Genomic DNA, 41,137 nt, shown 5'->3' with positions numbered 1-41,137 from the left:
TTGGAATCCTGATCGGATATGCCCGATGCAGCACCGCGGGCCAAGATCTGCGAGCCCAACGCACGGCCCTCAAACGCCTCGGAGCCCGCGACGACCGGATCTACACCGACAAGGGCTACACCGTCGCCGACGCCCACACCTACGCCGTCCGCAGCTAGAGTCACGGCGTCGAAGGGGCCGCGACTGCTCGAACCCGGTGATCCCCCAGGTCACCGAGTTCGGGCCGAGGCCCCGCAAGGGATCTTCGGACCGAGAGTTGGGCAGTAGCGGCCCCCCGGACTCGCTGGACGGGACTGTAGCGCATCCACCAGACACCACCGACCATGATCACGAAGGGTGGACTTCGGTGTTGTTGGGCCACCTCCGCCGCGCTGCCTCTACGGGCCACCGAGCGGGCTCCGATCCCATCCCCGACCCGGTCATTCGAAGGCAAGCCGGCGCGCAGCGGTGGCGCGGCAGCACCAGATTCAGAGGCCGGCCGATCCGAGTCCGCGAACGAGGACGTGCGTGCCGCTCGCGGACGCCGCAGAACCGCGGCCAGGACGAACAGTGATGCGATCGCCGCAAACCGAGACCTGGACCGGGTGAGCCGGCCGCAAGAAACCCCGCCGCCAACAATGCGTCGAGCACCGCCAAGAGCAGACAGGTACCGAATCCCGCACGACCGAGCAGCATCTTCTGTACACCCCCATCACTCCCCCATCCTGTGGCCGTGTCCAGCACCTCGATGCCGGACACGGGCCACCTTCGGTGTCCACCGAAACGAGCGTCGCTGCCGCGCCGCCCTGCACAACAACTCCGAGAAGGCGCCCTTCTGGCCATCCGATTTTGACCTGCGGTCCGCTTCGCACAACCCCCGGCGCTGCGCGGCCTGGTGGCCCGGAAAATTCTTTCCCCCGCTTCGCTCCTCGAAAGATTTTTCCGTCCGGGGGTTGCACTCCCGCGGCCCTGTGCAGGTCGTCATCTCCTTGCCAGAAGGGCACCAAGAACAGGCGGGCCGAGCAGGTCCGCCCCGACACTGAGGAGGCGGCTCATGACCGAGCCCATCAAGATTGACAACACCGGCGAGATGATCGCTGCCATCCCGGCCATGCTGGGCTTCGTGCCGTCGCAGTCGGTCGTGCTGGTCTTCCTCGCGGGAAACCGGCTATCCCACATCGCTCGGATGGACTTCGGCGAGATGGACCATCCGCTCGTCACCGCTGCGATCAACCGCTCCAATGACACCGAGGGCGTGTACGTCATCGTGGTCGCCGAAAGCCGCACCTTCCACGAGGTGCTCGACGAGTCCGAGCGGGTGATCGCCATGCTGCTCGGTGCCGGAGCCGATGTGTGGGGCAGCTTCTACACCCCGAGCATCCGCGGCAGCGAGACCTGGACCGACATGCGTGGGCTGTTCGAGACCGGCACGGTCCCCGACCCCGCCACCACCGAGGTGGGCGCCGCGACCGTACTCAACGGCCGCACCATCGCCCGCGACCGCTCCGAGCTCACCGCCCGCTACCGCCGCAAGGACTCAGTGACCGTCACCGATCGTCAACGCGCCCGCGCCGCGAAAGAGACGATGGGAGAGGAGTTCGCGAGCAGCATCATCCGCGAGCTGGCCGAGCTGGTAAGCACCCGCACCACCCCCGACTCCGCTCTCGCCGCACGAGTCGGACTGCTGCTCACCACCGACATCCACGCCCGTGACGCCATCTTGGGACTGGCGGTGATCGACCCGAACGTCGCCTCCGAAACGATGGAAGCGATCGCCAGCAAGCTGCGCACCCGCGAGCGTGTGGCAGCGTTGACCGTCGCCGGGTTCTTCGCCTACGTGAACTTCCAGGGACCGGCCGCCGGAAGCGCGTTCACCGCCGCCCGAGAGGAAGCGACCCAGCACCCGCTGTGCGACACCCGGATGCTCGGACTGCTCGAGCAAGCCCTCACCGCAGGGCTGCACCCGACAATGATTCGCAAGCTCGCAGGCACCGGAGTCCGTATCGCCCGCGAGAAGTTCCGCGTCGAGCTCCCCGCGCCCAGCGGCGACTGGATCTGACAGCACAACACGGGCGAGGCCCCCGGAATCCCTAGTTCCGGGGGCCTCGCCCGTTGCGCTGGAGCGTCGGTCAGGCATCGAGCCTGACCGACGCTAGCGCACGTCCTACAGCGCACAGCATAACCACGCGCACGCCGTCAGAGACCGTCGCGCTCCGCATCGTCGGGGAACACGAAATCGACCGCCGACGGTTGCGACCGGGACACACTCTCACCGCTCACGATCGCTTTGAGCTCGCTCTCACTCGGACGGATGTCGTGCTTGATCGCGTCGTACAACTGCTTTTCTACGTGTGACCGTTCCACCATATTGACCCTCCTGCCGGCCTGGAGTCTGCTCCTGCGCGTCGGGATGCGGAGGTCGGGTCACTGGTTCCGACCCGTATCTGTGTTCTACAGGCTGCTCGCGCGTTCTGCGCACGAGCCAAGCTTCCTGTCACGCGCGGATCGTCGATGTTCTCCGCGCGACTGATTCTCTTCTTTAGTCGGCTACCTCGACGAAACTTGGAGGTCCAAGGCGACCAGGCTGCTGCGCTCAGTTCGATTGCCGCCTCCTGGACAAGATCGGCCAACCGACGATCGATCCCTGCATCCTCCTCGTCCCCGCCGCCTGCCTCCCAGTTTTCGTTGCTCTCCCACCAAGCGGTGTAGGCGAAAATCGTGTATTGCTCGACAACCCGCTGCGGAATTTGGGAGACCAAGGCGGCAGCTTCCAGTTCACGGATGCTCTCGCGGAACCCTGGACCGATTGTGGTCGTACTCGCCCACCGCACGGTCTCGGTCTGCGCCAAGTGCTTCAGCACCTCGCTTCTCAGCTGGCGACGTTGCTGTGCGCCGATGAGGTACTGGCCGATAAACGAGCCAATGCCCAGTGCACTGATGACAGAAGCGATAGCGGGTATGTCCACCACGAAATCGTAGTAGTGCTGCGGAAAAGACGAGGTCGCACCCATGCAGCACTGCTGATCGCCTCAGAACAAGGTGCCTTGACAATCACCCGGATTGGTCTTGGCATGGAACAACGCAGCTTCGTCGTAGCCGTTGCGCAGTGCTTCACGGATAGCGACAGATCGCTCGTAGCGTGAGCGCCCTTGACCGTCGAGCAACGCATGACCAGAAAGTCTTCCCTGGGCGATCGCGTAACGCACGTTCTCACTGTGCGTGGACTCCACCAAATGCCCCAACCCGACACGCACGCACAACGGCTCGTTGCACTTGTGCTCGCACACCACATCCGGTGTCAGAGGCCCGTGCACCAGCTCCACCGAGAAACGATGCGCAAGCATCGTGCGTTGCCGGTTCTCACGCTGGAAGTTGAACCGCCCGTACCCGTCGGGCGCACTGATCGCACCGACCCAGTACCAACACGTCGGGGACTTGACGACCTTCGACCAGAACGCCGCGATGTTCGCCTTCGACGGTCGCAGCGAATTGTCCACCACCCGGACCCGCCGCGGCCGTTCCTCCGACTCCTCAGCAACGAACTCGACGTCGAGATCCGGGAACCCGATGTCGAGCGCGGGTTCCACATCGTCAGTCATGACCGCAGCATCACGACGCCGCAGGCACCGTCTGCTGATCGTCGGACGACGGTGCATCCGACTCGGCGACATCGGCGGCACCGAGATCTGCCTTGGCTTGCATGATGAGCTTCTTCGCTTCGCGGGTGCTCACGCCGAGCAACGGTGCCAGCTCCGACGCCGAGGCGCTGCGACTGAACGTCACGATCGCTTCCGCGTACTCGCGCAGCAGCGACGATTCCTGCTCGCGCTCCTGCGGAGTCAACGTCTCCGTGCCGGCTTCCATCTCCCGCTGGATCTCGGCGATCTTCGCCGCGTACTCCTCTTGGATCTTCTTGATGCGACGATCCCGGGTCTGCTCGAGCCGTTCGATCTTCTTCAGCGGAGCCTGTGCCCGCGAGGCGACCGTTACTTCGAGCTTGGACAGCTTGTCCGTCGCTTCATGGATGGGGCCGGCCAACGCTTCGAGTTCCGCCTGACGAGCGAGCAGTCGCTCCCGTTGACGGCGGGCGTTTTCCCGAACGTTCGGCGTCGTGTGCGGACGAAGTGAGCGGCGAGATGCCGGTTGGGAAGTCGAAGCCATAGGCCGGAAGTGTAGCGGCTCGCGCCGGTCGCGGGGAGGCCGACGACCAGAACCGAAGGCACTCCGCTGTCGTCCTGATCCGGTCACCACACCGACAAACCGTGACGCTCACGCTCCCAACACACGCAGCTCCGCTGCTCGGACAGGACCATCGAGGTCCTGTCCGGCCTTCGACCGAACTCCGTTCGCTCGAACAATCTTCACACACCTCATGCACTGAAGTGCCGACGTGGCATGATCAACTTCCGTGATGACCGTCCACAAGCTCAACGCCGGGGACGGTTACGTCTATCTCACCAAGCACGTCGCGGCCGGCGACGCCACCGAGTCCCGCAAGGCAGATGCGGTCGACTACTACCTCGCCAAGGGCACCCCGCCGGGCATCTGGTGCGGCAAACTGGCCGAAAAGGTCGGCGTGCAGGTCGGCACCGAAGTCACCGAATGGGCGATGCGGTCGGTGTTCGGCGCGGCCCGCACCCCGGAGGCGTTCGATACCCGGCCGGGGAAGAACGCCACGCTCGCCGAGCGCCTCGACTGGTCCAGGCGCACTGCCCTCGGGCGGGCGTTTTCGTGGTTTCAGGGCAGCCAGGAGTACGTCAACGACGTCGAGGAACTGTGCACCGCGCACAAGGGTCGGCACGGCGAATACCCGGACACCGACACGAAGAGGGTGATCCAGTTCGCCACCGCCCGCAAGCACCTGGCCCGTCAGAAAGGCCACGCAGCGGAGCTGCTCGGCGACGACGACATCTGGACCTTCGTCGCCGAGCAGTACGGCAAGGCCCGCTCCCCCGTCGCCGGCTACGACCTGGTGTTCACCCCCGCCAAGTCCATCTCCCTGTTGTGGGGACTCGGCGACGAGAAGGTCAAGGCCGCCGTCGAAGCCGCGCATGCGCAGGCGGTGTCCGAGACGTTGGAGTGGCTCGAGACCGAGGTGATCTACACCCGCCGCGGCGCGGGCGGTGCCCGCAGGATCAAGGCCGACGGACTGCTGGTGGCCCGGTTCGATCACTACGACAACCGCGCCGCGGATCCGAACCTGCACACCCACTGCGCGGTGCTGAATCGGGTGCTGGCCGAGGGCACGTGGACCACCATCGACGGCACGATTCTGTACAAGGCGAACGTGGCCGCCTCGGAGAAGTACAACACCCGGGTGGCCGATCTGGTGGCCCGCACGCTCGGGGTCACCTTCGCCCCCCGGCCCGACACCCCGGTCGGCAAGCTGCCGGTCCACGAGGTCGAGGGTATCCCGCTGACGCTGATCGAGGAGTTCTCCCGCCGCTCGGCGATCGAGGCACGCCAGGAGGAGTTGGCGCGCGAGTACAAGACCCGCTACGGCAAGAATCCGCCGAAGAAGGTGCAGTACGCCCACGCGCAACAGGCCACCCTCGACACCCGCAACGCCAAGAACCCACCCCGGTCGCTGGCCGAGTTGCGGGCCGAATGGCGCCGGCGCGCCGAGGCGATCCTCGCCGGAGACGATCCCGGCGAGCTGGTCTCGGCGGTACGCGGGGACCGCGATCGCCGCCCGGTGCTGACCCCCGAGCAGGTGCCCGCGGTGGTGGAAAGAGTGGTCGAGACGCTCTCGCGGAAGGCAGGCACGTGGACGGTGTTCTCCCTGTCCGCGGAGGTCGATCGGCAGCTGCGCGAGTTCGGTTTTGCCCGTGACGACGAGCTGGCGGCGCTGTACGACAACGCCCTCGAACTGGCGCTGCGGGACTACTGCCTGCCGACCTTCACCGAGGAGTACACCGGTCCGGAGCGGATCACCGACCGCATCGAACGCGGGCTTCGGCGCAGTCATGTGGTGGACCGCGCCGCGATGCGCTACACGGCCCAGGCGGTGCTCGACGCCGAGGACTTCATGCGCCGGCAGGCCGAGACCGGCGATGAGCGCACCGTCTCCGACTTCGTGATCCGCCGCCAGATCCGCCGCGCCGAGACGCAGGCCGGCCACAGCCTCGGGGGCGACCAGCTCGCCCTGATCGAGCACTTCCTCACCGCGAAGAAGAAGGTGGCGGTGGCGGTGGGTGCGGCCGGCGCCGGCAAGACCACCGCCGCCACGGTCATCGCCCGCGCCTGGGAGAGCGCGCACGGAACAGTCGTCGCGCTCGGTCCGTCGGCCCGGGCCGCCGACGTGCTCGGGGAAGAGATCTCGGTGCCGGGCCGCACCATCGCCGAGGTGCTCACCCGCCACCGGGCCGGGATCCCGACCGGCATCGCAAAGGGCAGCCTGCTGCTGGTGGACGAGGCCGGCATGGCCTCGGCCCGCGATCTGGCGGACCTCACCCGCATCGCTTTCGAGGCCGGGGCGGTGGTGCGGCTGCTGGGGGATCCGCAGCAGCTCGCCTCCGTCGAAGCCGGCGGTGTGTTGCGCGATCTCGCCGACCTGACCGGCGCCCCGTTCCTCGAGAAGGTGCACCGGTTCGCCACCGAGGGTGAGGCCGAGGCGAGCCTGCGTTTGCGGTCCGGAGACGTGTCGGCGCTGGACTGGTACGAGCGCCAGGGCCGCATCCGCGAGGGTATGGCGCACGAGCTGGCCGATGCGGTGTTCGACGCCTACGTCGCCGACGTCGAAGCCGGCCACGTGACGTTGATGCTCGCCCCCACCAACGATCTGGTGCGCCGGCTCAACGAGAAGGCTGCCGCCTACTACCGCAGCAATGGCACCGTCACCGGCCCCGGCGTCGTGCTCGCCGACGGTCTCGAGGCCGCGGTCGGGGACGTGGTGGTCACCCGCAAGAACAACTCCAAGTACGTCGTCCAGCACGCCGACGGCACCAAATCGGGCCGGGTGAAGAACGGCGATCTGTGGACCGTGGCCGCGATCGGCACCGACGGATCGCTGCGGCTGCGCAACACCCTCAGCTCCGGGGAGGTCACCGTCGCCGCCGACTACCTCACCGAGAACGTGCAGCTCGGCTACGCCACCACGGTGCACCGGAGCCAGGGCATGACCGTCGGCACCTGCCACGTGCTTGCGGCGGCCAGCATGGATCGGCAGTCGTTGTATGTGGCGATGACCCGCGGCAGGCACGCCAACATCGTCTACGCCGCGCACGACGAGCTGCCCGACTGGGACGTCGAACACGCCCACGACGAGCACCCCGGTGCGCTCGGGTTGCTGGCGAAGATCCTCGGCCGGGACGGCTCGCAGCGCACCGCGCATCAGATGATCGAACACGCCCAGCGTGAGGCGGCGTCGTGGTCGCGGATCACCGAGGTCTACGGGCTGGCGGTCGGCGCGCTGTACGAGGACTACACCGAGACGCTGCTCGGGCAGATGCTCACCGAACGGCAACTCGCGTGGGTGCACGAGTTGGGCGGCTGGGACGCCATCGTCAAGCATGTCGCGCAGGCGGAAACCTTCGGCTGGGACACCGAGGGTCTGCTGCGCGAGGCGGTCGCGGTGATGCGGGAGCACGGCACGGCCGGACGCCTCGACGACGGCACGAACGCTCCCGGCCGGGTCCTGGCCGCCGCACTGAAAGACCGCATCTCCCCCGCCGACGGACCCGCTCTGCCACGCACCCGAGGCGACGATCTGGCGCGTTACAAAGTCCCGGCCCTGACGGACGCGGCGGCGCAGAGGGATCCGATCCTCGCCGCCTACGCCCGCGCCCAGCAACAGCAGATGCACGCGTTCATCGACTCCTATCTCACCGCCGCGGTCGAGCAGAACGCCCCGTGGCTCGCCACCGTCGGTACCCCCGGGGACGACCCGCGGCGGGTGCAACTGTGGCACACGACGGTGCGCGAGATCGCCGTCTCACGAGTGGTGTCAGGGGCACCCGACGACGAACACGATCCCCTCGCCTACCTGCGCGGTGCCCGCCGCGAAAAGGTCGCCGCCCGCATCGCACGGCTGACCGCAGCGCCCACGACGCGACGGGAAGCGGCGACGCCGGCCTCGCCGTATGCCCGCTACAGCGATGCCGAACTCGCCGCAGCCCGGCGATCCAGCGTCCGGCGTCTCGGGGAGGATCGCCGGCTACTCGCCCTGGCCGAGCAGGAACTCGCCCGCGTCAGCGGCACCGACTCCGCGGTGACAGCAGTCGATGAACGCGTCGCCGAGGTCGAACGTCAGGACCGGCAGATCCAGGCAGTGCGAGCGTCCCGGGCTGCTCTCGGCCGGCTGCGCACCGATCCGGCTGCAACCCCAGAGCAGATCGCGGTAGCAACCTCGGCGGTGTCGGTGGCCGAACACGCCGCACCGCCGGAACGCGACTGGCCGATCATCGAACGCTCCGCACAGTTCAACCGGGCCGCAGCTGCCCGCTACGACCGCGCCCGCGTGATCGACGACCAGGTCATCGGCCGGGTTTCCGACCGCATCACCCGACTGGGTGACGGACTGCGCACCGAAGAAGCCATCCTCGGCCGGATCGACGCCGAAATTGCCCGACGCGACCGGCGGGGAACACCGACCGATGCACGCCGGCCCCGCCCCGAGCCGACACCACCTTCGTCGGCGAATCCGGACCCCGAGCTGGACCCGACGCAGCGTGAGTCCGGCCCCGAGGTGGATATGTGACACCAATACCCGCTGACCCCGAGTCGAGGAAAGTAAGGACATCCGCCGATGGCTGACACCGAACGCATCCGCCGTTTCCGTCGAAACCGTTCCCCATCGACGGGGAACGCTGCCGCACAGATCGACCCGCCCACCGATCGAGGCGGTACCCCACCGAAGCCCGCAGCGGCGTCGCAACCCCGACCCGCCCCGGTGCAGGCACGGCAGGATGTGGTCGATGTCGCCGCGTTCATTGTCAAGGTCGACACCGAACGCAGTCAGGGCCGGCCCGCTCCTCGGCCGCAGCCGATGCATAACATCCTTGGGGCTTTCCGTGGATCACCGGAGACCCAGACCACCGTGCAGATCCTCGCTGCCGCCGCCACGGCACGGCACTTCGGCGGCGAGAACTCCGCCGCCGCCCGCACGTGGGAGAAGCTCGCGCAGGACAACGCGGCCCGACTCGACGCGATGCGCGCCCAGCAGTACCGGCAGGACCAAACCCGCTACGTGCAGGCGCAGCTGCCCCCGGACGAGATCGACCGGCACATCAACGAACGGATCGCCGCCGACCGTATCACCGACAGGCGTGCCTTCGCCGCAGCCGGTGCCCTGGCACTGAGCTATGTTGCGGTCAAGAGCCTGCCGTCGTTCGACAAGCTCGCCGACCTGTCCCGCGAACACCTCACCGTCGACGAGCCGACCGCGGTCCCCCGCGACGTTGCTTCCCGCCTCGCGGGACAGACCCATGGAGCGCAGACGAGGGAAGCCACACCGGATACCGGGAGCGACCTCGACAAGTCCTCCTCCGCCGGGGACACCTCCGACGAGACCGAACGGGACGTTCAGGCAGACACCGCAGCCGAGGCAGATCCGGATGCGGATGTCTCCGACCAGCTCGGGCAGGTAGCTCAGCCCGCGCCGTTGACCGGGCCTGAGCTGGGCAAGCCCGGGGCTGTACTCGAGAGAGCCGGCCGTGGCATCGCCACCGCGATCGGCCCGGTCAACGGTGATGAGGAGGTGGCGCCGCCGCTCTCGCCTGTCGATCTGAGCCAGCTCAGCCATGAACTGCTGTCAGCCATTGGCGCTGCGATGAGTGGACACCCCCGATCGGTGACCGAAATGCTCAACTTCGAATGCCGACCCGACCGCACCGACGAGATGGTGTTCGCCCCGGATATGGGACTCGAACGCAGTCATGAAGCAACATTCAACTTCTGATGGTTCCTCCGATGGGCGGCATCAAAGATGCCGTGCCGGATACACCTAGCTGCCTCCGCCATCGACGCCTCCGTCGTGAACGCCCGGCGGACGCCGACTGCGCCGCCGTCCGCCGGGCCTTCTCGGCCTTCTTCTTGGTCGGATCCTGCTGTGGATCGGTGATGCTTCCTTCCAGGAGAAAAGGGCTGGGGAGCAGCGGCGTTGTCGAGCGCCTGCAGCCCCGCATCGGTCCGCTCCTAGCCGTTCTTCGGAGCATCCGGGCGAATCAACCGATACGTGAGATCCGATGCAATCGCCGCGGCGGGCTCGGGGAACGGTGGGGATCGGGTGGCAGCACGGTGTTCACTCTGCCGTGGGCGGCGGCGAAACCACCGCCCGCTTCCTATCGAGGCGTGCGTGGTGTCGACGATAAACGCCTCGAGACTCGAAGATGCCCTCGCCCCACACAGTAGTGGATCACTATGTGCGCGATCGAGTGTGGACGTAGGCGTCGACGGTCGCATTCAACACCGGTTTGCGGTGCTGATTGGTCAGTTCGGCCCACGTGGTGACGAGCGTACGGTTGTGATCGCCATCGACAACCTCCTTGACCGTGAGCGTTCCGCTGAGCGTGTCACCGGGACGTACCGGCCGAAGAAAACGGACCTCCCGCAGGGTACGTCCGGCGATCACACTCCAGTCGGCGAACACGCTGGACACAGCCAGCCGTTGGTAGACGGCGAGAGTGTGCAGCCCGCTGGCAATCAGTCCGCCGTAGGTACCGTCCTCGGCGACCGCCTTGTCGATATGGAATCCCTGAGGGTCCCACGCGGTGGCGAACTCGATGAGTTCCTGTTCGGTTATCGGGTGGGTGCCCAACCGGTACCACCGACCGGCCTCGATGTTCTGTCCGTACACGAGGTTCTTGCGTGCGGCGACAGGGTCTGAGCTCATATGGCGCGTACCTCGTCTCGCAACACGTGCTTGAGGATCTTCCCCGACGGACTCCGCGCGATGAGGAACCGATCGGAGTTCGGCGAGATCACCGCGACGCGATCGCCCTTCGTGATGCCGATCGCCAGCAATGCGTTCGCATAGCTGTCGATTTCGGAACCGAATTCCCGGTAGGTGCGTTCCCGGTCGCCGAAGATCAACGCGATGCGGTCGGGGTGCCGCCGTGCGTTGAGTGCGAGCTGCCCTGCAAGTGTTGCCATGGTCTTCTCCTTCGAAGCAAGTGGGGAACCGCGGGGATTACAGGGAGCGGCTGATGAGGACCTTCATGATCTCGTTGGTGCCGCCGTAGATCTTCTGCACGCGCGCCGCCGCATACATCTGGGCGATCGGGTATTCCATCATGTAGCCGTAGCCACCGAAGATCTGCAGGCAGCGGTCGACGATCTCGACCTGTTTGTCGGTGCCCCACAGTTTCGCCATCGACGCTGTCGTCGCGTCGAGCGTGCCGGCGAGATACCGAGTGATGCAGTGGTCCATCAGCGCCTTGCCGGCCAGCACGTCGGTCTTGCATTCGGCCAGGACGAACTGGGTGTTCTGGAAGTCCAGGATCGGCTGGCCGAATGCCTTGCGCTGCTTGGCATACTTGATCGTTTCGATCACAGCGGCCTCGGCCATCGCGACGCCGGCGATCCCGAGGATGAGACGTTCGCGGGGAAGCTGCTCCATCAGCTGGTAGAAGCCTCGCCCTTCGACCCCGCCGAGAAGGTTCTCGGCCGGGACCCGCATGTCCGTGAACGACAACTCGCGGGTGTCCTGTCCGTGCTGGCCGATCTTGTCCAGTACCCGTCCGCGTTCGAAACCGTCGAGGCCTCGGGTTTCGGCGACGAACAGGGAGATGCCCTTCGCGCCGGCGGCCGGGTCGGTCTTGGCGACGATCACCAGCAGGTCGCAGTGGGTGGCGTTGGAGATGAACGTCTTCGAGCCGTTGATGACGTAGTGGTCCCCGTCGCGGATCGCGGTGGTGCGCACGGCCTGCAGGTCCGAGCCGGTGCCGGGTTCGGTCATGGCGACACCGATGACCATCTCGCCGCTGGCCATCCTCGGGATCCACCGCTTCTTCTGGTCCTCGGTCGCGTAGGCGGCGATGTAGTGCGCGACGATCGTCGAGTGCACGTTGAAACCGAAGGCGGTGTCGTGCGCGAGGGCGAGTTCCTGCTGGACGACGGCTTCGTGACCGAAGTTGCCGCCACCACCGCCGTACTCTGCGGGCAGACCGAGACAGAGCAGACCGGCGTCGCCCGCCTTGGTCCAGAACTCCCGGTCCACGTGGTGCTGCTTCGCCCACCGCTCCTGATTCGGAGTGGCTTCTTTGCGGAAGAATTCGGCGGCGTGCTTGCGGAGCAACGCTTGGTCGTCGCTCTCCCAGGGGGCCCGGTATTCGGGGAACAGTTCGCTCATGATCGTCTCTACTTTCCGGTGAATTCGGGCGCGCGCTTGTCCAGGAACGCGGTCTGGCCTTCGTGACAGTCGGAGGAGCGCAGCGCGACGTCGAAGTTGCGCTTTTCGTGCTCGAGTCCCTGCGACAGCGACGTCTCGTAGACGCGCACGGCAGCGTCCTTGGCCAGCGCCACCGCCAGCGGGGAGTTCCGGGCGATGCGCTGCGCCATCGTCAGTGCGTGGTCGAGGGCCTGCCCGTCGGCGACGACTTCGGCGACGATCCCGTCGGCGCAGGCCTTCTGCGCGGAGACGAAGTCGCCGGTCAGCAGCATCGTCATCGCCTTGGACTTGCCGACGGCGTGGACAAGTCGCTGGGTGCCGCCGCCGCCGGGGATGACCCCCAGCTTGACCTCGGGAACACCGAATTTCGCGGACTCGCCGGCGATGACGATGTCGCAGGCGAGCGCGAGTTCGCATCCGCCGCCGAGGGCAAGCCCTTCGACGGCGGCGATCACGGGCTTGCGGTAGGTGCCGAGAGCGGCCCAGATGTCGCCGCCCGAGGCGGGACGAGCGCCGAGCAGCGACTGCTCTCGCAGTGCGTCGAACGCGGTGATGTCGGCTCCGGCGCAGAAGACTCCGTCGGCGCCGGTGAGCACGACCGCGCGCACCGCATCGTCGTTCTTCAATGCGGCGAGCTGTCTCTGGATCGCGGCGAGCAGCTCAGCGGTGAGGCTGTTCTTCGCCGACGGCCGGTTCAGTTCGAGGACCGCGACCGCGCCGTCGCGGGTGCTGCGCAGAACATCCGATGTCATGCCTTCTCCGTTTCGGATGCGTCGTAGAGACCGTCGTGCTCGCTGCGCATCGTCTTCTTGTCGAGCTTGCCGACACTGGTGCGGGGTAGTGCGGCGAGGTGGATCACGGTGTCGGGTAGCTGCCACTTGGCGAACTTGCCGTCGAGCACGCTGTGGACGTCGGCGAGATCGAGTTCGGCGCCGTCGACGGTGACCACCAGCGCGACGGGGCGTTCCTGCCACCTCGGATGCGGCACCCCGATGACGGCGGCCTCCTTGATCTTCGGATGGCCCACGAGTGCGTTCTCCATGTCGATCGAGGAGATCCATTCGCCGCCGCTCTTGATGACGTCCTTGAGCCGGTCCGTCAGCTTGAGGTAGCCGTTGGCGTCGATGCGGCCGACGTCGCCGCTGCGCCAGTAGCCGTCGAGGAAGCGGTCGCCGTCGTCGTCGAGCTGGTGGTAGCGCTCGATGATCCACGGCCCCCGCAGCAGCACCTCACCCTGGCTCGTGCCGTCGTGCGGCAGATCGTTGCCTGCGGAGTCGACGATGCGGATGTCGATGCCGTTGATCGGAAGACCCTGGGATCGTTTGAGATCCCACTTGTCCTCGTCGGAGATCGTTCCGCGCAGCGACGGCTTGAGCGCCCCGTTGATCGTCACCAGCGGGGTGGTCTCGGTGGCGCCGTAGGCGTGGATGACGTCGGCGCCGGTGAGGTCGAAGAAGTCGCGCATCAACGACAGGGCGGGTTCTGTCGCGCCGGACAGCAGGCGGGCGCGGTGGAAGTCGGGTGCCGGGTCGAGGGTCTTGATGTAGTCGAGCATGGGCTGGAAGATCGCCGGCGCGCCGTTGGCGACGGTGACCGCTTCGGCGATCATCGCATCGACCAGCACCGAGGTGTCCTCGGCGACGTAGCGGCCGGGCAGCACGATCTTCGCGGCGCTGTAGGCCGCGGACTGGGGCAGCCCCCAACTCTGTCCGTGGAACATGGGCGTGATGAGCATGACGGTGTCGTCGCTGCGCATCCCGAGGTTCGCGGCCTGCGACAGAGTGTGCAGATAAATGCCGCGGTGCGAGTAGTAGATGCCCTTCGGGCGTCCCGTGGTCCCGGTGGTGTAGCACGCACTGTAGGTGGAGTGTTCGTCGATGATCGGCCAGTCGATCCGCGGCTCGGCCGCCTCGACGAGATCTTCCCAGTGCATGGCACCGGGCAGGCTGGTGTCGATTTCCGACATGGGCTTGTCGGTCATCACCACCCAGGTCTTCACGTTCGTGATCGGGGCGAGTGCTTCGGCAACCGGGAGCAACGACTCGTCGACCAGCACCACCGACGCGCCGCTGTGGTCGGTGACGTATCCCAGGTCCTCCGGTGCGAGACGGAGGTTCATCTGCAGCATCACCGCCGCAAGACCGGGAACGGCCCAATACAGCTCGAAGTGGCGCTTGCTGTTCCAGTCGAGGATGCCGACGACGTCGGCCGGTCCCACTCCGAGTGAGCGCAATGCGTTGGCGCTGCGCATGGTCCGCGAGTATGCGTCGGCATAGGTGTATCGGTCCCAGCCGCCGTCCGCGGTGCGGTAGACGATCTCCTGCTCCGGATATGTGCGGGCGGAGTGCCGGATCAGGGTGGTGGTGTTGAGCTGATAGGTGTCGCCGTGGGTGGACGGCAGTCCCTGAACGATCTCGGGTCCCATGTCTGCCTCTTTCAGATGCGTTCGATGATGGTGGTGTTGGCGGTGCCGTGCGCTTCGCAGATGGTCTGCAGCCCCAGCCGGGTCCGGGAGCGTTCGAGCTCGTGCAGCAGGTCGGTGAGCATGCGGGCGCCGGTGGATCCGAGCGGGTGCCCGATCGCGACCGATCCGCCGTTGACGTTGAGCTTGTCGTCGGGCACTCCGAATTCCTGCGCGAACATCAGCGGCACACCGGCGAACGCTTCGTTCACCTCGAATCTGTCGATGTCGTCGACGGTCAGGCCGGAGCGCTTGAGTGCCTTGTGCGTCGCGTCGAGCACAGCGGTGAACTGGATGATCGGGTCGGCCGCGGCGACGGTCAGCGAGCGGAAACGGGCGCGGGGAGTCAGGCCGTGCGCTTCGGCGAACGCGCGGTCGGCGATCAGCAGCGCCGCGGCACCGTCGCTGATCTGGGAGGAGTTCGCCGCCGTGGTGCGACCGGCGGCGGCGAACACCGTCTTCAGCGACGCGATCTTCCCCGGATCGAGGCTGGCGCGGATGCCTTCGTCGGAATCGATCGTCGGAGCCGACGGATCGTGCGGGTCGGAGGTGATGGGGACGAGTTGATCGGCGAAGCGTCCCTCGCGGGTCGCGGCGAGAGCGCGTTCGTGGCTGCGGATGCTGAACTCGTCGAGGGCCGCCCGGGTGAGCCCGAATCGCTCGTTCATCAGTTCCGACGACGGGCCCTGCGCCATCAGGCCGCCGTCGTAGCGGGCGAGTTCGAGCGGGCCGTACTGCGGTCCGAGGGGAGCTCCCGGCCGGAACGCGGACGGCATGGCCACCTGCGACATCGATTCGACACCGCACGCGATCGCCAGATCGTAGGTGCCGGCCATGATGGCCTGCGCTGCGAAGTTCACGGCCTGCTGTCCCGATCCGCACTGACGATCGACCGTCACCGCGGGCACCGATTCCGGCAGACCCGCCGACAGGACGGCGTGGCGGGCGATGTTCGACGACTGCCGGTCGTGCTGCAGCACGCAACCGGCGATGACGTCGTCGACGAGGACCGGATCGATGCCGGTGCGCTCGACGAGATGGCGCAGCGTGTGTCCGAGCAGGTCGGCGGGGTGCCATGCACTGAGGGCGCCGCCTCGTTTGCCGACCGGGGTGCGCACCGCGCCGACGATCACTGCTTCACGCATGCTCATGGTGTCCTCCTGCAGGTGGGGCGGTCACGCGGCGATACGCGTGAGGGGGATGTCGGCCTTCGCGGCCATGTGTTCGCAGTCGTCGACGGTCTGCGTGCCGAAGAACTCCTCGAGGCCCTCGTGGGTGAGTTCCCGTCCGAGGAGGTCGGCGACCCGGGCGGCGAAGTGGGATTCGAGTGCGCCGAGCGCCACGTAGCCGTCGGCCACGCGGTAGATCCGATAGGAGGGCAGGGCCCCCCCGAGGGGCGCATCCGCGCCCATCAGGCCGTGCCGGACGGCTGCGCCTGCATCCTGCGCCGCGTGGTCGAGCACCACCCGACGACGCCCACCGCGTCCGGTGGCGGCGCGTTCGAGAAGCAGAAGCACGGCAGCGGTCACGGCGCGTTCGGCGCCGAGCATGTCGGCGACCGGGACGGTGGGCATCGACGGAGGTGTGAGGGTTCCGTAGGCGGCCTGGTAGTTCAGGTCGTGTCCGGCGACCTCTTCCGACTCACCGTCGTAGCCGACGATCTCGATGTGGCCGAGGCGAGGCAAGGTTGCGCCCAGCTCGTCGAGGCCGAGGCGCTTGACGGCGGAGGGGCGCATCGCAGTGATGAGCAAATCGGCGGATTCGAGCAGGACGTCCAGGCGTGTGCGCGAGTCGGCGTCCTTGAGGTCGAGAACGGTGACGTCCTGACCGGCGGTCAGCTCGGCGTACCAGCTCGGAGCGGCGCTCGCGAGGGGATCGCCTGCCGGCGACTCGATCTTGGTTACTCGCGCACCCAGCTTCCGGAGCCGGTCCGCGGCGAGAGGGCCGGGCAGGTTCGGGGCGAGCGTGACGACATGGATGCCGTCGAGGAGGTGGGTCATCAGGTCCCTTCCATCGTGCTATACAAATGTATAGCAGACGGTATGTGCGTATAGGAAGGACTCGGGGATATGCTTCCGAACGCGATGACAAAGCAGACACGAACCGGCCCGAGAGTGGGCCCCGACGACCTCACCGCCAAGGCGAAGATCCGGAACGCGGCTCTGGAACTGTTCGGCGCCGAGGGCGAGGACGGCACGTCGATGCGGGCAATCGCCACTGCCGCCGGCGTGACGGTGGGCCTGCTCGTCCACCATTTCGGCACCAAGGACGGCATCCGCGACGCCGTCGAAGACCTCGTCGTCGACCACTTCGTGGAAGCCATCGCGCACGCCGAACAGCAGGGTTCACCCGGAGACGTCGCCGCGGCCCGCAACCACGCTGTCGCGGAAATGCTCGACAGTCACCCCGAGGTGGTGAACTACATGCGCCGCGCCCTGCTCGAACCGAGCGGGACCAGAGGCGATCTCCTCGTCAAGCTCACCGAGTTGACGCGCCGCGAGGTCACCACCATGCGCAGGGCAGGTGTCGCATCGACCAGCCGAGAGGAATCGAGTCAGATCATCGAAACGATGATTCAGCAAGTCGGCCGACTGTTCCTGCAGCCGATGGTCGACGCGATGTGGGAACATCTGACGCCACCGGACTCGTCGGAGAGCGACAAGCCCGACCTCGTCGTGGCAGTGCGGAAGGCCTCGTCGCCGAACTGAACGCTCCCAGTGGGCGCCCCACGCCCAACGGCAATGAATCCCGAAGCCGTCGCCGTCTCGCCGAGGTTGCAGGCCACCCGCTTCGGTGATCGCGCCGTAGCAGTCCAGATCGCGGGTGACACGGAGGCCGGCCCGAGATCGTGGTGGTACATCGCGTCGTACAACGACACGGAACAAGACAATGTGCTCGAACAAGAACGTGTTCGACAACGTCACGCACTCATAGCGTCCGGATGCGTGGTCTACGAACTCATCGCGTGATTTTCGGCAACGGATCAGGCAGTCAAGGCCGATATCACCGCCTCGGTGGACTCAGCGTGTTTCAAGTCCGCTGCCTCATAGCCACTGACTGAACACAGCGACCTGGACGGTGGCCAGGTACCCGCACCGCGCGCTTGATGCCCCTATGGATGTCAAACAGCGGAACTGGCTGGTGGCGAAGCTCTTCTGGCTGTGGTGAAGTCGCGGTAGATCTCTCGGGCTAAGTAGCGCTTGAGGCAGCGGATTGCCTCGCGGCGGGTCTTGCCTTCGGCGACGCGGCGCTGAACGGAGTCCTGTGTGCGTTTGTCCCAGCGGAGCCGAGCAATGGTGATCATGTAGAGCGCAGAGTTGGCTTGTCGATCGCCGCCTCGGTTGAGTCGGCGTCGATGGGTCTTGCCCGACGCTGCTTCTACGGGGTTGACACTGCAGAGCGCTGCGAAGGAGGCTTCACTGGCCAGCCGCTCGGGGTTGTCGTCGGCGGCCAGTAGTAACGCGGCGGCAGTGTCCGGTCCGACGCCATAGCGTGTCAACAATCCAGGAACGTGGGCATCGATGGCCGCGGTGATCTGGCCGGTGAGCTCGTCTATCTCCATGGTCAATTCGATGATGCGGCGTGCAAGCAGACGTAGGGTGAATGCGGCTGCGGTCGCCGGATCGCTGGGGTTTGCGATCTCCAGGTCGGCGCAGCGGCGAAACAGTGCCGGGTTGCTCAAGCCGGTCATCGCCTCGCGCAAGGCCGGATCGGCGCGGACCAGGATGGCCTTGAGTTGGTTGATCGCCTGACTGCGGGACTTGATGGCCGAACCTTTGGCCTGTTTGAACATCCGCAGCATCTCAACGTGCCCGTCACCAGATTTCGGGACGGCGGTAGCGCGGCCTGACAGCACCTCCCGAGCTGCTGTTTCGGCATCGAAAGTGTCGGTCTTGCCGCGCCGGCGCCGGTCGCTGCGATCGCCACGGTTGACCTCGATCACGCGGACCGATTCGCTACGCAGGTAGCGTGTCAGCGCAGCTCCGTAGGAGCCTGTGCACTCCACTCCGGCCCGGTGCACCGGCCCGAATTCGCGTGCCCAAGCCAGCAGTTGTCGGTAACCGGTGGCGGTGGTCGCAAACGTTTTGGGGCGAGGAGGACACCCAAGGCAGTGAGCGCAGCCGCCACGTGTATGTCCTTGTGCGTGTCGACTCCGAGCACGATCTCGTCAGGGTCGACGGTGTCATCGGGGGCGTCGGGTAGGGCATGCTGGACAAGGTCGTTCGTCTCCTGACGGCTCGGGAACGGATGGCCGTCGTCGGGTCGGCACAGGCGGTCAGGACTGTGATGGTGCCTTGATAGCGGCAAGGCCCCTCTGGAGACACGCCTGGTCGATCCGACGGCAGCAAGCACCGCCCCGGACACGCGGTCGACAGATCAAACTCAAGGCAGCGAGGCCAGTCGTAACGCGGGTCAGGCCACGGTCCGGGGCGGCACGTCTTCATCCTCACAGTCGTACCGCCTTGCCAATCCACGCCACTGCTTCAAGTGGCAGATCCGGCGTTCGACGACGTTGCGGCCGCGATAATCGACCGAATCGAATGCCGGCGGTCTACCACCGCGTGAACCGCGTCGATGGCGATGTCCGGCCTGATCGGAGGGTTCGGCGATGACCGCACCGATGCCCCGGCGCCGTAGTAGCTCACGGTTCGCTCGCGACGAGTACGCCTTGTCGCCGCGGACCCGGCCTGGGCTGTGCAGGTACAGGTCTCCCGGCCACACCCACCTCGGTGTGCGGTGTCGAATCGCATGAGGGCGGTCGAGGTGACCTTCCGACCGTCGCCGTTGTCAGTTCGGCGAGACGAAGCTGGCCGTGAGCGCACCGTCTACCGGCAGTACTGCACCAGAGATGTATTTCGCTCGCTCGCTGGCGAGAAAGAGTGAGGCATGGGCTACGTCCCAGGCCTCACCCATGTGCCCCATCGGGGTCTGGGCGTCGCGCTTGGACCACATCGCCTCGATGTCCCCGTCGGCGTAGGCGTCGGCGATCCCGGCCGAGCGGGCGACCATGGGCGTCTTAATGAGGCCGGGTTGTACAACGTTGACACGCACACCCCGTGAGGCGAATTCCACGGCGGTCGTGCGGGAAAGATGTTCCAGGCCCGCCTTGCCTGCGTAGTAGGCCGCGTACGGTACGCCGCTCCAGCCGGCCGCGGCAGCGGACGAGATGTTGACGATCGACCCGCCGCCAGCTGCCACCATGTGTGGGATCGCGTGCCGCATCGAGAAGAAGGCGCCGGTCAGGTTGAGAGCAAGGCCCTTCTCCCAGTCGTCGACGGCGAGGTCGATGACACCGCCCGCGGCGGCGATCCCCACGTTGTTGTGCAGTACGTCGAGCCGACCGTGGGTCTGCACCACTGTGTCGATAACCGCCTTGACCTGCTGCTCGTCGGTTACATCGACGTGGCACGAGTCAGCACGATGTCCTTCGGCTCGGATCATCTCGGCGGTTCGTTCGGCTGACTCGGCCGACACGTCGGCGCACACCACGTGTGCTCCTTCGCGGGCGAAGGTGATGGCGGTGGCACGACCGAGCCCCACCCCGTCGCCGTCGGTGCCCGCACCCACGACAAGGGCGATCTTGTTTTCCAGCTCTCGCATGGCTTCTCTCCTCTTCCGGTCCCTAGATTTTCTGCGTGGAGTCAGCCCAGAACGTCTCGCGGAGGTCCTTCTTGAGAACCTTGCCGTTGACGCTGCGGGGCAACTCGTCCACAAACATGAAGTCCTTGGGCGTGCGGACAGGGCCCAGCACTTGCTTACACAGTTCGCGCAACTCCCCAGCGGTCACGTTCTGGCCCGGCTTGAGTTCCACGACCGCAGTCACGCGCTCGCCCCAGTCCGGGTCAGGAGCGCCGACTACGGCGCAGTCCTCAACGGCGGGGTGTCCCCAGACGACCTGCTCGACCTCGCCGGGGTACACGTTGAAACCGCCGCTGATGATCAAGTCCTTCTTGCGGTCGGTCAGGTGGAGGTAGCCCTGCTCGTCAACGTGCCCCAGGTCTCCGGTGTGCAGCCAACCGTCGACGATCGTCTCGGCGGTCTTGGCCGGATCCTTGTAATAGCCCTTCATCAACAGGTCCCCGGCCACGCAGATTTCGCCGGTTTCCCCCGGCCCGAGCGGTGCACCGCTCTCGGGATCCTTGATCTGCACCTCGACCAGCGGGTACGGGCGCCCACAGGAGGCGAGCCGGTCATCGGCGGCCGGCTGGTCTCCGTCCATGTGCTCGACCGGGCGCAGGAACGAAATGGCAGCGGGTGCCTCCATCTGCCCGTAGCACTCGATGAACACCGGACCCAGCCGGCGGAGTCCCTCCTTGAGCTTCTCCAGCGACATCGGTGCGGCTGCGTACATGAGGTAGCGCAGGGAGGAGGTGTCGTAGTCCTCGCGGGCAAGCACCTCGAGCAACCGGTACACCACGGTGGGCGGTAGGAACAGCTCGGTGATCCGGTGCTCGTGGATCGCCGGGAGGATGAGCTCGGGCGCGGCCCGCTCCACCACCACCACGGTGCCGCCGCGGGCGGTGGTCTGCAGGCTGAACATGCCGGCGGTGTGCGTCATGGGCGCGGCCGCGAGGTTGACGGCCTCGCCGTCGCGGTCGTACTGCAGGGCCAGCATGTGGTGGGCGACCATGACACCGATGTTGCGGTTGGTGTTCATCACGCCCTTGGGCTTGCCGGTCGTGCCGCCGGTGGGTGAGAGCATCACAACGGCCTCGGGGTCATGATTCACCACCGGCACGGTGTCAGATACGGCCGCCGTCCACTCGTCCAGATCGGGGTCCGACGTACCGGGTCCGATCGCAATCATGCGTGGAGCGGCGGCCCCGTTGATCTTCTTGATCTCCTCTACCATCTGTGCGAGGTCCGGGTGGTACATGACCAGGTCCACGTCGAAGCGCACGAGCAGTTCCGCGTTCTCTGCCACGGGATTGTGGGGATTCAGGGGCACCCATGTGCAGTCCGCCCGCCACGCTCCCAACACGCAGATCCACGCTTTGGGCGAGTTGGGGGACAGGACCGCCACCGTAGCCTTGCCGTCACCGGCTTCAGCGAGCAACCTGTTTGCGATTCGGCACGAGAGCCGGCCCGCCTGCTCGTAGGTCCACACCTCGCCGACGCCACGGTAGGCGACTTTGGACGGGTCCATCGACCATCCGCGGTCGAAGAAGTCGATTGCCGCCATCGTCACTCAACTCCCTTGAGGATCGTGATGGCCGTGACCGCTTCCTCGCCACGGTGAAAGCCCCCGCCGTTCTCGGCCAGGGCGATGCGAGCGCCCACTACCTGGCGGGGACCGCAATCTCCGCGCAGCTGCTGGGTGAGTTCGAAGATCTGCGCCAGGCCGCTCGCACCGATCGGGTGGCCCTTGGACTCCAGGCCACCGGACGGGTTGACCGGAATCCGGCCGCCGAGCGAGGTCTCCCCGCTGGCAGCCGCCGCCCCGCCGCCACCCGGTGGAACCAGACCGAGCATCTCGGTCTGGAGGATCTCCGCGAAGGCGGTCGCGTCGTGCACCTCCGCCACGTCGACCTGGTCGGCTGTGATGCCGGCGCGGTCGTAGGCGCGGGCGGCGATGCCCTGGCTCAGGTGGCCGTCGAAGGAGGTGATGTCACGATCAGAACCGGTGCCCACGACCGAGGCCAGCACCTGCACGGGGTGGGCTGCGGAGAGCCGGGCCAGGCCGGCGTCGCTGCACACGAGGACGGCCGCACCTCCATCGGTGACAGGGGCGCACATGGGCACGGTGAGCGGAAAGGACAGCGGGCGGGCGTCGAGCACCTCGTCTACCGTCATGGCATTTCGGTAGTGGGCGCGCTCGTTCTCCACCGCGTGTGCGTGGTTCTTGGCGGCCACCGCGGCGATCTGCTCCTGGGTGGTCCCATACTGCCGCATGTGGCTGCGGGCCATCGCGGCGTATATATCCATGAAGATCGATCGCTTGCCCAGATCGGGCTCGTCGATCTCACCGCCGAGGGCGCCCAAAGTCGCTTGCAGATCCTCGGGCCGGGCCACGTCGTAGCCCGCGTCGAAAACGGACATAGTGAGCTCGGGATTGCCGACGTTCATCTTCTCGGCGCCGGCGGCCAGCACTACGTCGGCCTCTCCAGCTCTGATGTGGGCGCACGCGAGGCTGAACGCGGAGGCGCCGGTGGCGCAGGCATTCTCCACGTTGAACACGGGGATCCGCTGGATGCCCAACTCGCGCAGGGCGATCTCGCCGGAGATCATGGCCTGCCCCTCGAGAGGGCCGTGGGTGGCGGTGCCGTAGAACGCGGCTTCGACGGCGTCCGGGCCGAGCCCGGCATCTGCGAGAGCGTGGGTAATGGCGCTGCCGGCCAGGTCATGCACGCTCTTGCCGACGTGTTTGCCGAAGGTGGTCATTCCGATGCCGACGATCCAGATGTTGTTACTCATGCGGCCCTCCCGGGCGTGTCAGTACGCGGTAGCGTGGCGATTTGTGGCTTGTCCGCCTGGTCACGGGAGCGGCTTGTGCGCGGTTTCCGGCAGCCGGACGAACACGAGGGTGCTGACGACAGCGACGATCGTGACGTACCAGCCGAAGAGTCCGATGTTGCCGCTGTCGACCATCCAGGTGGCCACATACGGGCCGGTGCCGCCGAAGAGCGCCACGGCCAGCGCGTACGGGAACCCGATGCCGGAGCCGCGCAACCGGGCAGGAAAGAGTTCGGATGCGATGGCCGAGGAGATGCTGGACCACAGGGCGATGAACACGAGTCCGGTGAGCTGGACGATCAACAGGCTGGTGAAGCTTCCCGTGAGGTTGTTGAGAAGCGGGACGGTGCCGAAGACAAAGAACAGGCCGAACACGATCAGCAGCGGTTTGCGGCCGATCTTGTCGGACAGCAGCCCGAACACGGGCTGGAGTGCCAGGAACACGACCAGGGAAATGGAGCCGGTGACCAATCCGACCTTGACGTCGAGGCCCACTGTGATGCTGGCGTACGTGGGCAGGAACGAGCTCCAGATGTAGAAGACCAGTGCGGGGGCGGCGGTCAGACCGAAGATCTGGAGGGCCTGCTTGGGGTGCTCGCGGAAGAAATCGAACATTCCGACTTTCCTGCGGACTTCTCCGGCGGGGGCTTCCTCCAGGGTCTCGACGGCGCGACGGCGAATCCAGTAGCCGCCCACCGTGGCAAGGGCGCCCGCGATGAACGGAAGACGCCAGCCCCAGGACTCCATGTTCTCGGTCGAGAGGGTGTTGGCCAGGACAGCAGAGACCACGATCGCGGTGAGGTTGGCGAGGGTCGCGCCGACGTAGAAGAAGCTGGAGAAGAACCCGCGGCGCCCCTCCGGCGCGGATTCGATGAGAAATGCCGACCCGGCAGCGTATTCACCGCCGGCCGAGGCGCCCTGCAGCAACCGGGCGAGAACCAGGATTGCCGGGGCGAGAATTCCGACCTGGGCGTATGTGGGCGCGACGCCAATCATCAGGCTGCCCACACCCATGCCGATGATGGTGGCGCTGAGCGTGGCCTTGCGGCCGAACTTGTCCGCCAGCATGCCGATCACCAGGCCGCCCATGGGTCGCGCGAAGAATCCCACCGCGAAGATCGCCATCGCACCCAACAGCGGGACCAGACTGTTGTCGGTCTCGGGGAAGAACTGCGGCGAAAAGTACACCACGAGCATCGCGTAGACGTACCAGTCGAACCACTCCAAAGTGTGGCCAACCAACGCGGCGAGCAGCTGCCTGAGGTGGAACTTCTTCGCGGTCGTCTCCTGCGCGGGGGGTGTCGGGGGCGAGTTGGTGGGCTCCACCGACTCGTCGGAATGTGCAGTTGCCACCATTGCTCCGATCTCGGTGGGCTCGACGACCGCGGCGGGAGTCGGCCCGGGAATGTGCGATGCCACAAGTCTGAGATGTGGCTCACGCTTAATCCACGTGCACGGAGCCAACGGAGCATCGGGTATTTCGTAGCTAGCTACGAACGTCTCGCCGTTCAGTAGAGGACAAGTGCGAGTTCGACAATGGTGTCCGTAGACTCCAACGAACGCCCTGTCAGCTCCTCGAACCGGGCGAGCCGATATCGCAGTGTGTTCACGTGCAGATACAGCGTCTCGGCCGCTCTGGGAATGTTGCGCCCGTTGGCCAGGTAGGCGCGGAGTGCCTCGGGGATCAGATCCCTCAGCGCTCCGGAGGACTCGAGGGGGGCGAGATATCGTTCTCGAAGTGCGTCCAGGGTCGCGGGCATGCGCGAGACCGCCATGCGCCACCCGAGTGATTCGACGGTTACCACGCCGTTCTCGACATGCCCTTCTGCCGCCCCTAGGACGTCGCCTGCAATGCTGAACGACTCCGGGACTGCTTCCAGTGTCCGCACGGGACCCAGCGCCACGACGCCGTCAGCGACATCACGCAGCGGATCCTGTAGCGGATCCTTCAGTATGCCGATGAGCCGTCCCTCCGACGGCAGGACCATCGCTTCGCCCTCGCCGTGCCCGCGAACTATCTGGATGCGCAGGGACTCGAGTTCTTCCGCAGAATGCGCGGAGGTGCGAAACGCCCGATAGTCGCCGTCACGGGACAGTCGATACATGATCGCCCCTTGGTCCACCTGCGCGGCCGAGAGACTTCCCGACAGCAAATCCAGCAGCCACGCGTCCCGCCGCCGACGCTCCGCGAGCGCGATCTCAAGCCCATGGTGGCGGTAGGCGGACGCCGCGCGCGCCGAGAACGCATCGCTGAGTTTCCACAGCAGAGCGGTCATTTCCACGATCTCCCGCTCTGGGAGCCCAAACTCCTCGGCGAGCGCAACGGTACGGTCCAAGATCGATGAGATTGACACACGGAAACCCGCGAGGATGTCTTCGATAGGCAGGCCAGCGCGGAGCCTCTGGAGTGTTGCTGTCTCGGCTTCCCAAATGTCCGAGGGTGAAGGCACCTCACGCTGACGCAAAGTCACTACAGACAGTCGGAGGTTACGGCGGACGCTACCCTCGAGATCTGCATCCGTAGCGGCCCGATAAGAGTCAATCTCCTGCCGCACCCGCTCGATGGTGGGGCGGACCACAGCTTCATCGATCTCGAGCGCACGGATGAGCGAATCTATGCGCTCCGAATCTTGCCCTTCCACCCAATCGAGATTACCGAGCGGTCTACTCGGGGTCGCGCCAGGAACTTCAAGCATGATCGCGGATGGCATCGCAGTAGATGGTTGGGCGCCGCCTGATCCCACTCAGGTTCTTCACGACCTAGCAGCTGAGCATGGTGTCGATCCTGAACTGCTATTCGACGAGTAGGCAGCGCAAGGAAACTACCGCCACGCCTCGTCGCAGGCACACTGCACCACTGGATGGAGGATGGCTGCGTCCTCCGCTCGCATGGGACCCGAATATCTATACTTTGCACGCGGAAAGACTGAGATGCAGCGCTTGTCTTCAGAACTCTGGGCAAGTGAAAAGCCAGGCGCAGCTGTGAGGTGAGGTCATAGCCCATGCCGCTCCTCATGAGCAAGCAATATCAGCTGAATATGCCGATATTGCTTGCTCAGGCTTCAGTTTGAAGGACTTGAGCATTTGAGAAGTACCCCACTCTATGGCCGCTCGAGTTTGGCAACGTGTTCACTGCTCTTGGCTCAGAATCCTACTGAGGACGGGGGCAGGCACAGGATCTGATGGCATGGCCGGCCAGCCCAGGAAGCTGCGGTCGGATTTGGCGTTGGCCATCGGTCCGGTGTCGCCGTCGAGAATGACGCGTAGGTGCGGTTCGAGGTGCTGGATCCACCAGGAAGACATCGCAGCCATCGAATCCGACACCCGCGCTTCCTCCCACGCCTGGTACAGCGCGGTCAGGCGGGCGACGACCTCCGGGTAGGCCCACCATCTCGGGTCCCACGACCGGCCCCCGTCGTTGTCGCTGATCCGACGGCGGATCACCGGCAGGAAGTAGCCGTTGACCCACTCGATGACGTTGGCGAACTTCGGTTCCTTCGTCGGAGGTGCGTCCGCCTCGTCGTCGTACTCGTCGGTGTCCTCGTCCGGCTCGTACTCGTCTTCGTACTCATCACCGTCGGGTGCTTCGTTGCTGGTGTCCCACTCGTCGGACGCTGCGGTGTTGACCTCGACCATGGTCAGTCCTTTGCCAGAAACTCGGAGTGGAAGAGCCGGTCGGCACGAGAAGTCTCGGGCGTGGGCTCGAGGGGAACAGGTGCGGTGTCGCTCTGGTCGTCGGCCGGCATGACCATGTCGGCGACGACGACGGGCCGATCGGATTCACCGACAGGCAGAGCCTTCTGGTGGGCGGGGCCGAGCTGTTTGCTGTCCTTCTTCGACTGGCGGATCGCGTCAGCGAAGGACGAGTCGCCCCAGAAGGCCTTGCGGACCAGGATCGGGGTGGCGCCACCGATGGTCACCAGGGCACGGGTTTTCGGCAGGGCCCGCAGGTCCCGCTTCTCGAAGATGGTTTCCTTCTGCCAGTTGTTCGACACGCTCGCCTGGCCGCCGGCGAAGAAGCCGGCGGGGCGACTGCGGGATTCGGTGTCGACGTAGTGGGTGCCGACGGCATCGACCAGGCCGGACAGAAAGGCGTCGTCGTCGACGTTGCCGCCGTACCAGGTCACGCTGGCCGCATCGACCATGGCCTGGAAGGCTCCGCGGCCCCAGACCTTCTCGCCCTGGAAGGGGGATTGGAAGAACGTGATGAGGATGATCCCGCGGCCGCCGAAGTGCGAGTACCAGCGCGGCAGGTCTTCGAGCTTGCAGATGTTGGCCGCTTCGTCGAGCACCGCGGTCAGCGGGAGCGGCATCCGCCCCGAGTCCTGCCGCTCGGAGTACTCCTCCGCGCAGGAAAGGATCTGACCCACCAGGGCACTCGAGAGCGCCGAGGACGAGCCGGGGCCGTCCTTGGACAGCGCGTACATCGTGTCGGTGCCCGTGACGAATTCCGCGGCGATGAACTCCGGCAGATCGTGCACGTGCCGGCCGGGGGTGACGGTGACCCGGCCGTGGGTGTCGGTGCCGATGACCACCTGCCGGTTCGGTAGGACCGCCTCGGCGTAGCGAGGCTCGTCCAGCGGGGCGAGGAAGCGGCGGGCCATGTCGTAGAAGCCGTCGCGCTGCTTGGCGTTGACGGCCTGCTTGCCGCGCATCGTGCGCGCCAGCTCCGGGTAGCCGTGCTGGTCGAGCACGGCCGGGGGGATCTGCGATTGGGTGTGGGTCAGCCACTCGACCACGTGCCGGATGTCCCCGCCGGCCAGGGCGGCGGCGAGCAGGTAGGAGGCGAACAGGTCGCGGGCGTTGCCGTCGAAGTAGGCATCGACCCGGGCACCAGGGTCGGTGGCGGCGGAGATGAAGTACCCGCACACCGCCGCCGCGGACGGCAGGTCGGTGACGGTGCGCAGCGGATCGAACCAGAACGTCGCGCGTTCTTGTCGGTTGCCGGTGGTCACGCCCTGCAGGTCGAAGATCCACACCCGCCCCGCGGTGCGGCGGAGACCGACGGTGTGCGAGTAGACGTCGCCCCGGTTGGACGCCACCAGCGCCGCCCCCGGGGCGTGGCAGATCGCCGGGATAGCGAACGATGCGGACTTGCCCATCCGGGCGCCGGCGAAGGCGATCGCCACGAATTCCCAGGTCATGCGCAGGGTGCGACCCCCGACCACGGTATGACCGAGGGGGATGCCGAGATAGCCGGGATGGTCTGTCGGTATCGCGGGGGCGAGCCGGTCGGCGCTGGCGGCGAGGTACGTCGGGTCGGCCTCGTCGACCTCCCTTGGATCGACCATCGTGCGGGCGAGGCGGTCGATGCGTTTCTCGAACCGCGTGCCCGCGAGCGTCTCGAGCACCCCGAACCGGCGCAGCGCCCACCAGCCGGCCCCGGCGAGAGCTGCGACCAGGACCAGTTCGAGGATCAGGACGATGGTTGCCCCAGCGGGCCAGCTCGTCGATCCCAGCGCCAGGGCGAACAGCAGGCCGATCGGATTCCAGGTGGGGTGCTCTCCCCCACCGGTGTTATAGGCGATCGTCGGCAGATACGCCGCAACCACCACGAACGGGAACGCCGTGAGGAACACCTCGTCGGCGCTGGAGGAGGGGCGGGGCCGGTCGCGTCGTGTCTGTGCCATGTCTCGTGCGCCCCTTCTACTGCTGGTATCGGTAGTCGGTCAGCCGCCACCCGTCGTCGGTGCGGGTGACGGTGGTGCGCCAGGTCTGGGGCGTTAGGCGGGTGCTGCGCCCGCTGGCGTGCAGCACCGTCTGGGTGCAGGTCACGTCGACGACGAGGGTGCGCATCCCTTTCGGGGCGGCCGGAGTCGAGTCGGCCCGCACACAGGTGGCGCTCACCGCGTCCTTCGCCGCGGCCCACTGCTGCCAGTCCGCATCCGGGCGCACCGAAGCGCGGGTGCCGGATTCGGCGACGGCGAGCAGGTCCCCGCCGAGATACGCCGTGGCCCGGATCAGGGCGTCGGCTTTGCTCTCGTCGATCGCGGGCTGCCAGGACAGGACCATCCCCATGGCCGTGCTCGCGGTCTGTTCGGCGTCGATCTGCCGGGGCGAGAGCGGCTCGAGCACGTGGTGGTCGTCGCTGCCCTCGTGTGTGTGCTGCTGACCGTCGGTGGTGTCGCTGCCGCAGCCCGCCAGCACGACGGCGGCCGCGGTGCCCACCGCCGCGACGGTCACTCGTGTGATCCTCACCGGCTTACCTCCTTTCACTGGTTGCTCATCGCCCGGTACTGCGGTTCGGCGGCGAGGATCGTGTCGGCGTAGGGGCGGGTCTGGACCACGTAGTCGGTGTGCCCGGTCGGGAACCCCCCGGAGGCCAGGACCGCGCCTTCACCGGCGTTGTAGCCGGCCAGATACAGCTCGGTGCGCCCGTTCGGCGCGGACACCTTGCCGTCTGCGATCGCGCCGTCGATGGTGTCGGCGATGGTGCACATGTAGTGGCCCTGGGCCATGACCGCATCGCCGATGCTGTTCACATCGACCTTCCCGTCGCCGTCGTAGTCCTGGCCGTAGGCCGCCCAGGTGCCGGGCATGAACTGGGCCGGTCCCCTCGCTCCCGTGACCGACACCGGGGCGGTGTCCCCGTGGCGGAAGCCGTTTTCGGCGGCGAGCTGCGCGGCGAGCAGCGAGGGTGTGATCTGCGGGCAGATCGACCCGGCCCGCTCGAGCCACGGCACGAACTCGTCCGGCACGGTGCCGTCGGCGAGGCTGTCACCGACGCCTTCGCCGGAGACGAGGCAGTCGGCGGCCGCGGCGGTGGCGTTGCCGCTGCCACCGGGCAGCGATCCCCACGACACCAACCTCTCGTCGGTGCCCTGCCCCCGGACGGAGATGTGCACGTGGTCGAAGTGGTTCTCGGTTTCGCTGCCGCGGTCCTCCATCAGGCTCGGGGCACCGCCGACGGGGTAGTAGGTCTGCCGCCAGATCACGTACTCGACATTGAAGAACTCCGCGTTGGCCAGGATGTAGTCGGTGATCTCGTCGCCGAGAGCTACCCCGTCGCCGGAGCGGTAGTTCGGGATCATCGCATCCACGGCTCGGCCTTCGGTGTGGTCGGTGGCGTAGCCGCCGTCGGCGCGCCACCCGCCGAGGCCCGCGATCCGGTCGCCGAACTTCAGGTGGGCTGCCCGAGCGAGTTTCTTCGCATCGACCTGCAGGCCCTGCTCGGAGCCGGCCGACGGCGGCAACGGCTGCGCCAGATTCCCTTCCGGTGGGGTGGACGGCACCGCAGTGGGCGGCCCGGCCGAGGACTGTCCCGGTGCGGGAGCGGAGTCGTAGTACGGCAGCGGATCCACCGCTGCGGTGCCCCAGCCGCCGGGCCAGAGTTCCCAGTGCAGGTGCGGACCGGTCGATTCCCCCCGGTTGCCCAGGGTGGCGATCTGCTGACCGGCGCGGACCTGCTCCCCGACGGCGACGGTGTAGGTGTCGATGTGCCCGTACACGGTGGACACGAGCTGACCGCCGATCACATGATCGAGCACCACCCACTGCCCGAACCCGCTGGCGGGACCGGCACCTCGCACCACCCCGTCGGCCGAGGCGTAGATCGGGGTGCCGATGGCTCCGGCCAGGTCGATGCCCTGATGCTCGGTGCCCCAGCGCGGGCCGAATCCGGAGGTGAAGGTGACGGCGGAGGGATCGACCGGCTTGATGAACGAGCCCGTCGGTGCGAGCTTGTCGCCGGATCCGAGGCCGGAGCCGGGTCCGAGGCAGCTCGTGCCGACGCGGCGGTCTTGTTCGTCCTGGATCCCCATCACGAGGACGAGGAGCAGGAAGAACGGAATGAGTGTGAGCGCCAGGATGAGCGCGATCAGGCCGGTGCCCCCCTTGTCGTTCACCGCCGGCTCAGACCCTCGATCACGACCCCGTGCCCCCGCGCCAATGCCCGGTTCAGCTCCTGCGCCAGCGCCAGTTCCGCTTCCAACGCGGCGACATCGCGTTCGGTGCGGCGGGGGCGACGGCCGGAGCGGGTGACCCAGCCCCGCACCGTCGTTTCGGCCACATCGAGCTGCGTCGCGGCAGCTCGCGTGGCGGCGGTGAAGCTGTCCCCGGCCTGCATGCGCCCCAGGACCGCCTCGATCACGGCCTCACGGGTGCGGTCGTCGACCAGGGTGTATCGGCGAGTGCCGGGACGCTGACGCCGGCTCATGCGGCGAACTCCGTGCCCCGGTCTTCGTCGGCGGCCCGCAGCCGGGCGTCGGTGTCGTGAATCCCGGAGTCGCGTTCGGCCTGGGGCACCCACACCTTGAACGGGGTGCCGGGTGTCGCGCCTTCGCCGAGTTTGAGCAGGAAGTGCCCGACACCGGCCGCGGTGCGCGTGCTCTCGACTGCGCCGGTGCTGTCGTCGCCGGCGACCTTGCGGCGGGCTTGGCGCAGTGCCTTCTTCTCGTCCACCGAGGAGGTGGTGTCGTTGGCCCAGCCGGTGACCATCGCGCGTTCTGCCTGCGAGAACTTCATGAAGTGGGCGAGGCGGTCGAGTTCGGCGTCGGGGACCGGGCCGATGATCCGGGCGCGGGAGCGTTCGATCATGCCCAGGGCGCCGACCTTTTCGAAGTCGGCGAGCGAGTGGGTGACCAGTGTCATCGCCACGCCCATCGACCGCTGCAAGCGCTGCACCGCGTCCAGGCGCGCCACCGCCGAGCTGCCGGTCTGGATCACCTGCCAGACCTCGTCCAAGATGATGTGCGCCGCGATCGACTTCGCGCCGGGCACCTTGTTGTCGGCCAGGATGTGCGCCGCCTCCACCGCCGCGAACGCTTCGTTCCAGCCGGCGAGAAGCACAGCGGCCCGCATCAACTCGTCCCCCGGCGGCACGGAGGACATGTCCAGGTCCACCATCGGCTTGGTGATATCGATCCGCACGGTGCTGTGCCGATTGAAGGTCTCCCCGAACCGGCCCTTGACCAGCGCGCGCAGCGAGCGCAGCAGCGGCTTGATCTGACCGCGGTATTCCTCGTCGGTGTCGGCCACCGCGTCGTCCCTCAGCTCCTCGGGGCCGGCCGCGATCAGCGTCAGCAGATCCTCGATCCGGGCCGCATGATCGTTGTCGAACCGCGAGCCGGGGGCGTAGAGCAGCCGGATCGCCGAGGCCAGCAGGGTTTCCTCGAAGTCCTCGAGCGGGCCGCGGCGGACGATCTCGAGCAGCGCACAGATCATGTTCAGCTGGCGAGCGTGCAGCGCGAACTCGGCCTTCTCCCGTTCGAGGGAACCGGCGGGGAGCTGTGCGATCGCGTCGCCGATCGGGCCGCGATCGAGCGGGTTGATCGCGCCGGTGCCGTAGCCGACCTCGCTGACCTGCCCGCCGACCTGCTCGGCGAGCACCCGCAGATCCGGCTTGACGTCACCGGGCACGAGCACCAACGTGCCTCGCGCAATATCGCCGAGAGCGATGCGCCGTAGCAGCGTCGACTTGCCGAAACCGTTGAGCGCGCAGATGAAACACGACGGGGCGGTGATCGCCTTCATCTTCCAGGCGTAGAGCGGATCGAAACCCACGGCCGCGCCGGTGGTCAGATGCCGACCCAGCGGGGTACCCAGCAGCGGAGCCTTCGCCCCGACGATCCACGGATAGATCCCGGCAACCTGAACCGAGGTGCCCCGGTATTCCACCGGCGCCATCACCGTGGACATCCGGCCCCCACCGGCACCGTCGAATCCGCGGGCATCGAGGTCGGCCAGGTCCCGGTCGAATCCGTCCGAGCTGATCCGGGTCAGCCGCTCGACTGTGGCCCGGCGACTGTGCTGGCGGGTGACCAGGCTTTTCTTCCATGCCTTCTTGAGTCCGGTCGCGGTGGCGGCCTGCTCCTCGAGGCGGGAGAGCTCCTCGTCCGACAGCAGCGTCTTGGCGATCTTCTCCGCTGTGAGCAGCCGCGATGATCTCGTGGCGTTGCGTGCACTCATGCCTGTAGCCCTTTGCGTGTGTCAGTTGCCGAGGAAGCTGGGAATGGTGGTGTGGTCGGGGGCGATGACCCCGACCCCGAGGGAGGTGGCGAACGCGGCGGCCTGCCAGCACCACGACCGGCGAATCGTCAGCCGGCTCTGGCGCGAGAGATCTTCGACGAGGGCGTCGATCTTCGGCACATCGGAGCTTCCGGCCGGTTCGGTCACGGTCACCAGCACCCCGAAGCGCACCATCCCGGCACCGCGGGCCTGTTCCATGCGGGCCTGGGCCGTAGCTGCCAGCTCGATCTGCGACTTCGCCGAACCGATCGATCCGTTCTTGAGCGACCCACCGTGCGCTTCGGCCATCGCGTTGCGGTAGTCGCTGTCGGCGATGTCGGTGGCTTCCCCGGCCGAATGCGGGCGGTAGATCACCGAGACCCGCTTGAGCGGCACCGCCTCGTTCGGGGCCAACAGGCGCTGGAGCACCCGTTCGGTCACCGCGCCCTTGGGGGCTTCACGCATCTCCCAAGTCACCGACACCGCGCCGTCGTGGACGTATTTGCCGCCGTCGGCGCTTTCCAGGGCGGTACGGGGACCGCAGTCCTCCCAGGTCAACCCCGTGCCCTCGCCGGAATACAGGCCGGCTTCGACATCGACGAGCGAGGCCGGGTCGTAGGAGCGGCGCACGAACGCCATGATTTCGTCGGCATCCATCGGCGAGCACGGCACACCGGACCGTGCCGCGGCCGCGGTCAGGGCGGGCAGACGCCGGCCGAGTTCGACGGCCTGCTCGGAGGGATCCTGTTTGCGTTCGGTGGTCTTGGCCTCGAACGTGATCGCGATCCTCGCCGCGAGGCGGATACCGCCGGAGGTCAAGCCGGTGGCGAGCTGGTAGGCCGCATCGCGGGCCAGCTGCGGAGCATCGGCGCGGGTATTCTGGTGCACCGTCTCGTACAGCTCGATGCCGGTCTCGGGCAGCGTCTCGACGGTGGTGACCACCGCGAGGATGTCCGAGGTCTCACCGGCCCCGGACAGGAACTGCGCCCAGTTGCCGACATAGTGGTCGATCACGTCCTGATCGACGGCTTCGGCGCCTTGGGGGTAGGCGTCGAAGACGACGGTGTAGGCGCTCTTGCTGGGCATGTGGATCATGCCGAACGTGCGCCCGTCGGAGTCGATGCCTTCGTAGAGCTCGGTCTCGCCGAGCACGCCGGGAAGACGGTAGGCCCGCCCGGGAACGCGGGAGAACGTGCCCGACGCGTAGGCGTGCTCACCGCGGCGGCGGCCACGCCAGAACTGCAGTCGCATCAGTGCCCTTTCGTAGCCGGAGCGGCCGTCACGGGAGATGACCAGGGGAATGAAGCAGACGATCACCGGGATGGCCAGCAGCAATGCGACCGTCATGCCGAAGAACAGGCCCGCGATGATGACGACAGCTGCGGCGGCGATCCCGGCGATCGAGGTGCCGAAGGTGGCTCCGAGCAGGCCGGTGCTGCGGGGCCGGCGCCAGTTGCCGTAGGTGTTGAATGTCGGCTCGTTGCTCACTGTTCGAAGCCCCCTCGGTTGAACTGGTGGCCGGCCCCTGTCGCCACAGGCGCATCGGAGCCGGAGTGACCGGAACCGCCCGCGCCGGAGCTGCCGGACGCAGCGGCGCCGGGGGTGCCCGAGTCGTTGCCCTGCGGGCCACCGCTGCCGACGGCGGCGCTGCCATCACTGGCGGACGGAGTTCCGTTCTGATTGCCGCCTGCCTGTCCACCCCCGGCACCCCCTGCGGCCCCGAAACCCGACGGGGTAGCCCCACTCGGAGAATTCGAGATGCTCGATGAGGTGGTGCTGGTGGTCGCCGCGCCGGATGCTGCGCCGCTGGCACCGCCGGTGGCGATCATTCCGCCGACCTTCGCGCCGACTGCGGCCGCGCCGGCGGCTGCGGCCAGGCCGCTGCCGCCGCCTCCGAGTGCGCCGACGTTCGGGACGATCAGTCGCATCAGTGCGGGCAGCACCAGCGCCGCAGCGCACAAGGTGATGACCCCGGACAGGGCCATGAACCCGTCGCCGTTCTCGGGGTCGGTGATGGTCGGGGTGGCTTCGAGGAACAGGATCGCCGAGACCCCGATCACGAACGCTCCGACCGGTTTGACCAGCAGGAACGCGATCGTCCAGGCCAGCATCTTCTCGTATGCCTGGCTGCCGACCTTAGTGCCTCCGGCCGCGCCCGCGATCGGCAGCGCCGCTGCCATGAGCACGAGGATGCCGGTGCGCAGCAGCATCAAGAACGCCATCATCAACCCGCCGAGCATGCCGATGATGCCGATCAGGAACAGCAGGCCCACACCGGCCGGACCGGAGTACAGGTAGATCGACACCATCGCTTCGGCCAGGCGGGACGGATCGGAGCCGACCGCACTGTCCATGAACCAGGCCGAAATCTGGTCGGACAGTTCGGTGCCGAGCACGATCAGCGTCGATGCTCCCCCGGCGAGCACCGCCGCACGGGCCATCTGTCTGAGGCCCTCTTCTGAGGTGTCGCGGATCGCGCCGGATCGGGCCAGTGCCAGCCGGCCCCCGAGCAGGATCAGCGACAACGACAGGGCCGCGACCTGGATGTAGAAGGTGTAGTCGTTGACCGTCGCCACGGTCCTCTGGAAGGTGTCTCCGTCCATCTCGGTGCTGGTGATCCACCATCCGAGCGCGAACTTCAAGACCGCAACACCCGCGTTGCCGATCCACAGCGCCGTCTTCTCGACCGCGCCCGCAGCCGCATCATTGATGCCGTCCGCGATCGCCCCTGTTCCGGCATCGACGATGTTGCCGGCTGCATCCGCGCAACTCGGGACGTCTGCGTCTGTGAAGGCATTGAGTGCTCCGCTGGCGGCAGCCGCAAGAGGGTTGGCACAGGCAGCGCCCCCGAGAAGGGTTTCTTCCCAGGCAAACCCAGAATTGTTCTCGCTCTCGCCTGTGGCTTCGGTGCTGTCGAAGTTGCCGCTGGACGAGTCCCCCGGTGGAGCCGTTTCTTGTGCCAGGGCCACGCCCGCTGCGCCGATGCCGACCACTGCGACGGTGCAGAGCACGGCGAGCAGCCGGAACACACCGGCGAGCACGCCGCGGTTCACCACCACTGCTCCCACCCCTCGGAGGACAGCGGCTCGAAATCGCTGCTGAAGGCCGGAGAATCCAGCTGGACAACCCATCCGGTGCCTTCACGCCACACCATCGGAATCTTCGTCACCTGAATCTCGGTCGCTCCGTTGGACCGCTCGACGGTGACACCGAACTTGACCAGCGACAGGTCTGGGTTGAAATTGACCTTGACCATTGGCGCCGCCGAGACCCCCGTGTTGTCGGGCACTCTCACGCCCTCCAGTAGCAGGGTCGGGTCCGACGAGTGACCTGCTTCCGCGACCATCTCGGCGCGGTTGTCTCCACTGAGGAGGTAGGAGAGGTAGTGGGTTGCGGCCAGTGCTGCTCCCTGCGCCGTGCGCGCGAAGCCGGTGGCCACGCCGTTGCCGGTGAACCCGGTAGGACCGTCGGAGGTCGAGAACGGAAGATCCATGTTGCCGTGGATGCGCTCGAGCATCACCCCGCTCGGTGCCTGATCGGCAGGCCGGTTCCCGCTTGCGAGGGTCTCGGACAAGATCACCCCGTTCGGGTCGAGCGGCACGTAGACAACGCGCTCGAACCGGTCGAACACCGGGTCCGGCTCGAACAGACCGCCCTCGACCTGAGCGGTGGCGCCACTGCCGGTGGTCGGATCGAGAGAAACCAGCGGTTCGGCGTCCTCGCCTCGGAAGACCATCACGAGGCTGACCACGACACCGACGACGACGATGACGGCCACGGCCGCCAATCCGATGGTGAGTTTGGTTGCCGACGATGCGCGTTCGTTCTCGGCTTCGAATGAGGGAGTGTTCTTCTCGTTGGTCGAGTCGGTGGTGTTCTGCTCGGTCACTTGCGGGTCTCCTCGAGATCGACCAGCTCCGACGGCACGCCGTCGAGAGCGGTGATGGTGGCGGCGGTCTCGCTGGGCAGGTTCAGCCGCCAGTCGTCGTCGATCCACACCACCTGGGTGGTCGCGGAGGCGAGCGAGTTGTCGGAGAACCGCTGCACGACACCGACGGTGGCTGCGGTGTCGCTGTAGTCGGCGATGGTGTAGCCGACGATGGTCGGCACCATCTCGGGGTCGGTTCCCGACATCTCCACCAGGGCGCGGTGGGCGGCGTACAGGTCGCGGCCTTCGCCGGGTGCGGCTACACCGGCCAGGACCTGGGGCCAGGTGCGGTCGGAGGCGGTGGCCAGCTGCACCGACTGGGTGATCGCCGCCAGCGCCGCTCCCTGTGGGGTGTGGCTGAATCCGGCGAAGGGTTCCCATTCACCGTTGCTGGGGCCGTCGGTGGTGCCGATCGGCACCTCGATCCCGCCGACGGTGATCCACCGGTTGATCTGCGGTGGATCGGTGATCGACAGCTCGGACTCGGGGGTGTGCGATCCTCCGCAGCTGGTGGCCACCAGCGCCACCGCGACCACTGCTGCTCGCGCCCATCGACGCCTCATCGTTCGTTCTCCTCGTTGCCGGATTGCTGTTGCTGTTGCTGCTGCATCTGTTCGAGCTGCTCGATGACGGTCGGGGAATGGCCGCCTCCGACCTGGTGGGCTTGGGGCCCTTGGGCGGTGGCCAGCAGGATCGTGGCGAGGGTGGCGGCCACACCGCCGGCGAGGAGCGCGCCGATGTTCGCCGCCAGGAACTCCGCGGCGGTGGGGGATTCGAGGCCGGCCCCGTGCTTGTGGTCCCAGGCCAGCCGTCCGCCGACGAAGATCACCTTGGCCACACACAGGAGGAAAACGATCCCGGCCGCGTACCCCAGGAGAGTCTGGAGACCGTCGAGGACGTCGGGGGGCGGGCTGACCACGCCCTGTGCGAACACCTGCATCGATCGCCCCGCCTCTATGCCGCGCTGGTGACGGCGCTGAGGATCTGGTTGGCGGAGATGGCGACGATCGCGCCGACCAGCGATCCGACGAGCATCTTCGGCGAGTCCCCGGAGCCGTGCTGCCACTTCTCCCACGCGAACTTGCCGCCCGAGAAGATAAGGGCCGCAACGCACGCGAGCGTGACGCCCCACAGCAGCCAGTTCAGCAGCTTGAGCAGGCCGTTCGCGCCCGGCGGCACCTCCGGGTTGATGTCGAAGTTGACCGAACCTTGTGCGAGATACGCAACGTCCACGACGGTCTGAAGCATGACGTGTCCTCCGTGTCTTACTGCCCCGACCACAAGGCGGGCAGGCTGGATTGGATTGCCGTGATGATGCCGACGCCGGCAGCGATCACGTCCTCGGGAACGTCGATGACTGCTCCCTTGGTCTGGATGGGCACGCCGTCGAGGGCGCGCCAGGTGGGCAGGCTCGATCGGGCCGCCGAGGCCAGGAAGCGGTGCCAGCCGATCGCCCAGTGCGCAGCCACCGCGCCGGTGACGATCGAGCGCAGCTGACGCACCTCCTTCGGGGGCTGACCGGGCGCGTTCGCCACGGTGACCAGGCCGAGCAGCTCGCACGCCAACCCGCGGTTGCGGTGCTCGAGGATCAGATCGTGGGCACTGGACAGGCCCTGGATGGTTTCCCGGCAGACCACCACCACATACGGCGATTCGGTCTCCCGGGCGTCACCGCACGGCCACCGATGCCGCGCATCCTCGGCGAAGTCCCAGTACCGGGCGAGGGTGGAGACCCCGGCCCCGCCGTGCGCGCCGAGCAGCCACACCGCCGGCCCGGGCGCAGCCACCGGGTACGGATCGACCCGCACCTCGACGCTGATGCGTTCTCTGCTGCTCATGCCAGCTCCTCGGTCCCGGCCCGGTGGTCGGTGTCGTGGTGGCCGGCCTCGACTCGGCCGAGGGCGTCGAGCACGTCGGTCCAGGCGTCGATCGAGTCGACCGACAGGTGCCGGTGGTCGACGGTGCCGGGGCGAGCCAGGCTCGCATCGAAGGGCACTTCGACGAACCCGGCGGTCAGCGGGGCCAACGCCTGCCGGATCGGGGTCAGATCGACCAGGCGCTGCGGAAGCTGGTGCGAGATCGACACCACCGTGCGGGAGAGCACGTCCGATCCGTAGGTGCGCATCAGCCATTCGAGGCCGTCGCGCATCCGGCTCAGCGGCTCGGATCGGGCCGGGGCGACGACGACGATCGCGGCACCGGCGTCGATCAGCGGAGCCAGACGGCGCGAGCGCAACGCCGTTCCGACATCGTGGAGGCGGGCCAGATGCCGATCGGCGAGAAGGCTGTCCACCAGCACCGAATCCGAGGATTCGCCGTGTCCGACGACCACGGCACCGGCCGTGCTGAGGGCCATACGGGAGCCGAGCTGGCGGATCGCCCGCGCAGAATCGATCGGTTCGACCCCGGCGCGGTCGAGCAGGTTTCCGCCGCCGAAGGTGCCGTCGATCGCCGCGACCTGTGCATCGGTTCCCAGGCGCAGGGCGGTGGCCAGGCCGAGGCAGGTCGTGGTCGCGGCCGCTCCCCCGGAGCCGGCCACCACGATGGCCGAGAGGTGTTCGGGTTGCTCGATTTTCGGGCTACGGCGAAATGCAACAACGTTGTTCATCGATTCTCCACGTTCGCGATCGTCAACCCGCCGTCGGCGGGCATGGTGGTGATCCACTGCTTGTGGATGCCTTCGTCTCCCACGGGCGGGAACTTGAGCAGCACATCGACCGACCAGCGGTTGGGGTCCTCGGTCGGCAGCACGGTCACGCAGTGCTCGGTCCCGGCCGGAACGGCGTCGATGAAGCTCTGAATATCGTTGCCGGGCAGGACCATCAGCTCTGCGACTGCCTTGCCGTCGCGCTGGACGTAGTAGGCGTGCTCGAATGCCTGGATCACCGCCGGGCCGGATTCGCGTCCACCGGGGCCGTTGCCGACGATCCGGTCGGGTTCGTCGACCGGGGCGCACCACAGCGGCGGCGCCGCGGTCGCGGTCGTCGAGGGGGTGGTCGAGGGCGAGGCCACTACCGAGGAGGACGGCAGCGGCGGCGCCTGTGGTTCGTCGGTGCTGCCGGTCATCGCGGTCACCACCGCAGCGGAGACCACCGCCAGCACGGCGACACCGCCGCCGACGAGCATCCAGGTGCGGGACCGATCGCCGCCCGGCTTCGCGGGAGCAGCGGCAGCGGTGTCGGTGACCGGCACGGCGGGGGCGCTGGTGGGGGCCTCGGCCGACTCGGGGGCCGGAGTCGGCCGGGGAGGGCGGGCACGGCCGATCGCGGACTTGAGACCCCCACGGCTGCGCTGCGAGATCACCAGCGGACCTCGCGGAATGTGGACGTGCACCCAGTCCGGGGCATCGGCATAGGGATCGACCTCGGTTGCGGCATCGCCGTTGTCGGCAGGGTCGTGGGCCCCGGGATCGGGGAGAGAAGGTACGTCGGGATCGGGCTCGCCGGTGGTGTCGGCGGTGAGAATCGGTTCGAGTTCGGTCTGGATCACCACGTCGGCATCGACCGGTTCGAGGTCCGATGCCACCACCGCGTCGGCGATGGTCTCGTCCGGGATCGGGAAGTGCAGCGATCCGGTCGCAACGGTCTCGGTCGGAGTCGGCTGCGGCCCGTAGTGCTCGGTCACGTCCGGGAAGAGTGTTCCTCGATTGTCGGTCGACAAAGTGTCCTCCGTCGTCGGGTGGTGGGGGCGGGGCGTGCCCGCCCCCACCGAAAGCTGGTCGAGCAGGTCAGGCCGGCACGATGCCGTCGCCGATCGCGGTGGAGATCATCTCGGCGGCAGTGCCGGCCGAACCGCCGAAGAAGGTGTCCAGTGCGTTGTCCACACCGGCGATCACGCCTTCACCACCGGGTTGGACCTTGACCCACTCACGGACCTGGGAATCGACCTGCGGAGCGGTCTGCACGACGTTGCGGACTGCGTCGGCGGCGGCCTGTCCGACCGGGCCGGAGGACTGCCACTGCTCAACCGTGGAGTCGGCCTGCTCGGTGAGCACGTCCTCCCCTACGTCCGGCAGTTCCACCTCGATGGGCTGACCTTCGTC

The 41,137-nt window shown here is 67.2% G+C and carries 37 protein-coding genes and 2 pseudogenes; 5 read left to right on the top strand and 34 right to left on the bottom strand.

What is annotated here, in order from left to right; translation table 11 throughout:
• The first annotated feature begins 5 nt into the window (after positions 1–5).
• Both NVV99_RS24025 and NVV99_RS24020 read left to right on the top strand, forming a co-directional pair.
• Positions 6–158, top strand: coding sequence for a recombinase family protein (locus tag NVV99_RS24025; protein ID WP_084295212.1), 153 nt, complete (start codon positions 6–8; stop codon positions 156–158).
• 875 nt (positions 159–1,033) lie between these two features.
• A complete protein-coding gene (locus NVV99_RS24020) occupies positions 1,034–2,038 on the top strand; it encodes a DUF4192 domain-containing protein (RefSeq protein WP_260783131.1) in 1,005 nt (334 codons plus the stop codon).
• A gap of 137 nt (positions 2,039–2,175) precedes the next feature.
• Here NVV99_RS24020 and NVV99_RS24015 read toward each other — a convergent pair whose 3' ends face one another.
• The 4 genes from NVV99_RS24015 to NVV99_RS24000 are packed head-to-tail and all read right to left on the bottom strand — an operon-like array spanning position 2,176 to position 4,140.
• On the bottom strand, positions 2,176–2,346 hold the full coding sequence (locus NVV99_RS24015; RefSeq protein ID WP_019288673.1) for a hypothetical protein: 171 nt from the start codon (positions 2,344–2,346) through the stop codon (positions 2,176–2,178).
• The gene (locus NVV99_RS24010; protein WP_157127033.1) at positions 2,325–2,990 is read right to left on the bottom strand and encodes a hypothetical protein; all 666 of its coding nucleotides are present in this window, start codon (positions 2,988–2,990) and stop codon (positions 2,325–2,327) included. The genes NVV99_RS24015 and NVV99_RS24010 overlap by 22 nt, the downstream gene beginning before the upstream one ends.
• 18 nt (positions 2,991–3,008) lie before the next feature.
• Positions 3,009–3,578 carry an HNH endonuclease gene (locus NVV99_RS24005; RefSeq protein ID WP_033098633.1) on the bottom strand — a complete coding sequence of 190 codons (570 nt, stop codon included), beginning with the start codon at positions 3,576–3,578 and terminating at the stop codon, positions 3,009–3,011.
• A gap of 10 nt (positions 3,579–3,588) precedes the next feature.
• Positions 3,589–4,140: a hypothetical protein gene (locus NVV99_RS24000; protein WP_033098634.1), complete on the bottom strand. Its 552-nt coding sequence runs from the start codon at positions 4,138–4,140 to the stop codon at positions 3,589–3,591.
• Positions 4,141–4,390: 250 nt separating this feature from the next.
• Here NVV99_RS24000 and mobF point away from each other — a divergent pair, with 250 nt between their 5' ends.
• Positions 4,391–8,677, top strand: coding sequence for a MobF family relaxase (mobF, locus tag NVV99_RS23995; RefSeq protein ID WP_121209457.1), 4,287 nt, complete (start codon positions 4,391–4,393; stop codon positions 8,675–8,677).
• 48 nt (positions 8,678–8,725) lie between these two features.
• Positions 8,726–9,877, top strand: a complete 1,152-nt coding sequence (locus tag NVV99_RS23990) for a hypothetical protein (protein WP_121209458.1) — start codon at positions 8,726–8,728, stop codon at positions 9,875–9,877.
• Between the two features lie 459 nt (positions 9,878–10,336).
• Here NVV99_RS23990 and NVV99_RS23985 read toward each other — a convergent pair whose 3' ends face one another.
• From NVV99_RS23985 to NVV99_RS23955, 7 genes are read right to left on the bottom strand one after another with little or no spacing between them, the layout of a single operon-like run.
• A complete protein-coding gene (locus tag NVV99_RS23985) occupies positions 10,337–10,810 on the bottom strand; it encodes a MaoC/PaaZ C-terminal domain-containing protein (RefSeq protein ID WP_121209459.1) in 474 nt (157 codons plus the stop codon).
• A complete protein-coding gene (locus NVV99_RS23980) occupies positions 10,807–11,070 on the bottom strand; it encodes an AMP-binding protein (protein ID WP_244213135.1) in 264 nt (87 codons plus the stop codon). Before NVV99_RS23980 ends, NVV99_RS23985 begins: the two co-directional genes overlap by 4 nt.
• A 37-nt stretch (positions 11,071–11,107) precedes the next feature.
• Positions 11,108–12,268 carry an acyl-CoA dehydrogenase family protein gene (locus NVV99_RS23975; protein ID WP_121209460.1) on the bottom strand — a complete coding sequence of 387 codons (1,161 nt, stop codon included), beginning with the start codon at positions 12,266–12,268 and terminating at the stop codon, positions 11,108–11,110.
• 8 nt (positions 12,269–12,276) lie between these two features.
• The gene (locus tag NVV99_RS23970) at positions 12,277–13,059 is read right to left on the bottom strand and encodes an enoyl-CoA hydratase/isomerase family protein (protein WP_121209461.1); all 783 of its coding nucleotides are present in this window, start codon (positions 13,057–13,059) and stop codon (positions 12,277–12,279) included.
• Entirely contained in the window at positions 13,056–14,732 is a 1,677-nt protein-coding gene (locus NVV99_RS23965; protein WP_121209462.1) for a long-chain-fatty-acid--CoA ligase, read from the bottom strand. Before NVV99_RS23965 ends, NVV99_RS23970 begins: the two co-directional genes overlap by 4 nt.
• 11 nt (positions 14,733–14,743) lie before the next feature.
• A complete protein-coding gene (locus NVV99_RS23960; protein ID WP_121209463.1) occupies positions 14,744–15,919 on the bottom strand; it encodes a thiolase family protein in 1,176 nt (391 codons plus the stop codon).
• A 24-nt stretch (positions 15,920–15,943) separates the two neighbouring features.
• Positions 15,944–16,768 (bottom strand): CoA transferase, encoded by an 825-nt coding sequence (locus NVV99_RS23955; protein WP_121209464.1) that lies wholly within the window; start codon positions 16,766–16,768, stop codon positions 15,944–15,946.
• An 84-nt stretch (positions 16,769–16,852) separates the two neighbouring features.
• Between NVV99_RS23955 and NVV99_RS23950 the strand changes: the two genes are divergently transcribed.
• Entirely contained in the window at positions 16,853–17,476 is a 624-nt protein-coding gene (locus NVV99_RS23950; protein ID WP_121209487.1) for a TetR/AcrR family transcriptional regulator, read from the top strand.
• Between the two features lie 413 nt (positions 17,477–17,889).
• Here the strand turns inward: NVV99_RS23950 and NVV99_RS23945 are convergent, their stop codons facing one another.
• From NVV99_RS23945 to NVV99_RS23835, 23 genes and pseudogenes are all read right to left on the bottom strand, one after another.
• Positions 17,890–18,816: a transposase gene (locus tag NVV99_RS23945; RefSeq protein WP_260783132.1), complete on the bottom strand. Its 927-nt coding sequence runs from the start codon at positions 18,814–18,816 to the stop codon at positions 17,890–17,892.
• Between the two features lie 404 nt (positions 18,817–19,220).
• Positions 19,221–19,460 (bottom strand): annotated as a pseudogene (locus NVV99_RS23940) (transposase); the annotation flags it as partial.
• A 96-nt stretch (positions 19,461–19,556) separates the two neighbouring features.
• Entirely contained in the window at positions 19,557–20,369 is an 813-nt protein-coding gene (locus NVV99_RS23935) for an SDR family NAD(P)-dependent oxidoreductase (protein WP_119699136.1), read from the bottom strand.
• Positions 20,370–20,391: 22 nt separating this feature from the next.
• Positions 20,392–21,951 carry a class I adenylate-forming enzyme family protein gene (locus tag NVV99_RS23930; RefSeq protein ID WP_119699135.1) on the bottom strand — a complete coding sequence of 520 codons (1,560 nt, stop codon included), beginning with the start codon at positions 21,949–21,951 and terminating at the stop codon, positions 20,392–20,394.
• Between the two features lie 2 nt (positions 21,952–21,953).
• Positions 21,954–23,183: a thiolase family protein gene (locus NVV99_RS23925; RefSeq protein ID WP_119699134.1), complete on the bottom strand. Its 1,230-nt coding sequence runs from the start codon at positions 23,181–23,183 to the stop codon at positions 21,954–21,956.
• Positions 23,184–23,243: 60 nt separating this feature from the next.
• Entirely contained in the window at positions 23,244–24,641 is a 1,398-nt protein-coding gene (locus NVV99_RS23920; protein WP_260783128.1) for an MFS transporter, read from the bottom strand.
• An 89-nt stretch (positions 24,642–24,730) separates the two neighbouring features.
• Positions 24,731–25,933: a CdaR family transcriptional regulator gene (locus tag NVV99_RS23915; protein WP_121209466.1), complete on the bottom strand. Its 1,203-nt coding sequence runs from the start codon at positions 25,931–25,933 to the stop codon at positions 24,731–24,733.
• Positions 25,934–26,351: 418 nt separating this feature from the next.
• The gene (locus tag NVV99_RS23910) at positions 26,352–26,858 is read right to left on the bottom strand and encodes a DUF4913 domain-containing protein (protein ID WP_119699132.1); all 507 of its coding nucleotides are present in this window, start codon (positions 26,856–26,858) and stop codon (positions 26,352–26,354) included.
• Positions 26,859–26,860: 2 nt separating this feature from the next.
• Positions 26,861–28,852 (bottom strand): type IV secretory system conjugative DNA transfer family protein, encoded by a 1,992-nt coding sequence (locus NVV99_RS23905; RefSeq protein ID WP_119699131.1) that lies wholly within the window; start codon positions 28,850–28,852, stop codon positions 26,861–26,863.
• Positions 28,853–28,868: 16 nt separating this feature from the next.
• On the bottom strand, positions 28,869–29,420 hold the full coding sequence (locus NVV99_RS23900) for a hypothetical protein (protein WP_119699130.1): 552 nt from the start codon (positions 29,418–29,420) through the stop codon (positions 28,869–28,871).
• Positions 29,421–29,434: 14 nt separating this feature from the next.
• Entirely contained in the window at positions 29,435–31,066 is a 1,632-nt protein-coding gene (locus NVV99_RS23895) for a M23 family metallopeptidase (protein WP_260783127.1), read from the bottom strand.
• Positions 31,063–31,377 (bottom strand): hypothetical protein, encoded by a 315-nt coding sequence (locus NVV99_RS23890; RefSeq protein WP_119699128.1) that lies wholly within the window; start codon positions 31,375–31,377, stop codon positions 31,063–31,065. Before NVV99_RS23890 ends, NVV99_RS23895 begins: the two co-directional genes overlap by 4 nt.
• Positions 31,374–33,128 (bottom strand): ATP-binding protein, encoded by a 1,755-nt coding sequence (locus tag NVV99_RS23885; RefSeq protein ID WP_260783126.1) that lies wholly within the window; start codon positions 33,126–33,128, stop codon positions 31,374–31,376. The genes NVV99_RS23890 and NVV99_RS23885 overlap by 4 nt, the downstream gene beginning before the upstream one ends.
• 21 nt (positions 33,129–33,149) lie before the next feature.
• Positions 33,150–34,655: an SCO6880 family protein gene (locus NVV99_RS23880; protein ID WP_260783125.1), complete on the bottom strand. Its 1,506-nt coding sequence runs from the start codon at positions 34,653–34,655 to the stop codon at positions 33,150–33,152.
• Positions 34,652–36,226, bottom strand: coding sequence for a hypothetical protein (locus NVV99_RS23875; RefSeq protein ID WP_219130722.1), 1,575 nt, complete (start codon positions 36,224–36,226; stop codon positions 34,652–34,654). The genes NVV99_RS23880 and NVV99_RS23875 overlap by 4 nt, the downstream gene beginning before the upstream one ends.
• Positions 36,217–37,056 (bottom strand): hypothetical protein, encoded by an 840-nt coding sequence (locus NVV99_RS23870; protein WP_017681384.1) that lies wholly within the window; start codon positions 37,054–37,056, stop codon positions 36,217–36,219. Before NVV99_RS23870 ends, NVV99_RS23875 begins: the two co-directional genes overlap by 10 nt.
• Positions 37,053–37,658, bottom strand: coding sequence for a hypothetical protein (locus tag NVV99_RS23865; protein ID WP_260783124.1), 606 nt, complete (start codon positions 37,656–37,658; stop codon positions 37,053–37,055). The genes NVV99_RS23870 and NVV99_RS23865 overlap by 4 nt, the downstream gene beginning before the upstream one ends.
• Entirely contained in the window at positions 37,655–38,035 is a 381-nt protein-coding gene (locus tag NVV99_RS23860; RefSeq protein WP_260783123.1) for a hypothetical protein, read from the bottom strand. Before NVV99_RS23860 ends, NVV99_RS23865 begins: the two co-directional genes overlap by 4 nt.
• 14 nt (positions 38,036–38,049) lie before the next feature.
• Complete coding sequence (locus NVV99_RS23855) at positions 38,050–38,343, bottom strand: hypothetical protein (RefSeq protein WP_140189217.1); 294 nt, start codon at positions 38,341–38,343, stop codon at positions 38,050–38,052.
• A gap of 17 nt (positions 38,344–38,360) precedes the next feature.
• Entirely contained in the window at positions 38,361–38,933 is a 573-nt protein-coding gene (locus NVV99_RS23850) for a DUF6668 family protein (protein ID WP_161997140.1), read from the bottom strand.
• Complete coding sequence (locus tag NVV99_RS23845; protein WP_260783122.1) at positions 38,930–39,703, bottom strand: hypothetical protein; 774 nt, start codon at positions 39,701–39,703, stop codon at positions 38,930–38,932. Before NVV99_RS23845 ends, NVV99_RS23850 begins: the two co-directional genes overlap by 4 nt.
• The gene (locus tag NVV99_RS23840; RefSeq protein ID WP_260783121.1) at positions 39,700–40,719 is read right to left on the bottom strand and encodes a hypothetical protein; all 1,020 of its coding nucleotides are present in this window, start codon (positions 40,717–40,719) and stop codon (positions 39,700–39,702) included. Before NVV99_RS23840 ends, NVV99_RS23845 begins: the two co-directional genes overlap by 4 nt.
• Positions 40,720–40,822: 103 nt before the next feature.
• Positions 40,823–41,137: pseudogene (locus NVV99_RS23835) on the bottom strand (insoluble domain protein); the annotation flags it as partial.

Origin of the sequence: Rhodococcus sp. PAE-6, from assembly GCF_025290685.1 — a bacterium.
GTDB lineage: Bacteria > Actinomycetota > Actinomycetes > Mycobacteriales > Mycobacteriaceae > Rhodococcus > Rhodococcus pyridinivorans.
Note: the sequence above shows the minus strand (reverse complement) of the source record. Positions and strands in the feature narration are given on the sequence as shown.

Excerpts from the sequence above, each read along its gene's own strand:
- NVV99_RS23980 (WP_244213135.1), bottom strand. The coding sequence starts at position 11,070 with ATGGCAACACTTGCAGGGCAGCTCGCACTCAACGCACGGCGGCACCCC.
- NVV99_RS23860 (WP_260783123.1), bottom strand. The coding sequence starts at position 38,035 with ATGCAGGTGTTCGCACAGGGCGTGGTCAGCCCGCCCCCCGACGTCCTC.
- NVV99_RS23905 (WP_119699131.1), bottom strand. The coding sequence starts at position 28,852 with ATGGCACAGACACGACGCGACCGGCCCCGCCCCTCCTCCAGCGCCGAC.
- NVV99_RS23975 (WP_121209460.1), bottom strand. The coding sequence starts at position 12,268 with ATGAGCGAACTGTTCCCCGAATACCGGGCCCCCTGGGAGAGCGACGAC.
- NVV99_RS23925 (WP_119699134.1), bottom strand. The coding sequence starts at position 23,183 with ATGAGTAACAACATCTGGATCGTCGGCATCGGAATGACCACCTTCGGC.
- NVV99_RS24015 (WP_019288673.1), bottom strand. The coding sequence starts at position 2,346 with ATGGTGGAACGGTCACACGTAGAAAAGCAGTTGTACGACGCGATCAAG.
- mobF (WP_121209457.1), top strand. The coding sequence starts at position 4,391 with ATGACCGTCCACAAGCTCAACGCCGGGGACGGTTACGTCTATCTCACC.
- NVV99_RS23955 (WP_121209464.1), bottom strand. The coding sequence starts at position 16,768 with ATGACCCACCTCCTCGACGGCATCCATGTCGTCACGCTCGCCCCGAAC.
- NVV99_RS23965 (WP_121209462.1), bottom strand. The coding sequence starts at position 14,732 with ATGGGACCCGAGATCGTTCAGGGACTGCCGTCCACCCACGGCGACACC.
- NVV99_RS23885 (WP_260783126.1), bottom strand. The coding sequence starts at position 33,128 with ATGAGTGCACGCAACGCCACGAGATCATCGCGGCTGCTCACAGCGGAG.
- NVV99_RS23990 (WP_121209458.1), top strand. The coding sequence starts at position 8,726 with ATGGCTGACACCGAACGCATCCGCCGTTTCCGTCGAAACCGTTCCCCA.
- NVV99_RS23930 (WP_119699135.1), bottom strand. The coding sequence starts at position 21,951 with ATGGCGGCAATCGACTTCTTCGACCGCGGATGGTCGATGGACCCGTCC.
- NVV99_RS24000 (WP_033098634.1), bottom strand. The coding sequence starts at position 4,140 with ATGGCTTCGACTTCCCAACCGGCATCTCGCCGCTCACTTCGTCCGCAC.
- NVV99_RS23850 (WP_161997140.1), bottom strand. The coding sequence starts at position 38,933 with ATGAGCAGCAGAGAACGCATCAGCGTCGAGGTGCGGGTCGATCCGTAC.
- NVV99_RS24005 (WP_033098633.1), bottom strand. The coding sequence starts at position 3,578 with ATGACTGACGATGTGGAACCCGCGCTCGACATCGGGTTCCCGGATCTC.
- NVV99_RS23915 (WP_121209466.1), bottom strand. The coding sequence starts at position 25,933 with ATGCCATCCGCGATCATGCTTGAAGTTCCTGGCGCGACCCCGAGTAGA.
- NVV99_RS23960 (WP_121209463.1), bottom strand. The coding sequence starts at position 15,919 with ATGAGCATGCGTGAAGCAGTGATCGTCGGCGCGGTGCGCACCCCGGTC.
- NVV99_RS23985 (WP_121209459.1), bottom strand. The coding sequence starts at position 10,810 with ATGAGCTCAGACCCTGTCGCCGCACGCAAGAACCTCGTGTACGGACAG.
- NVV99_RS23935 (WP_119699136.1), bottom strand. The coding sequence starts at position 20,369 with ATGCGAGAGCTGGAAAACAAGATCGCCCTTGTCGTGGGTGCGGGCACC.
- NVV99_RS23865 (WP_260783124.1), bottom strand. The coding sequence starts at position 37,658 with ATGAGGCGTCGATGGGCGCGAGCAGCAGTGGTCGCGGTGGCGCTGGTG.
- NVV99_RS23855 (WP_140189217.1), bottom strand. The coding sequence starts at position 38,343 with ATGCTTCAGACCGTCGTGGACGTTGCGTATCTCGCACAAGGTTCGGTC.
- NVV99_RS23845 (WP_260783122.1), bottom strand. The coding sequence starts at position 39,703 with ATGAACAACGTTGTTGCATTTCGCCGTAGCCCGAAAATCGAGCAACCC.
- NVV99_RS23890 (WP_119699128.1), bottom strand. The coding sequence starts at position 31,377 with ATGAGCCGGCGTCAGCGTCCCGGCACTCGCCGATACACCCTGGTCGAC.
- NVV99_RS23950 (WP_121209487.1), top strand. The coding sequence starts at position 16,853 with ATGACAAAGCAGACACGAACCGGCCCGAGAGTGGGCCCCGACGACCTC.
- NVV99_RS24010 (WP_157127033.1), bottom strand. The coding sequence starts at position 2,990 with ATGGGTGCGACCTCGTCTTTTCCGCAGCACTACTACGATTTCGTGGTG.
- NVV99_RS23970 (WP_121209461.1), bottom strand. The coding sequence starts at position 13,059 with ATGACATCGGATGTTCTGCGCAGCACCCGCGACGGCGCGGTCGCGGTC.
- NVV99_RS23910 (WP_119699132.1), bottom strand. The coding sequence starts at position 26,858 with ATGGTCGAGGTCAACACCGCAGCGTCCGACGAGTGGGACACCAGCAAC.
- NVV99_RS24020 (WP_260783131.1), top strand. The coding sequence starts at position 1,034 with ATGACCGAGCCCATCAAGATTGACAACACCGGCGAGATGATCGCTGCC.